Genomic DNA, 55,579 nt, shown 5'->3' with positions numbered 1-55,579 from the left:
ACCATCGTCCGACGCCGTTGACTGGCCGTAAGCCTAGCCCATGGGAGGCGGGACTAAGGACCCGGTTCGACGTACGGAATGCGCGATTTGCGCAGGAGGCTCACGTCGACCACGAGGCCGGCGAGCAGCCCCACCACCGCGGTGGCCGCGAACGAGGGACGATGGAACGAATCGACGCCCTGGAGCACCAGCAGCGCGACGATGATGACGAGCATCTTCCCGAGCCACGAGAAGGCCACGATCCCTGCCATGACGTGCGGCGGCCGGGTGTGGCCCTTGAGCATCGCGTACTGGGTCGGGAGCGCGCCGAGCGCGGCGACGGCCGCGCCGACGACGGCCGCGAGCGCGCCGTCCGGTCCGACCACGATCCACGCGACGGCGCCGCCGACGACGGCGAGCGCGCCGAGCACGATCGCGGTGAGCCGCAGCGCGCGGCGGTACAGGGCCTCCTCGGCGGTCACTTCTTCTCCTCCTGGATGACGGTGGACGATGCGGCGGCGGCCCCGGGGACGACGGTGACGGCGGGTGCGGTCCCGGCCACCGCATCGTCCCCCTCGCGGCCCTCGGGCGTGAGGCGCTGCAGCGAGAACATCGCGTGCCCGGCGCGGCGCCACTGGCGCGAGAAGAACCGCGCGAGGCGCGGCGAGAACGTGATCGCGGCGGCGCACACGATGCCCGCGGCGGTGACCGCGACCGCGCCCCACAGGGGCAGGAACACGACGGACACGGTGCCGAACGACAGCACCGCCGTCCAGATGTACAGCACGGTCACGGCCCAGCGGTGCGAGTGGCCGCGGCGCAGCAGCAGGTGGTGCAGGTGGTGCTTGTCCGGCGAGAACGGCGACTCTCCCCTGGCGGCGCGCCGGATGACCGCGGCGGTCATGTCGACGAGCGGCACGGCGAGTACCATGATCGGCAGCAGGATCGGGATGAACGCGGGGATGCGCTCGCGCTCGGAGATCACGGCGGGGTCGATCTGCCCGGTCACGATGATCGCGGCGGCCGCGAGCATGAGGCCCAGCACCATCGAGCCGGAGTCGCCCATGAAGATGCGCGCGGGATGCACGTTGTGCGGCAGGAAGCCCAGGCATGCGCCCACGAGCAGCGCGACCACGATCGTCGCGAGCGACGAGTAGTCGCCCGGGGAGGCGGAGCGCGCGAGCAGGTACGTGTACGTGAAGAACGCGAGGCCGCCGATGGCGATCATGCCCGCGGCGAGGCCGTCGAGGCCGTCGACGAAGTTGACGGCGTTCATCGCGATCACGACGACGAGCACGGTGGCGACGAGCGAGACGTACGAGGAGCCGATGGTGACGCCCGCGATCGGTACGGTGACGAGCTGCACGCCGCCCGAGGCGAGCACGAGGCCCGCGAGGAACTGGCCGGCGAGCTTCGCCATCCAGTCGAGGTCCCAGATGTCGTCGATCATGCCCAGCGCGCACACGATCGCGGCCGCGCCGAGCACGGCCCACGGCTGGCGTCCTGCCTCGTAGACGGGGTCGAGGAAGGGGATCGCGGAGGCCACGGTGCCCGCGACGGCGAGCCCGAGGAAGATCGCGACGCCGCCCAGGCGCGGGATCGGGGTGGTGTGGACGTCGCGCGCGCGGACCGCGGTGATGGCCCCCACCCGGAACGCGAGGTGGCGCATCGCCGGGGTGGCGACGTACGCGACGAGCGCCGCGATCGCCATGAGGGTCAGGTAGACCTTCACCCGTCGTCACCCGCGAGGGCGTCTCCCACCAGCTCGACGATGCGCTCGCGCGACACGCCGCCCTGGCGGACGATGCGCAGCGACGGTCCCGTGGCGTCGACGATGGTCGAGGCGACCCCCAGCGGGCTGTCGCCCGCGTCGAGGTAGGCCGCGACGGCGTCGCCCAGCTGCTCCTCGGCGCCGGCCGCGGTGGTGGCCGCCGGCTCGCCGGTGCGGTTGGCGCTCGTCACGGCCAGCGGGCCGGTGCGCGCGAGCAGCGCGAGGGCCGCGGGGTGGTCGGGCACGCGCAGCGCGACGGTGCCGTGGGTCTCGCCCAGGTCCCACGCGAGCGACGGCTGCGCCTTGACGATGACGGTGAGCGCGCCCGGCCAGCAGGCGTCCATGAGGACGCGGGCGGCGTCGGGCACCTCGCGCGCGAGGCCGTCGACGGTCCGCACGTCGGGGATGAGCACGGGCGGCGGCATCTGGCGGTCGCGGCCCTTCGCGGCCAGCACCGCGGCGACCGCCTCGGGGCTGAACGCGTCCGCGCCGACGCCGTACACGGTGTCGGTGGGCAGGACGATGACGGCGCCACGCGAGACCGCGTCGACGGCGGCGTCGAGCGACGGCCCCCAGCTGGCGGGGTCGTGGCAGTCGAGGATCACGGGCACCAGTGTCTCAGACGCCCACGCGGGTCGCGACGAGCATGCGGTCGCGTCCCGTGAGGTCGGTGAGCGTGCGCACGTCGCCCCACCACTCGGAGGACTCGGCGTACGCGCGCATGGCGGCGCCCTGCTCGTCGCCGTGCTCCATGATGAGCACCCCGCCGACGCGCAGCAGGCGCTGCGCCTCGTCGAGGATCGCGCGCGGCAGCGTGAGGCCGTCGTCGCCGAGGCCGTAGAGCGCCTGGGGCGGGTCGTGCAGCGCGACCTCGGGGTCGCGCGGGATCGCCGCGGTGGGCACGTACGGCGGGTTGGTCACCACGACGTCGGCGCACTCGTCGAACTGGCGCAGGCAGTTGCGCGCGTCGGCGTAGACCGAGCGCAGGCGGGTGCGCACGTCGGACGGCTGGGCGCGCGCGTTGAGGCGCAGGTAGACCAGCGCCTCCTCGCTCGCCTCGACCATCGCGACCTGGGCCTCCGGGACCTCGGTCGCGACGGAGATGCCGATCGCGCCGGAGCCGGCGCACAGGTCCGTGACGCGCACCTTGCCGCGCATCTCGAGGGCCTCCCGCGCGGCGGCGATGGCGACGCCCGCCACCACCTCCGTCTCGGGACGCGGCACGAAGACGCCGGGACCCACCTGCAGCTCGAGCGAGCGGAAGTACGCCTTGCCGGTGATGTGCTGCAGCGGCTCGCGGTCGATGCGGCGCGTCACGCGCGCCTCGAGCAGGTCGAGGTCGGCGCCCTCGGGCCAGTCGTCGTCGCGCGCCGCGGCGGTGCGGACGTAGCTGGGCTCGAGGCCCAACGTGTGCGCGATCAGCACGATCGCGTCGTGGTGCGGTGACGGGACGCCGGCCTCGGCGAGGCGGCGCGTGGTGGCGCGCAGGCGCTGACCGACGGTAGGCACGGTCGGAGCCTATCCCCTACTCGGAGGCGGACAGGCGCGCCGCCTCGTCCGCGTCGATCGCGGACTGGATGACCGGCTGGAGCTCGCCGCCGAGCACGGTGTCGAGGTTGTAGGCCTTGTACCCCGTGCGGTGGTCGGCGATGCGGTTCTCGGGGAAGTTGTAGGTGCGGATGCGCTCCGAGCGGTCGACCGTGCGGATCTGCGACTTGCGCATGTCCTGGGCCTCGGCCTCGGCGGCCTCCTTCTGCGCCGCGAGGAGGCGCGCGCGCAGGATGCGCAGCGCGGACTCCTTGTTCTGGAGCTGGCTCTTCTCGTTCTGGCAGCTCACCACGATGCCCGTCGGGATGTGGGTGAGGCGCACCGCGGAGTCGGTGGTGTTGACCGACTGGCCGCCGGGGCCGGACGAGCGGTACACGTCGACGCGCACCTCGTTCATGTCGATCTCGACCTCGGAGACCTCCTCGACCTCCGGGTAGACCAGCACGCCCGCGGCGGAGGTGTGGATGCGGCCCTGCGACTCGGTGGCCGGCACGCGCTGCACGCGGTGCACGCCGCCCTCGTACTTGAGCTGGGCCCACACGCCGTTCTCGGGGTCCACGGCGCCGCGCGCCTTGATGGCCACGGACACGTCCTTGTACCCGCCCATGTCGGTGTGGACCGCCTCGAGGACCTCGGCCTTCCAGCCCTTGGTCTCGGCGTACTTGAGGTACATCTTCAGCAGGTCGCCCGCGAACAGCGCGGACTCCTCGCCGCCCTCGCCGGACTTGATCTCGAGGATCACGTCGCGCGCGTCGTCGGGGTCGCGCGGGATGAGGATGCGGCGCAGCTGCTCCGTCGACTGCTCGACGGCCTCCTCCAGGGCCGGGATCTCCTCGGCCATGTCGGGGTCGAGGTCCGCGAGCTCGCGCGCGGCCTCGAGATCGTCCTGGGCCGCGACCCAGGAACGATGCGCGGCGACGACGCGGCCGAGCTCCGCGAAGCGACGCCCGAGCGTGCGCGCCCGTCCCCCGTCCGCATGGACGGCAGGGTCGGCGAGCTGACGCTCGATGTCGGCGTACTCGTCCAGCATGGGCTGGACGGCTGCGAAGGCCTCGGCCACGTCGTCGGACGCGTTACTTCTTGTTGCCGTAGCGGCGCTCGAAGCGCGCCACGCGACCACCGGTGTCCATGATCTTCTGCTTGCCCGTGTAGAACGGGTGGCAGGCCGAGCAGACCTCGACGCTGATCGCGCCGGACGTCACGGTGGACTTGGTCTCGAACGTGTTGCCGCAGGTGCACGTGACAGTGGTGGCCACGTACTCGGGGTGGATGTCCTTCTGCATGATCTCCCTTAGTTCGTCACCGGGTCCGACGCGTACCTCGCGACGGTGAACCGGCAACCTCGGACCCCGTCCGCAGGCGGGGCCAACGGACTATTCTGCCATGCCTGTCAAGGGGGCGCCTGCGGCGCACGTCCCGGCCGCCGCATCGTCCATCTGCGGATAGACGAGCGCCCCGTGAGGTGCTCGGTGCCCGATCTGATCAGATTCGAGCACTGAGCACCTCACAGGGCGCATGGGGCGGCGGCAGACGCCGAGCCCTACTTCTCCTCGTCGGCTCCCGGCGTGGTCTTGGCGACCTGCATGAGGAACTCGGCGTTGGTCTTGTTCTCCTTGAGCTTGCCCAGGAGCAGCTCGATGGCCTGCTGCTGCTCGAGCGCGGTGAGCACGCGACGCAGCTTCCACATGACCTTGAGCTCCTCGGGGCTCATGAGGATCTCCTCGCGGCGCGTGCCGGACGCGTTGACGTCCACGGCCGGGAAGATGCGGCGGTCCGCGAGCGTGCGCGAGAGCTTGAGCTCCATGTTGCCGGTGCCCTTGAACTCCTCGAAGATGACCTCGTCGGCCTTCGAGCCGGTCTCCACCAGCGCGGTCGCGAGGATCGTGAGGGAGCCGCCGTTCTCGATGTTGCGCGCGGCGCCGAAGAAGCGCTTCGGCGGGTAGAGCGCGGACGAGTCGACGCCTCCCGACAGGATGCGGCCCGACGCGGGCGCCGAGATGTTGTAGGCGCGGCCCAGGCGCGTGATCGAGTCGAGGAGCACGACCACGTCGTGGCCCATCTCGACGAGGCGCTTGGCGCGCTCGATCGCGAGCTCGGCGACCGTGGTGTGGTCGTCGGCCGGGCGGTCGAAGGTCGAGGCGATGACCTCGCCCTTGACCGTGCGCTGCATGTCCGTGACCTCCTCGGGGCGCTCGTCGACGAGCACGACCATGAGGTGGACCTCGGGGTTGTTGGTGACGATCGCGTTGGCGATCGACTGCAGCACGAGAGTCTTGCCGGCCTTCGGCGGGGAGACGATGAGGCCGCGCTGGCCCTTGCCGATCGGCGCCACGAGGTCGATCACGCGGTTGGTCATGTTGCGCGAGTCGGTCTCGAGGTGGAGGCGCTGCTGCGGGTACAGCGGCGTGAGGTCGCCGAACGCGGGGCGGTGACGCGCCTCGTCGGCGTTGAGGCCGTTGACCTTGTCGACGCCGGCGAGGGCGTTGAACTTCTGGCGCTGGCCGCGCTCGCCCGGGCGGGGCGGGCGGACGGTGCCCGTGATGGCGTCGCCCTTGCGCAGGCCGTACTTCTTGATCTGGTTCATCGACACGTACACGTCCGACTTGCCGGGGAGGTACCCGGTGGTGCGGATGAACGCGTAGTTGTCGAGGATGTCGACGATGCCGCCGACCGGGGTCAGCTCCTCGTCCTCGCGGACGTCGTCCTCGTCGAACAGCTGCGCCGGCTGGACGGCGCCGTCGAGCACGTCGCGCTCGCGACCCCGGCCACGGCCGCGACCGCGGCCACGGCGGCGGCGGCCGCCGCGCTCGTCGTCCTCGTCCTGGTCGTCGTGCTGGCGCGGCTGAGCCGTCTGCTGACGCGCCTGGCCGGACTGCTGGCCCTGCTGACGCGGCTGGCGCTGGCGGCCCTGCTGGTCGCCGTCCTCGCCCTCGGCGGAGGTCTGCGCGCGGTCGCCGCGCGGCAGGTCGAGGCTCACGGCCTCCTTGGCGCGACGCGCGCGGGACTCGGAGTCCTCGCCCTCGGCGGAGCCCTGCGCACGGTCGCCGCGCGGCAGGTCGAGGCTCACGGCCTCCTTGGCGCGACGCGCGCGGGCCTCGGAGCCCTCGCCCTCGGGCGTGGTCTGAGGCGCCTCGGCGCGACGTCGCTGCTGGCGCGCGGGGCGCTCGGCGCGCGGGGCGTCGGCGGTGGCGGTGGCGGAGGGGGTCTCGGCCGCCGGCGCCTTGTCGGCGGCGGGGGCCTTCTTCTCAGCGGCGGGGGCCTTCGGGGGCACCACGCCACCGTTCTTGATGGCCTCGACCAGGTCCATCTTGCGCATGCGCGCGGTACCGGAGACCCCGAGCTCGGCGGCGAGCGCCTGGAGCTGGGGGAGCTTCATCGCGGTCAGAGTGGCGGTCTGGTCGGGCGCGACGGTCGTGTCGGTCACGTAACGTTCCTTTCCTCGCACGAGCCCCTGTGGCTCCAGAAGTGCGAGATTCGTCCCACGCGGGTACGGCTGACGGAGACATCATCGGCAGACGCCTGCAACGTGGATTGCGTTCGTCCGGGGCGACTCGCGCCAACCGGGGGAAGCGGATCCAGGGTATCACCGCGGCCCTTGCGGCACAATCATCCCCCCTCGTGCCAGGCATGTGCGGCGACTCGCCGCGCATCCACGACACGCGCCGTCTTTCGTATTGCCGCGCGAAGCGGCCGGGCCTAGCCTGCGGAAAGGGCGCGGACGCGCACCGCAGTCGAATCGAGGAGCAACGCCATGATCGGGCCTGTCGAGATCGTCACCATCGGATTCGCGGAGGGCCGCTTCGACGGCTCGATCCTCCCGGAGATCCAGAAGCTCGTCGATGCGGGCACCATCGTCATCGTCGACGCGGTCATCGTGCGCAAGGACGCGGACGGCGCGATCGAGATCCTCGAGGTCGAGCAGCTGAGCGACGACCCGGACGTCGCGGCGCTCGGCGCGATCATCGACCACTACGACGGCCTGCTCAACGACGAGGACGCCGACGTCCTCGCCGCCTCGCTGCCGCCGGGCGGCGCCGCCGCGATCCTGTGCTTCGAGCACGCGTGGATCGTCCCCGTGCGCGACGCCATCGCCGCGGCCGGCGGCGAGCTGCTCGACACCGTCCGGGTCCCCGGTCCGGTGGTCCAGGAGGTCCTCGACGCGATCAGCGCCGAGGCGTAGGCCGCGAGAGAACACCAGAGAAGAAGAGGAGCGGAACGATGCGCAGGATGGGACGACCGGGTCTGATCGGGACGATGGCACGGACGGCGGTCATCGCCGGGACCGCGCAGGCGGTGGGCGGCAACGTGTCGCGCCGCCAGCAGCAGCGCTGGCAGGGTCAGGAGCAGCAGGCGCAGCAGGAGCAGTACGCGGCCGAGCAGGCCGCCTACCAGCAGCAGCAGTCGCAGGCGCAGATGGCCGCGATGCAGGCCCAGCTCGCGCAGCTCGAGCAGCAGAACGCGGCCCCGCAGGTCGCGGCCGCGCCGGCCGGGGGCGACGACCTCATGGCGAAGCTCGCGCAGCTGGCGCAGATGAAGGAGGCGGGCGTCCTGTCGGACGCCGAGTTCGCGGCCGCCAAGGCCAAGCTCCTCGGTTGAGCACAGCCGCGTCGACGCCCCGCCGGACGCGCTGGGGCGCCAAGCTCAACAGCGTCGACTACATGCGGGAGGCGGTCCTCTTCGAGGGCCGCCATTCCCGCGCCCAGTTCACGCGGTTCTGGCTGCTGCTCGTGCTCGCCTCGGTCATCGCGACCGCGGGCGTGGTCGCGGACTCCACCGCGACCGTCATCGGCGCGATGATCGTCGCGCCGCTCATGCGGCCCATCCAGGGCACGATGCTGTCGACGGTCCTCGGCGACCACCGCAACCTCGTGCGCTCGGTCACCACCATGGTGGCCGGCGCCGCGGCCGCGGTCGCGGTGGGCTTCATCATCGGCCTCGCCGTCATCCAGCCGGTCACCGCCGCGACCAACTCGCAGGTCGCGGGTCGCGTCTCCCCCGGCGTCATCGACCTGCTCGCGGCGCTCGCCACCGGAGTGGTCGGGTCGATCGCCCTGCTGCGGTCGGACATCTCCGACACGCTGCCGGGCGTCGCGATCGCGATCTCCCTCGTGCCGCCGCTGACGGTCGTGGGCCTCACGCTCGAGTCGGGCGCCTACGCCCAGGCGCTCGGCGCGCTGCTGCTCTTCGTCACCAACGTCGCGGCGATCCTCGCCACCGGCTCCGTGGTGATGGCGATCTACGGCTTCGCCAACGTGCGCATCGAGATGGCAGAGGACAAGGAGGCCGAGCGGCGACGCCGCGCCCGCGCCTACCTCACCATGGTCGTGCTGCTGCTGGTCGTGGCGGTGCCGCTGTCGTACTCGACGGTCAACTCGATCGAGACGAGCTCCCGGATGGGCCGCATCACCACGTTCGTGAACGATGCGACCGCGGGCACCCGCTGGGACCTCGTGTCGATCACCCAGCGCGAGGGCGGCAGGATCCACGTCATCGTCAAGGGCGAGCCGCCGCTGCCCGACATGGGCCGGGTCTACGCGCGCATGAAGGACGCCGGCCTCGACACCTCGCTCATCGACATCGAGCTGGTGCCCACGTACACGTTCGACGCGACACACACGGCGGCGCCGGTCGGCTGACGCCTCCCACGGGAAAGGGGACGATGCGCGGGTACGCGACCCGTGCATCGTCCCCTTCTCGCGTGGTGGGTCAGACGGGCTCGCCCGCGTGCGCCGGCCCCTCGGGGTGCGGCACCGAGGGGTCGTCGAACGTCTCGGCGAGGCGTTCGGGGACGACCTCCTCGATCGGCGCATCCACCTCGTCGATCGGGGCGGCGAACTGCGCCTCGTAGAGGCGCGAGTAGGCGCCCTTCGCGGCGAGCAGCTCGTGGTGGTTGCCCTGCTCCACGATCGACCCGTTCTCCATCACGAGGATGAGGTCGGCGTCGCGGATGGTCGAGAGGCGGTGCGCGATGACGAAGGCCGTGCGGTCCTGGCGGAGCTTCGCCATGGCCCGCTGGACCAGCAGCTCGGTGCGGGTGTCGACGGACGAGGTGGCCTCGTCGAGGATGAGCACCTGCGGCTGCGACACGAACGCGCGGGCGATCGTGACGAGCTGGCGCTCGCCGGCCGACAGGTTGGTCGCGTCGTCGTCCAGCACCGTGTCGTAGCCGTCGGGCAGCGAGTGCACGAAGCGGTCGACGTACGCGGCCTTGGCGGCGTCGAGGATCTCCTCCTCCGTCGCGTCGGAGCGGCCGTACGCGATGTTCTCGCGGATGGTGCCGCCGAACAGCCACGTGTCCTGGAGGACCATGCCCGTGCGCGAGCGCAGGTCCTCGCGCGTCATCTGCGCGATGTCCGTGCCGTCGAGGGTGATGCGGCCGGACGTGAGCTCGTAGAACCGCATGATGAGGTTGACGAGCGTGGTCTTGCCGGCGCCGGTCGGGCCGACGATCGCGACCGTGCGGCCCGGCTCGACCACCAGGTCGAGGTTGTCGATGAGCGGCTTGGACTCGACGTAGCGGAACGAGACGTCGTCGAACACCAGGCGGCCGTGGTCGTCGCTGGGCGTCTGGGCGGGATCCGCGTCGGCGTCCTGCTCGTCGGAGTCGAGGAGCTCGAACACGCGCTCCGCGCTCGCCACGCCGGACTGCAGCAGGTTGGCCATCGAGCCCAGCTGGCTGATGGGCTGCTGGAACTGGCGCGAGTACTGGATGAACGCCTGGATGTCGCCGAACGGCAGGCGGCCGTTGGTGACCATGATGCCGCCGACCACCGCGATCGCGACGTAGACCAGGTTCCCGACGAACATCGCGCTCGGCATGATGATGCCGGAGATGAACTGGGCGCCGAAGCTGGCCTCGTAGAGCTCCTCGTTCTTGCGGCGGAACTCCTCCTGCGTCTCCTTGTTGCGCCCGAACACCTTGACCAGCGCGTGGCCGGTGTAGCCCTCCTCGATCTGCGCGTTGAGGTCGCCGGTGTGCTTCCACTGCGCCACGAACTTGGGCTGCGAGCGCTTCGCGACCATCGCGACGATGACCGTGGTGAGCGGGATCGAGACGATCGCGATGAGCGCGAGCTCCCACGAGATGGTGAGCATCATGATGAGGATGCCGATGACCGTGAGCACCGACGTGAACAGCTGGCTGAGCGTCTGCTGGAGCGTCTGCGAGATGTTGTCGATGTCGTTGGTGACGCGGCTGAGCAGGTCGCCGCGCTGGTGGCGGTCGAAGTAGCTCAGCGGCAGGTCGTGGATCTTGTCCTCGACCTTCTGGCGCAGGCGGTACACCGTGCGCTGGGTCACGCCATTGAGGATGAAGCCCTGGATGAGGGCGAGGATCGCGGACACGACGTAGATCGCGACGACGCCCCACAGGATGCCGTGGAGCTTCTCGAAGTCGATCCCGGTCCCCCCCATGAAGCCCTCGAAGATGACCGTGGTCGCGTTGCCGAGGATCTTGGGGCCGAGCACGCTGAGCGTGACGGATCCGGCGCCGAGCAGGATGACCAGGTAGACGAGCAGCTTCTCGGGGCCGAGCAGGCGCACGAGGCGCATGCCGGAGCCCTTGAAGTCCTGCGCCTTCTCGCCGGGGGCGCCCATGCCGGGGCCACCGGGGCCGTGCTGGCGCGGCGGGGGCTTCGGAGCGGACTGGCGCTCCTCGGTGGTCTCGCTCATGCCGCCTCCTCCGCGCGCAGCTGGGTGCTGACGATCTCCTGGTAGGTCGCGGAGCTCTCGAGGAGCTCCGCGTGGGTGCCGCGGTCGACGATGCGCCCGTCCTCCATCACGAGGATCTGGTCGGCGTCGACGATGCTCGAGACACGCTGGGCGACCACGATGACCGTCGCGTCCGTCACCTCCTTGGACAGGGCCGCGCGCAGGCGCGCGTCGGTCGCGGTGTCGAGGGCGCTGAACGAGTCGTCGAAGATCAGCACCTCGGGGCGACGCACGAGCGCGCGGGCGATCGACAGGCGCTGGCGCTGACCGCCCGAGACCGTCGTGCCGCCCTGGGCGATCGTCGAGTCGAGCACCTCGGGCATGGACCGCACGAAGTCCTCGCCCTGCGCGATCGCGAGCGCGTCCCACAGGTCCTCGTCGGTCGCGTCGGGCTTGCCGAAGCGCAGGTTCGAGGCGACGGAGCCGGCGAAGAGGTACGGGCGCTGCGGCACCACGCCGACGCGGGACCACAGCGACTCGAGCTCGGCGTCGCGCACGTCGACGCCGCCGACGCTGACCGTGCCGCCCGACGCGTCGTACAGGCGCGGGATGAGGTTGATGAGCGTGGACTTGCCGGCGCCCGTCGAGCCGATGATGGCGGTGGTGGTGCCGGGGCGCGCGGTGAAGCTGATGTCCGCGAGGACAGGCTGCTCGGCACCCGGGTAGGTGAAGGTGACGTTGTCGAACACGACCTCGCCGGCGGCGGGGACGGTCGCGCCGCCCCCGCGCGGCGGCGTGACGGACGTCTCGGTCTCGAGCACCTCGCCGATGCGGTCCGCGGCCACCGAGGCGCGCGGCACGAGCACGAACAGGAACGTCGCCATGAGCACCGAGAAGAGGATCTGGATGAGGTAGCTGAGGAACGCGGTGAGCGCGCCCACCTGCATCTCGCCGTTGTTGATCCGGTCGGCGCCGAACCACATGACGGCCACCGAGCCCATGTTCACCACGAGCATCACGAGAGGGAACATCGAGGCCATGAGCCGGCCCGCCTTGACCGCGGACTCCGTGACGAGCGCGTTCGCGTCCGCGAAGCGGTCCTCCTCCTGGCCCTCGCGCACGAAGGCGCGGATGACGCGGATGCCGGTGAGCTGCTCGCGCAGGACGCGGTTGATGCCGTCGATGCGGACCTGCATGCGGCGGAAGTGCGGCACCATGCGCGACACGATCGTCACCACGATGACGAGCAGGATCGGGATCGCGATGGCCATGATCCACGACAGCTTCGCGTCCTGCTGGATCGCGAAGATCACGCCGCCGATGGCGGTGAACGGCGTCGAGATGAGCAGCGTGCACGTCATCAGGACGAGCATCTGGACCTGCTGCACGTCGTTCGTGGTGCGCGTGATGAGCGAGGGCGCCCCGAAGCGCTGGACCTCGGCCTCGGAGAACGAGGCGACGCGGCCGAAGATCTGTCCGCGCAGGTCGCGACCGACCCGCATCGCGATCTTGGCGCCGAAGTAGACGGCCGTGATGGTGCAGGCGACCTGGAAGAACGACAGCAGCAGCATCCAGCCGCCGAGGCGCCAGATGTAGCCGATGTCACCGGCGGCCACGCCGTTGTCGATGATGTCGGCGTTCAGGGTGGGCAGGTAGAGGTTCGCGATCGATTGGCCGAGCTGGAAGACCACCACTCCGAGGAGCAGCGACCAGTACGGCCTGACCGAGGAGACGAGCAGCCTCCAGAGCATGTTCAGGTCCCTTCCTTGGCGATACCGCGCAGGATGAAGTCGGCGAGCTCGGCGGGATCCGAGCTGGTGCCGTTGGTGAGGAAAGGCATCGTGGTCCCGAAGACCAGGATGCGCAGATAATCGACCGCTGTCGCGATGGGCACACGCAGGCGGTCGCTGTCGGACTCGAGCAGGCGCGCCGCGACGGTCGCCTCCGCGAGCGGGGGGCTCCGGTGCGGCGGCCCGTCCTCGCCCTCCCCGCGGGCGTGGCGCGCGTGCTCGCGCGGGCCGAGGGCGGTCATGAAGCGCACCACGCTCACGGCGCGTCCGTGCAGCAGGCTCACGATCAGCTCGATCTTGGTCTCGAGCGAGAGGCTCGGGTCGATGCTCTCGAGCGCCGCGGTGATCTCGGCGGGGTCCATCACCCGCGCGACGGCCGCGTCGATGACCGAGTCCTTGTCGGGGAACACGCGGAACACCGTGCCCTCGGCGATGCCGGCGGCCTCGGCGATCTCGCGCGTGGTGACCTCGGCTCCGCGCTCGAGGATGAGCGGGACCGTCACGTCGACGATCGCGGCGCGTCGCTCGTCCGGCGCCATGGGCGCGGCGCGGCGGGTCTTGGTGGTCACCCGCCCACCATAAGTGAGTGAGCACTCACTCCGCAACCGGGAGCGGGAGGGATCAGCCCAGGGCGTAGGCGACGAGCGCGTGGTCCTGCACCACCACGCCCACGCGCAGCCCTCCCGACTCCCCCACCGTCGCGGCGCCCTCCACCGCGGCCCGCGACCACGCCTCCCCGGGCTCGCCGTCGGCCCCGCACGGATGGAAGACCGCGCCCACGAGGACCTGGTCCGCGGGCGCGCCGATGACGCGACCGTGCTCGGGGTCCGGCGCGCGCAGCGGCTCGCGACACGCGACGGTGCCCGCGCCGAGCGGCGAGAAGGCCCCCGAGCCCAGGTCGACGAAGCCCACCCGGCCGCGCTCGGACACGATCCACACGCCATCCATCGACGCGAACGCCGCGCCCGCGGCAGACGCCGTGGCGATCGCGAGCCCGTGCGCCGTGCGCGACCAGAGGCTCTCGCCCGAGCGGACATCGACTCCCTCCAGCGCGACATCCGCCGTGTCGGCCACCCACTCGTCGGCGCCCGCATCGCGCAGGACGTAGCCGTCGCCGCACCTCACGCCGGAACGGCACCACACCGCTCCCTGCCGGCGCGTCAGCAGCTCGCCGGTCTCCAGGTCGACCGTCGCGGCCGTGAAGTCGCGCGCCGCCACCGCGGTGGCCCCGTCCTCGTCGCGACCCGGCAGCACGCTGAGCACCAGCACGTCGCCATCCGCGTCCTCCGTCCACGCCGCCAGCAGCGAGCGCACCATCGAGCCGCTCACGATCTCGGAGGCGGGAAGGCTCCACATCACCGCGCCGCGGTCGTCCCGCCGCACGATCGCCTCCGAGCCGTCCGCGGCGACCTCGACCGCGGCGCCCCCCGCGAGCTCGCGCAGCGCGTCGACGCCGTCGCGCACCTCCGACTCCTCGAAGCGCGCCAGCGTGAGCGTGGCGGGGTCGATGCGGACGTCGTGCCAGGTCCCGTCCTCGGGGTCCTCCACGTCCAGGCACAGCCCGTCCGAGCCGGGGCACGCGCGCGAGCGGCCCACCCACGCGCGCACCGGATCCTTGAGGAGCTCGCCGGTCGCGGGATCGACGAGCTCGATGCCGAACGTCCGGCGCCCCGTCGCGGGGTCCGACTCCATCGGCGCGAGGTTGAGGATCACGCGCGAGCCGTCGGCGGCGTCGAAGGAGCGCTCGTCCGGGAGCGCGTCCGCGACGAGCGCGCCCCTGCTCGACGCCCGCCGCCACACCACCTCGCCCGTCGCGAGGTCGATGCCCTTGAGGATGTCCGGGTCGCCCTCGACGTCTCGCGCGACCACGATCCCGTCGACGATCTCGATGGGCCCCGCGAAGACCCCGTACGCCGACCACAGCGCGGTCGCGGGGGTCGCGGAGGCGGCGGCCGGGTCGGCGCCGTCGTCGTCCGGGGCGACCGTGGCGGCGGCCGCCGGCGGAGCGTCGTGCCCCGGCGAGGGATCCTCGACGGGCGACGGCACCCGCGTGCAGCCGCCCGCCATCACCGCCACCACCAGGACCATCGCCGCCATCCGTCGCATGAGCGCCCCCTCTCGATGCCTCGGACGCTAGGCGTCCGGCGAGGCGCGGGACAGGGGCGAGTCGCGATCTGTGGAGAACTCAGGCGAGCGCGCGGGCGAAGGTCACCACCGCATCGTCCGCCACCACCGCCGCGAAGCCCACGCGAGGGTAGAAGGCCTGCGCGCCGACGTTGGCGCGCTCGGCCACCAGGTGCACGCCGGGGGCGCCCCGCGCGGCCAGCAGCGCGCACGCCGCGGCGATGAGAGCGCGACCCGCGCCGCGACCCTGCTGGTCGGGAAGGAGGTCGATATGCAGGTGCGCCGGATACGCCGCGAGCACGGGCACGAGCATCCGCGCCGGGTCGGCGGCCGACGGCAGCAGCCACGCGTCGCCCGCGGTGAGGGCGCGGTGCGTGGGGCCCACGCGGGGCCACCACTCGTCCACGAACCACCGCTGGAACGCGGCCGTGTCCGACGTGCCGAGGACGTATCCCCGCGCCTCCCCGTCGACGTCCCACACGAGGCAGAAGCCGCCCGGGCCACGGAGGTACGGGGTCGCGTAGACGTCGGCGAGCGCGGTGTCGTCGCCGAAGAGGCCGGTCGCGTCCCCGCCCTGCGCGCCGGTCAGGAGGCAGATCCGGGCGACCGCGGCATCGTCCGCCGGGGTGGCGGGCCGGACGCTCACGGCTGGGCCTCGGCGCGCCGCGCGGCCGCGCCGACCGCGAGCGCAAGCACCAGCGCGAGCGCGCCTCCGACGAGGGTGAGGCCGGCGCGGTCGACGGCGGTGCCCCACGCGGCGTCCGGCTCGGCCGCCGCCGCGAGCAGCACGACCGACACCGCGTACCACGCGGCGGCCGCGCGGCGGGCGCGGGTGAGCGACCAGCCGAGCCCGATCATCGTCGCGACGGCCGCGACCGCGACCGCGGCCCACGGCGGCAGCAGCGCGGCGAGCCCGGTGCCCGCGACGACGCCGACGATCGTGCCGACCACGCGACCCGCCGCCTTCGCCCGGGTCTCCGCCGCTCCCGGCACGAGCACCGCCGACAGCGCCACCACGAGCCACAGCGCGTGCGGGACGTCGAGCGCGGTCGCGACCGCGATGGACAGGCCGGCGCCGCACGCGAGCCCCAGGAGATACGTCCACGTGAGCCGCCGCGGCACGGGCGCCGGGGGCAGGCGAGTAGGCAGCGCGACCCCGACGATGAGCGTGACGGCAGCCGCGCCCAGCATCACCCCGACCGCGGCCGCGCCCGGGCCGATGCTCGCGGCGTCGGTGCCCGCGGCCGCGACCACGACGGGCGCCGGGCCGAGCACCGGGCCCAGCCGCCGCACGAGGGGCTGGCCCGCGATCGCCGAGGCGGCCACGATGAGGCCGAGCAGGATCGGGTCGTCGGCGGCGGTGGTGGCGACGGCGGCGAGGACCGCGACGACGGCGCCGAAGCCGAACGGCAGGCGCCAGTCGTCGGTGCGGATCGCGACCACCAGCACCGACAGCGCGCCGAGCGCCGACGCGACGCCGACGGTCACGCCGCCGACCGCGCCGGTGGCGACCGCGACGGCAAGGATGACCGCCACCACGACGACCGCCCGCCGCAGCGCGGTGCCCGGGGGGAGCAGACGTGGGACCGAGACCATGGGACGAGGGTAGAACGCTCCCCTACGCTTGTGCCGTGAGACCCGACGTCCTCGAGATCCCCCTGGCAGTGAACCTGCTCGCGGTGTTCGTCGGCGCGCTCGGCGGCACCATCCGCGCGGGCGAGGACGACCGCACCGACCTCATCGGGGTGCTCACCCTGGCGGCGGCGATGGGCTTCGGCGGAGGAGTGATCCGCGACATCCTGCTGGGCAACCTGCCGCCCGCCGCGTTCCGCGAGCCGCTGTACCTCGTGACCGCCGCCGTCGCCGCGGGGGTCGGCATGCTGTTCCTCTACTACCTCAAGAAGCTCGGGCCGATCCTGTGGTGGCTGGACACGCTGATCGTCGGGCTGTTCGCGTGCGTGGGCGCCAACGCGGCGCTCATCGCGGGGCTCGGGCGGCTGCCCACCGTCGTGATCGGCACCATCGGAGCCGTCGGCGGGCTCATCCTCACGGACGTGCTGCAGGCGCGGCCGTCGTCGATCATGTACGCGGGCCCGCCCAACGCGGTGGCCGGCATGGCGGGCGCGATCGTGTACGCGCTGGTCTACACGGGCACCCAACCGCTGGTGACCACGTCGCTCGCGGTCGCCGCGACCCTGCTCGTGCGGCTCACGGGCCCGCTGTTCCATCTCGAGGTGCCGCAGCCGCGCAAGCACGCCTACGACATCAGGCGCGCCCGCATGGAGGCCGAGGCACGGCTGCGGGAGCGCGCGGAGTCGAAGGCGATGCGGCGCGCCGAGAAGACCGACCGCCTGCGCGCCAAGCGCGAGCGCGCGCGGGCCGCGGATCTCGACGAGCCGCTGGACCCCACCGGGCACGCCTGACGGTCCCGGTGGGCCGGGGATCCCGTGCGTCCTCTCTCGCGCGGCCCGTCCAGCGGCAGCGGATCGTGCGGACCTGTCGCGGATCCTCTCACCACGGCATCGGATCGAGAGCCGTCGGCCAGCGGCGAGCACCGGCGCCTCGCGCAGGCACCTGGCGCGGGTGCGCACCGCGACCGCGATGGCACCGGGGCGACCGCGATCGCACCATCCGATGCCGCTGTCCACGCGGCGGCCCGAGGACCTCTCGATCCGACGCCGATGAACGGGCCGGCGGGGAGCTACAGCCGCACGCTCGTGGCGCCCGGCACCCGCTGAACCGTATGCACGCACCGCCACGAGTCGCCGCCGACGCCGGCGGCCCACTCCAGCGGCCCCGTGACGAGCCCGGCCTCGGCCAGCCCGGTCCCCATCACCAGCACCGACGGTCCGGCACCCGAGACGACCGCCGCGAGGCCCCGCTCACGCAGCGCCCTCACCATGAACGTGGCCGGGCCGAGCACGTCGGCCCGGTAGGTCTGGTGGAGCTTGTCCTCGGTGGCCGCGAAGAGGTCCTCGGGGCGCCCGGCCAGCGCGTTGACCAGCAGCGCGGCGCGTCCCACGTTGAACGCCGCGTCCACGTGGGGCACCTTCTGCGGCAGGACCGCGCGCGCCTCCTTGGTCGGCAGCGTCGAGCCCGGGATGAGGACGGCGGTCTCGATCTCGTCGGCCACCACGAGGGGCCGCGCGTGGACGCCCGAGGCGTCCTTCCATGCGACGGTCGCGCCGCCGTAGATCGCGGGGGCCGCGTTGTCGGGGTGTCCCTCGAACGCGTTCGCGAGGGTGAGCACCTCGGACGCCGGCAGCGCCTCGGGCTCCGCGATCAGCGCACGCGCCGCGGCGATGCCGGCCACCACCGCGGCGGCCGACGAGCCCAGCCCGCGGCCATGCGGGATGCGGTTGGTCGCCCGGATCTCGAGCCCGGTCTGGGACGCGCCGACGTGGTCGAGCGCGGCGCGCAGCGCCTGCACCACGAGATGGCTCTCGTCCCGGGGCAGGGACGATGCGCCCTCGCCCTCGATCTCGACGGTCACCGAGGAGGACGCGACGGCCCGCACCTCGAGGTCGTCGACCACGCCGAGCGCCATGCCGAGCGCGTCGAAGCCGGGACCGAGGTTGCCCGCCGTCGCGGGCACGGTGACCCGGACATGGTCGGAGGCCAGGCGCATCGCCATCGGCCGCGTCCTAGAGGCCGAGCGCCGCGGCGGCGGCCTCGACGTCGACGGGGATGACGGTCGGCTCCACCGTGCGGTCGCCCAGCGCGGTGGCGGTGTCCTTGAGGCCGTTGCCGGTCACGGTGCACGTGATGGTGGCGCCCTTCGGCACCTCGCCGAGCGCGGCCGCCGCGAGCAGGCCCGCGATGGGTGCCGCGGAGGCGGGCTCGACGAACACGCCGACGTCCGCGGCCAGGCGCGCCTGGGCGTTGAGGATCTGGGCATCGGAGACGGCACGGATCCAGCCGCCGGACTCGTCGCGCGCGGCGACGGCGAGGTCCCACGACGCGGGCTTGCCGATGCGGATCGCGGTCGCGATGGTCTCGGGGTCCTTGATGGGGTGGCCGGCCACGAACGGCGCGGCGCCGGCGGCCTGGACGCCCCAGATGCGCGGCGTCCGGGTGGCGCCGAGATCGAGCGCCTCGCGGAAGCCCATCCAGTACGCGGAGATGTTGCCCGCGTTGCCGACGGGAAGCATGTGGATGTCGGGGGCGTCGCCCAGCTGATCGACGATCTCGAAGGCCGCGGTCTTCTGCCCCTGCAGCCGGTACGGGTTGACCGAGTTCACCAGCGCGATCGGGTAGTCCTCCGACAGCGCGCGCACGATGTCGAGGCACTCGTCGAAGTTGCCGTCGACCTGCACCAGGTCGGCGCCGTGCACGATCGCCTGCGCCATCTTGCCCGCCGCGATCTTGCCCTGCGGGATCATGACGACGCACCGTAGCCCCGCGTGCGCCGCGTAGGCGGCCGCGGACGCGGAGGTGTTGCCGGTCGAGGCGCACACGATCGTGTGGGCGCCCTCCTTGACCACCTGGGTGACGGCCGCGGTCATGCCGCGGTCCTTGAAGGACCCGGTCGGGTTCATGCCCTCGACCTTGACGAACACCTCGGCGCCCACCTCGGCGGAGATGGACGGCGCGTGGACGAGCGGCGTGCCGCCCTCGCCCAGGGTGACCACGCGGTCGCCCTCCTCGAACGGCAGACGGTCCAGGTACTCGTGGACGATCCCTCGCCAGACGTGCGCCACTACTCCCCCTCGATCCTCAGGACGGACTTCACCTCGGCCACGGCGGACGATGCGCGCAGCCCCTCCACGGTCGCGCGCAGGTCGCGCTCGGGCGCCGCATACGTGGACAGGATGAGCCCCGCATGCGTCTGGCCGGGCACCTGCCGGACGATCTCGATGCCGACGCCGTGGCTCGCGAACACCTCCGCGACGGCGGCCAGCACGCCCGGGCGGTCCTCGACAGCCATGCGCACGCAGTAGCGCGTGAGGGCGTTGTCGATGGGCAGCACCGGGCGGGAGGCGTAGTTCGACTCGCGCGGCCCCTTGCCGCCGATGGCACGATGGCGCGCCACTGACACGAGGTCGCCCAGCACCGCGGACGCGGTCGGCGTGCCGCCCGCGCCCTGGCCGTAGAACATGAGGCCGCCGGCGGACTCCGCCTCGACGAACACCGCGTTGAACGCGCCGTGCACGCCCGCGAGCGGGTGGTCCTCGGCGACGAGCGCCGGGTGCACGCGGACGGTCACGCCGCCGTCGGTGCGCTCCGCGATCGCGAGCAGCTTGATGACCTGGCGCGTCTCGCGCGCCGCGATCACGTCCTCCGACGTGATCGCGGAGATACCCTCGCAGTAGACGTCGGACAGCGCGACCCGCTGGTGGAACGCGAGAGACGCGAGGATCGCGGCCTTGGCCGCCGCATCGTGCCCCTCGACGTCGGCGGTCGGGTCGGCCTCGGCGTAGCCGAGCTCCTGGGCCTGCTTGAGGGCGACGTCGTAGTCGAGGCCGCGACGCGTCATCTCGTCGAGGATGTAGTTGGTGGTGCCGTTGACGATCCCGAGGATGCGAGTGATGTGGTCGCCCGCGAGCGACTCGCGCACGGGCCGGACCAGTGGGATCGCGCCGGCCACGGCCGCCTCGAAGTAGAGGTCGACGTTCGCGGCGTCGGCGGCCTCGTACAGCTCGGGGCCGTGGGCCGCGAGCAGCGCCTTGTTGGCGGTCACGACGGACGCGCCGCCGGCGATCGCCTCGAGGATGAGCGTGCGCGCGGGCTCGATGCCGCCCATGAGCTCGACCACGACGTCGGCCCGCGCGACGAGCGCGGAGGCGTCGTCGGTGAGCAGCGCGCGCGGGATGTGGGGGCCGCGGTCCTTCGTCGTGTCGCGCACGTAGACGCCGACGATCTCGAGCGGCGCGCCGACGCGCGCGGCGAGGTCGTCCGCCTGCTGCGTGAGGAGGCGCACGGCCTCCGAGCCGACGGTTCCGGGGCCAAGGATGGCGACCTTCACGGACGCGAGGGGGGTGGGCACGGGTCCCACTGTAGCCGAGCGCCCGCGCGCGGCGTCCCGCATGTCGGTCACACGCGTCCAAGTGTTGGGACGGCCCCCGCGGGAGGACGATGCGCGGGCCGGGTTCGCGCGGCGACGCCGGCCGAGGCGTCAGCGGGGGCGGGAGTCGAAGTCGAGGCGCGAGCCGTCGATGCTGGGGACGGCGGCCTCGAGCGTGTCGGCGAGCACGCGGAGGCTGGTCGCGACGCGGTCGCCGAGCGGGGTGAGCGAGTAGTCGACGCGGGGCGGGATGGTGCCGGCGTCCGCGCGCAGCAGCAGCCCGTCGCGCTCGAGCCCGCGCAGCGACTGCGCGAGCATGCGCTCGCTCACGCCCTCGACGCGTCGACGCAGCTCCCCGAAGCGGTGCGGCCCCTCCGCGAGCGCGAGGAGAACGAGCGACGACCAGCGCGACGTGACGCCCTCGAACGCCTCGCGCGAGGTGCAGGCGCGGGCGAACACGTCGCTCACGAGCTGCTGCGGGGGGCCGTCGGCCGCCGGGGTATCCATAGGACAACAGTACGCCCGACACGATTCGTACATGCGGAATAGGAAGCGCTAACTAATAGTTAGTACCCTCCGAGCGGCACGGCATCCCGCCCGCCGACCACCGAGAGGACACCCCCATGACCACCTTCGCCGTCACCGGAGCCAGCGGCCAGCTCGGCCGCCTGGTCGTCGAGAGCCTGATCGCCCGCGGGGTCGCCGCGAGCGACGTCGTCGCGATCGCCCGCACCACCGCCAAGGCGGCCGACCTCGCCGACCGCGGCGTGGATGTCCGCTTCGGCGACTACGACGACGCGGCCTCCCTCGACGCCGCGCTCGCGGGCGTCGACCGCCTCGTGCTCGTCTCGGCCTCCGAGGTCGGCAAGCGCGTCGCTCAGCACGAGGCCGTCATCGCCGCCGCGGAGCGCGCGGGCGTGTCCCGCATCGTCTACACGTCGCTGCTGGGCGCGACCACGACGTCGAACCCGCTCGCCCCCGAGCACGTCGCGACCGAGGAGGCGCTCGCCGCCTCGTCCATCCCCGCGACCATCCTGCGCAACTCCTGGTACCTCGAGAACTACACGGGCCAGATCGGCACCTACACGGCGACCGGCACGGTGCTGGGCGCGACCGGCGGCGCGACCATCGCTGCCGCGAGCCGCGCCGACTACGCCGAGGCCGCCGCGGTGGCGGCCCTGCAGGACCAGGCGGGCGGCGTCTACGAGCTCGCGGGCACGCGCTTCACGTTCGACGAGCTCGCCGCGACCGTCGCGACCGTGACCGGCGCCCCGGTCGCGCACTCCGACGTCAGCGTCGAGCAGCTCGTGTCGACGTTCCAGGAGGTCGGCATGGACGCGGGCACGGCCGGCTTCTGGGCCGCGGTCGACGCGTCGATCGCCAAGGGCGAGCTCGACACCGACAGCACCGCGCTCGCGGACCTCATCGGCCGCCCGGCCACGCCCCTCGCGGACGCGGTCGCGGCCGCGGTCTGACCTCGGCTCGGGCCTACTGGTAGGCCTCGTCGCCGTCCTGGTCGGGCTCCTCGTCGAGGGGCTCGACCGGGCCGTCGGCGGGCGCCTCCTCGTCGATCTCGGCCTCGGGGTCGACGGACGGGTCGTAGCCCTCGGCGGCGACCTCGCGCTCGTGCTCGACCTCGGCGGCGAGCGCCACCAGCGCCTCGGTGTCTTCGTCGAACTGCTCGCTCATCACGCATCTCCTCGGGTCTTCGGCGGCCTCGTCGCCGCCCTGGGCGGAACGCTCAGCCCTCGTCGCGGTGGATCGGGCTGAGGATCTCGAGGTCGACCGCCTGGAGCGGCATCACGTCGCCCGGATCATCGTCGGGCTCCTCCCAGGGCTCCTCCGGGACGGCGTCGAAGATGCTCGGACGCGTGGGCTCCGGTGCGGATGACATGGCTGCTCCCATCGCTCGGCGGGGACTCCCCACCAGTCAACCGCGCCCGGCCCGGGCGCGCGAGGCGAGCGACGATGCGCGCGTCAGTCCGGCGCGACGTCCCAGCCGAAGAGGTCCTCGAGGGTGTCGCGACGGATGAGCACCTCGGACTCGCCGTCGCGCACCGCGACGACGGCCGGACGCAGCACGGCGTTGTAGTTGGACGCCATCACGCGGCCGTAGGCGCCCGTCGCGGGCACGGCGAGCAGGTCGCCGCGCGCGGTGTCCGCCGGGAGGTCGACGTCGCGCACGACGATGTCGCCGCTCTCGCAGTGCTTGCCCACGACGCGGCTGAGCACCGGCTCGGCCTCGGACAGGCGCGATGCGATGGTCGCGGTGTACTCGGCGCCGTAGGTGATGGTGCGCATGTTGTCGCTCATGCCGCCATCGACCGCGACGTAGCGGCGCTCGCCGCCGTCCTCGATGCGCACGGCCTTGATCACGCCCACGCGGTAGAGCGTCATGCCCGCGGGACCCGCGATCGCGCGACCCGGCTCGATCGAGAGGTGCGGCCACGTGCCGCCCACCTTCGCCACCGCGGCGGCGACGGCCTCCGCCATGCCGTGCGCCGCATCGTGCGGCGTCAGCTCCTCGCCGTGCGGGGTGTAGCGGATCGCGTAGCCGCCCCCGAGGTCCACCTCGGGCAGGTCGTAGCCGACCTCGACGCGGAACGCCGCGCGCAGGCCGAGCATGCGCTCCGCGCTCTCCTGGAACGCGTCGAGCGACAGGATCTGCGAGCCGATGTGCGTGTGGATGCCGCGCAGGTCGAGCCCGGTCGCGTCGTGGCACGCGACGAGCGCCTCGAACGCGGCGCCGGAGGCGAGCGACAGCCCGAACTTCTGGTCCTCGTGCGACGTGGCGATGTACTCGTGGCCGCCGGCGTGGACGCCCGTGGTGACGCGCACGAGCACGGGCGCCGTGGTGCCCAGCTCGCGCGCGATGGCGTCGAGCGTCTCGATCTCGGTGAACGAGTCGACGATGATGCGCCCCACGCCTACCTCGAGCGCGCGGCGCAGCTCGGCGTCGGACTTGTTGTTGCCGTGCAGGCCGATGCGCGCCGCGGGCATGCCGCCGCGCAGCGCGATCTCGAGCTCGCCGCCGGACGCCACGTCCATGCACAGGTCGTCGGCGCGCATCCACCGCGCGACCTTGGACGACAGGAACGCCTTGGACGCGTAGTAGACGTCGACCTTCGCGCCGTGGCGGCCGAAGGCGGCGGCGAACTCGTCGCGGAACGCGCACGCGCGCGCCCGCATGTCCGCCTCGTCGACGATGTACAGCGGCGTGCCGTGCTCGCCGGCGAGGTCGCGGACGTCGCAGCCGCCGACGCTGAGCGCGCCATCCTCACCGCGCACGACGGTCTGGGAGAACACCGCGGCGGTCACGGTCACATCCTCTCGGGGGCGGAGACGCCGAGGAGCGTGAGGCCGTTGCGCAGCACCTGGCCGGTCGCGTCGTTGACCCACAGGCGCGTGCGGTGGAGGTCGGAGACCTCCTCGTCGCCCTGCGGGGTGACGCGCGTGCGGTCGTACCACTGGTTGAACGCCGCGGCGACGTCCTCGAGGTAGCGGGCGATGCGGTGCTGCTCGCGGAACTCGACGGCCTGGGTGACGATGCGCGGGAACTCGCCGAGGATGCCCAGCAGCGCGGACTCCGTCTCGTGCGTGAGCAGCGAGGGGTCGAAGGCGTCCTCGCGGCGGATGCCGTACTCGGCGGCGTTGCGGGCCACGCCCGCGGTGCGGGCGTGGGCGTACTGGACGTAGAAGACCGGGTTGGCGTTGGACTGCGACGCGAGCAGGTCGAGGTCGATGTCGATGGTCGAGTCCGCGCTCGAGCGGGCCAGCGCGTAGCGGGCCGCGTCGACGCCGACGACCTCGACGAGGTCCTCCATCGTCACGACCGTGCCGGCGCGCTTGGACATGCGCACGGGCTGGCCGTCCTTCACGAGGTTGACCAGCTGGCCGATGATGACCTCGACCGAGTCCGCGTCGTAGCCCAGCGCCGCGGCCGCGGCCTTGAGGCGCGCGATGTAGCCGTGGTGGTCGGCGCCGAGCAGGTAGATGAAGCGGTCCGCGCCGCGCTCGTGCTTGTCGCGGATGTACGCGATGTCGCCGGCGATGTAGGCGGGGTTGCCGTCGGACTTGATGACCACGCGGTCCTTGTCGTCGCCGTAGTCGGTCGAGCGGAGCCACCAGGCGCCGTCGGCCTCGTACAGCGCGCCCGACTCCTTGAGCTCCTTGACGGCCTTGTCGACCTTGCCCGACTCGTGCAGCGAGTCCTCGTGGAAGAACACGTCGAAGTCGACGCCGAAGTCGTGCAGCGACTGCTTGACCAGGTTGAACATGAGCGCGACGCCGTGCTCGCGGAAGAACTCCAGCTGCTCCTCGCGGGGCAGCTCGAGCGGGTCGCGGTAGCCGCCGGCCGCGGCCTCCATCATGACCTCGTTGGCGGTGTCCTGGATGTAGTCGCCGCCGTAGCCGTCCTCCGGGGCCTCCTCGCCCGTGACCACCGCGAGCAGCGACGCCGCGAAGCGGTCGATCTGCACACCGTGGTCGTTGAAGTAGTACTCGCGGATGACGCTCGCGCCGTGGAACTCGAGCAGGCGCGCGAGCGAGTCGCCGACGGCCGCCCAGCGGGCGCCGCCGAGGTGGACGGGGCCGGTCGGGTTCGCGGAGACGAACTCGAGGTTCACGGTGGTGCCCGTGAGGGACTCGCCGCGGCCGTAGTCGTCGCCGTAGTCGACGATCCCCTTGGCGAGCAGGCCCGCCGCGTCGGCGTCGAGGAAGATGTTGATGAACCCCGGGCCGGCGACGTCGGCCGTCGCGATGCCGTCGATCTCGCGCAGGCGCTCGACGAGCGTCTCGGCGAAGTCGCGCGGGCTGGTGCCCGCCTTCTTCGCGAGCTGCATCGCGACGTTGGTCGCCCAGTCGCCGTGCTCGCGCTGGCGCGGTCGCTCGACGCGCGCCTCCGGGACGTCGAACGGCGACAGCTGGAAGTCGGAGTCGTCGATGCCTGCGAGGATGGCGGCGCGGATGGTCGCGGAGAGCTCTTCGGGGGTCACCCGGCCATTCTAGGCAGGGGCGGACACGCCGGATGCGCGCGGCAGCCGCACCGCCGCGCCCCGCTCGATCAGGACGATGCGCTCGCGCACCGGGTCGTCCGCGAGCGCGCGACGGAAGGCGGCGCGCGGCTCGGAGAAGTGGGCCCAGTCGTCGACGTGGATCGGCACGACCGTCGCGCCGGGCCACAGGTCCGCGATCGCGGCCGTGCGCGCGGCGTCCGCGGTCAGCAGCGCGTTGTCCAGACGGGGCACGCGCGCCGCGCCGGCGCACACCAGCGCGATCTCGACGTCCGGGAAGCGGTGGGCGACGCGCGCCGCCACCTCGACCTCCGAGTTGTCGCCCGAGAGGTACAGCGTGGGCCAGCCCGCGGCGCGCACCACGAAGCCCGTGACCTCCGCGAGGCGCTCCCTGATCGCGTCGGGGCCGTGCTGCGCGGGCACCGCCGTGACGGCCACGGGGGCGTGATCGCCGTAGATGGTGACGGAATGCCACGGCTTGAGGCCCACGACACCCGGGATCCGCGACGATGCACCGGGCGTCGACAGCACGTGGCCGGCGGCTCCCAGCAGGGCGCGGCCCGCGTCGTCGAGGTTGTCCGGGTGCTCGTCGTGGGACAGCAGCACCAGATGGACGTGGCCGATGTGCTCGGGCCCGAACGCGGGTCCCTCGAGCTTGGTGAGGTTGCCATGGACCCCTGGAGGATCGAAGGTCGGATCGGTGAGGATCGTGAGCCCCGCATACCCGAGCACCGCGGTGGGGCCTCCTACCAGGGAGATCTCGACGGCCGACATGGGTCCAGCATGGACCTCATGGCGCCGCGGCGCGAGGGCTCAGCCCGCCGAGGGCGTCCGATCGCCCAGCAGCCGCCCGAGTGGACCCGGGCATTGCACGGGGAAGGACTCGGCACACGTCTCGACCCACACCGCGAGCCTGTCCCCCACGGCGACATCCGACGCGGCGGCCGTCCCTCTCTGGGCGTCCTCGAGGCCGCCGTCCCGCGCGAACTCGAACGTCGTGCCGTCGAAGTACTCGCCCCCCGGGTCGGGCGCGAAGCCCACGGCGATCGCGCCGCCGGAGTCGTCGACGCTCGTCACCGTGCCGATGACGTCGGGTTCTCGCTGATCCCGCGCATCGTCCCCGTGCGGCGCGCACGCCGCGGCGGCCGCGACCACGGCTACGGCGAGGACGGGCACGATGCGCATGGCTCGGGATCGCACGGCGGCGCGGCGGGGTCCCGGCGCCGGGCGGGCTGCTGATATCCTCGTTCGGCCCGGCCAGTCCGGGCGGGCCCCCGTAGCTCAGCGGATAGAGCGCCGGTTTCCGGTACCGTAGGTCGCAGGTTCGATTCCTGTCGGGGGCACCCACGGAAGACGACGAAGGCCCCTCCCCGGAGGGGCCTTTCTCATGCCCCGCGCCGCGTGCCGACGTGAGCCCCGGGGTTCGCCAGGTCCCGAGGTCCCGGTCGCCCGGCGGCGGCGGCCCGTAGCGTGGCGCCCACCTCACCGACGAGGGGCGCCACGGCACCCGCGAGCCCGTCCCCGTCGCGCCCGCCGTGACGCGACGATGCGACAAGGACGGGGCGGCATGGGAACAATGGCGCGCAGCGCGCTGACCACGGTGTACACGAGGGGCGTCAAGCCGGTGATCTTCCGGATGCACCCCGACCGGGTGCACGACGACATGATCACGTACGGCTCGTGGGCGCAGCGCGTGACACCCGTCGTGGCCGCCGCGGAGGCGCTCCTCGCGTACGAGCACCCGGCCCTCGTCACCGAGGCGTACGGCCTCGCGCTGCGCAACCCGCTCGGCCTCGGCGCGGGCCTGGACAAGAACGTCGCCATCCCCGGCATCCTCCAGGCGACGGGCTTCGGCTTCCTCACGTTCGGCTCGGTGACGTCGCGCGTGTGCGACGGCAACCCGCGCCCGTGGTTCCACCGCCTGCCCGCCGAGGAGTCGCTCGTGGTGCACGTGGGCCTCGCGAACGGCGGCGTCGAGCGCGTCGCGGCGCGGCTGCGCGACCTCGCCGCCCACGGCAGCCCCCGGTACACGGCGCTGCCGTTCACGATCTCGATCGCGCGCACCAACGACGGCCTCACGGGCGACGTGGCCGAGGGCGTCGAGGACTACGTGACGTCGGTACGGGCGCTCGACGGCCTCAGCCCGCTGATCGAGCTCAACATCTCGTGCCCCAACACCATGGTCGGCGAGGCCTTCACGAGCCCCGAGGCGCTCGACCGGCTGCTCACGGCCGTGGACGCGGCGGCGCCGTCGCAGCGCATCGTCCTCAAGATGCCGTCCGACAAGCCCTGGGAGGCGTTCCGCGACCTCGTCGACGTCGCGCTCGACCACCGCGTCGACGGCCTCACCCTGGCCAACCTCCGCAAGGATCGCGACACGGTCACGATGGACCCGGCCGTCAAGGGCAACCTGTCGGGCCGACCCGTGCGCGACCTCAGCACCGAGCTCGTGCGTCGCACCTACCTGCACGCGGGCGACCGGCTCACGCTGGCCGGGCTCGGCGGCGTGTTCGACGGCCGCCACGCGTACGACAAGATCACGGCCGGCGCGACGCTCGTCGAGCTGGTGTCCGGACTGATCTTCCGCGGCCCCGCGGTGGTCGGCACGATCGCGCGCGAGCTCGTCGCGCTCGCCCAGGCGGACGGGTTCGACCGCGTCCAGGACGCGGTCGGGTCGCGCGCGGACGTGCCGGCAGCCCTGCCCTCCTGACGGGGCGGCGCGGGGCTCAGCCCTGGTCCGCGCCCTTCCACGTGTCCGCCGTGAGCGGCCCGAGTCGGACCGTCGAGGCGTCGGCGACGTCGCCGTTCACGTCCACGGTGCACACCAGGTGCTTCTCGGACTCGAGCCACCACACGACGGTGACGTGGTCCGTGCCGCCCTTGGTCAGGGAGGCGGCCGCCGCGTCGAGCGCGTCCGCCGTGTCGGCGGGCACCTTCGAGGTCGCGCCGTCGATGAGGCCCTGCTGCTCCACCAGGTCCCGCAGGTCGCGCCAGTCGGACGCCGAGTACACGTCGCCGGCCTCGATCCGCGGCTGCTGGCCGGTGTCCGCGCCGGTCGCCGCGTAGGCGTCCTCGCACACCGTGATGGCCGACTGGTGCGCGGCGCTCATGCCCGAGCGCGACGCCGCCGAGACGAACGCGATGACGATCACCAGCAGCGCGATGCCGCCGGCGATCGCGATCGGGAGCCAGCTGCGCGGCGGCTCGGACGGCTCGGGTTGCTGCGGGCTCTGCGGGGACTGCGACATGGCGCCCAGCCTAGGCGGGCGCCGACGCCGTCCCGAACGCCTCCGCGACGGCGGGATGGACGATGCGCCCGCCCCGCACGTTGACCCCCGCCGCGAGCGCGGGGTCGCCCGCCACCGCATCGTCCACCCCGTCGGCGAGGCGGAGGAGGTACGGCAGCGTCGCGTTGGTGAGCGCGCGCGTGGCGGTGGCGCCGACCGCCGCGGGCATGTTCGCGACCGCGTAGATGAGCGCGCCCTCGACGCGGCGCACGGGGTCGGCGTGCGTGGTCGGCACCGAGTCGGCGAGGCAGCCGCCCTGGTCGATCGCGATGTCGACGAGCACGCTGCCCGGCCGCATCGCGGCGACCATCGCGTGGGAGACCACCGTGGGCGCAGGCCGGCCGGGCACCAGGACGGCGCCGATGACGAGGTCCGACGCGCGCACCTCGTCCGCGATCGCCCCCTCCGTCGAGGCGAGCGTGCGCACGGCGCCGCCGTGCCGCGCGTCGATCCGCCGCAGCGCCTCGAGCGAGAGGTCGATCGCGGTGACCTCGGCGCCCATCGCGACGGCCTGGGCGATCGCGTGCGAGCCGGCCACCCCGGCACCGAGCACGGTGACGCGCGCGCCCGGTACCCCGGGCACGCCGGACAGCAGCACGCCGCGCCCGCCGTGCGGGGTGAGCAGGTGGTGGGCGCCCGCGAGGACCGCGAGCCTGCCGGCGACCTCGCTCATGGGGGTCAGCAGCGGCAGCGTCCCGTCCGGGAGCCGGACCGTGTCGTACGACAGCGCCGTGGTGCCCGCGGCGACGAGCGCGTCGGCGAGCACACGGTTCGCCGCGAGGTGGAGGAACGTGACCAGGACGTTGCCGCGCAGGAGGGCGAGCTCGTTGGGCTGCGGCTCCTTGACCTTGACGACGAGGTCCGCCTCCCACGCCTCGGCCGCGGTCCCGACGACGGCGCCGACGGCGAGGTACGCATCGTCCGGGAGGCCCGCCGACGCCCCGGCGCCGGACTCGACCGTCACCCGGTGGCCGCGCGCGGCCAGCGCGTGCGCGCCGTCGGGCGTGAGCGCGACCCGCGTCTCCCCGCTCTTGGTCTCTCGCGGCACTCCGACCCGCACACCCGCCTCCTCGCGTCTCCTCCCAGTCCTACACCCCGCTCACCGGGGACGATGCGGCGGCCGGGGACGACGAAGGCCCGCCTCCCCGAGGGGCGCGGGCCTGGCGGTGCGGTCGACGCTCAGTAGGCGTCGTAGGTCATGTACTCCCAGTGCCACGGCTCGTACTTGGTGGTCTTGGCCCAGTCCGGGTTCCAGAAGCCGTACGTGCCGGCGTTGCGCGACAGCCACGCGTAGTACACGCCCGAGGCGTGCGTGCGGCAGAAGTCGACCGCGAGGCCCAGGCCGTGCATCGACGTGCCGGGCGTCGCCGCGAGGTAACCGCGCGTCGCCTTGGTGGAGTACTGCTGCGACAGCGAGCGGTAGCTCGAGGCGATGCAGATGTCCGTGCCGAACTCGGTCTTGAACTGCTCGTTGAGCGCGGCGAGCGCCATCGCGGCGTCGGGCCGCATGTACTCGCCGGAGACCCACAGCTGGCACAGCTGGTCGCTGCGGAGCTGGCCGTTGACCATGTTCGGGTCGAAGTCGGGGTCGCAGTCGGGCAGGAGGTTCGACACGACGGGCACGTCGTTGGCGGTGAGGATCGCCGCGGACGAGTCGTCGACTGTCGGCAGGGGAAGGTCGGAGGACGCGAACTGAGGGCCGGCGCCAAGGATCGCGGTGGCGGTGGTGGGGGCCTCGCCCTTGACCACGCCGGGGATGGCCTCCGCGGCGTTGGCGTAGGGGGCGATGGTGCCCATCACGGGGTACACGACCATCGCCGCGAGGAAGCCGAGGATCACGCCGCCACGGGTCGCGACCTGGCGGCGACGACGCGTGGTCCGGACCTGGAGCTGCTGCGTGTGCTCGATCCGACGCTCACGACGGGACCGGCGGGGAGGGTGAGGCTGGCGCTGTGCATGAAGCGCGCCGCGCATGCTCACCATGAACTCCCTCAGACTGCCGATGCATGACGGCCCCCGGACACGAGGATCCCTGGAGGCCAGGACAATTATTACCAAACGGTAACGGTGGGGCCAACCCCCTGGGGATGTCGGGTCGATCACACACCCCCAGGGGCACCCCGGACGCGCGGGTCGAGCCGCCCTGTCAGGCGTCGGCGTCGCGGCGGGCGAGCGAGTCGCGCACCTCGCCGACGAGCTCCTCGAGGATGTCCTCGAGGAACACCATGCCGAGCGTCTCGCCGTCGCGCACCACGCTCGCGACGTGCGCGCCGGAGCGGCGCATGAGCGCGAGCCCGAGCTCGACCTCGGCGCCGTGGGCGATCGACGGGAGGTCCCGCACGCGCCAGGCCTGGATGGGCTCCTCCCGCTCCCCCGGCCGCGCATAGAGCGCGTCCTTGATGTGGAGGTAGCCCACGAAGGCGCCGTCCTCGCGCACCGGGAAGCGCGAGTAGCCGGTCGCGGTGGCGACCCGCTCGAGGTCGTCGACCGTCACGCCGAGCTCGACCGCGCGCAGCTGCGCGACCGGCACCATCACCTCGTCGACCGACCGCTCCGAGAACTCGATGGCGGTGGTGAGCAGGCCGCTGGGGTCGGAGATGGTGCCCTCGGCGGAGGAGCGCTCGACGATGCTCTGCACCTCGTCGGCCGTGAACGTGCTGGCGACCTCGTCCTTGGGCTCGAAGCCGAGCAGCCGGACCACGCCGTTCGCGATCCAGTTGAGCGCGACGATGATCGGCTTGACCACGCGCGCGATCGCGACGAGCGGCGGGCCGAAGATGAGCGCGGCGCGGTCGGGGCTCGACACGGCCGAGTTCTTGGGCACCATCTCGCCGACCACCACGTGGAGGCCGACGATGACGAGCAGGGCGATCACGACGGCGACGCCGTGAGCGGCCGACTCCGACACGCCGACCGCGTGGAGGACCGGCTCGAGGGCGTGCGCGAGCGCGGGCTCCGCCACCACACCGAGCGCGACCGAGCACACGGTGATGCCCAGCTGCGACGTCGCGAGCATGAGGGAGACGTTCTCCATCGCCCACAGGACCGTCCGGGCGGCGCGCGAGCCCTCCTCGGCGCGCGGCTCGATCGAGCTGCGGCGCGCCGAGATGATCGCGAACTCGGCGCCCACGAAGAACGCGTTGGCGAGCAGCAGGCCGACGATCGCGAGGATCATGCCGGGGCTCATGCCTGGGCCTCCGCGTCCTCGACGGGTGTGAGGCGCACGCGGTCGATGCGGCGGCCGTCCATGCGCTCGACGCGCGCGGTCACGCCGGGCGCCTCGACCGTGTCGCCGGGCTGGCCGACGCGGCCCAGGCGGGCCATCACGAAGCCGCCGAGCGTCTCGTACGCGGGCGACTCCGGAACGGTGAGCCCGGTGCGCTCGCGCACCTCGTCGGGGCGCAGCTCGCCGGGGACGATCCACGCGCCGCCGGGCGCGCGGTGGACCGCGGCGCGGCGGCGGTCGTGCTCGTCGGCGACCTCTCCCACGAGCTCCTCCACCACGTCCTCGAGCGTGACGAGGCCGGCGGTGCCGCCGTACTCGTCGACGACGATCGCGCACTGGGGCCCGACGTCGCGCAGCTCGACCAGCAGGGGTCCCATCTGCATCGTCTCCGGCACGCGCGGCGCGTCGACCATGAGGGCGCCCACGGGCACCTCGGGGCGACGATGCGCGGGCACGGCGATCGCGGCGCGCAGGTGGACGATGCCGAGGACGTCGTCGGGGCCGTCCCCGACGACGGGGAAGCGCGAGTGCCCGGTCGCGCGCGACGCGCCGATGACGTCGGCGGCCGAGGCGTCGCGGCCCAGCGTGTGGAGGCGCGTGCGGTCGGTCATGACGTCGATCGCGGCGAGGTCGTCGAGCTCGATCGAGTTCTTCAGCAGCAGCGCGGTCGAGGGGGCGAGCGTGCCCGCCTCGGCGCTGCGGCTCACGAGCGCCGCGAGCTCCTGGCGCGAGCGGCCGCCCGCGAGCTCCTCCTTGGGCTCGATGCCCATCAGCCGGAGGATCCCGTTGGCCGCGGCGTTGAGCGACGCGATCACCGGGCGCAGGGCCGTGGTGAAGCCCATGTTGAGCGGGGCCGCGACGCGCGCGGTGCGCACCGGCTCCGCGAGCGCGAGGTTCTTGGGCACGAGCTCGCCGACGATCATCGAGAATGCGTTGACGATCACGAGCGAGGCCGTTCCCGCGATGCCCGCGACGGCGGCGCGGGACAGGGCGCTGTCGGACAGCGGGATCGACAGCAGCTCGACGAGCGCCGGCTGGGCCGTGTAGCCGAGCAGGATGGTCGTGAGCGTGATGCCGACCTGCGCGCCCGAGAGCTGGGTCGAGAGGTGGCGGAGCGCGTGGCGGACGCGGCGGCCCTTGGGGCCGTCCTCGACGTGCGAGGGGTCGAGCGCCACCAGGGAGAACTCCGCGGCGACGAAGATCGCGGTGCCGAGCGTCAGCAGGACGCCGACTCCGACGAGGATCCAGGCGGTCATGAGGGGCTGCAACTGTCAGGGTCCATGGTCCCGACAGGATACAGGGCGGCGCCCGCGACGGACAGGGCGTCGCGTTATAGTTCATCTATAACAACTACCGGAGGTGTCGCCCATGGACGGGCCGCGGATCGCTGTCGAGTCCCTCACCAAGCGCTACGGCGCCGTGACCGCCGTCGAGGACGCGTCGTTCGTCGCGGAGCCGGGCCGCGTCACCGGGTTCCTGGGCCCCAACGGCGCCGGCAAGACGACCACCCTTCGCGCGCTGCTCGGCCTGGTCACGCCCACCGCGGGCGCGGCGACCATCGGCGGGGCGGCGTACGCCGCGCTCGAGCACCCCGGCACGGTCGTGGGCGCCCACCTCGAGGCGGGCTTCCACCCCGGACGCACGGCGCGCGAGCACCTGCGCACGGTCGCGCCGCTCGTCGGCGCCGACGACGCGCGCTGCGACGAGGCGCTCGCGATGGTCGGCATGGACGGCGCGGCCGGGCGCCGCGTGGGCGGGTTCTCGATGGGCATGCGCCAGCGGCTCGGGCTCGCGACGGCGCTGCTGGGCGAGCCCGCCGCGCTCGTGCTCGACGAGCCCGCGAACGGCCTCGACCCCGCGGGCATCACGTGGATGCGCGCGTTCCTGCGCGCCTTCGCCGCGCGCGGCGGCACCGTGCTGCTGTCCTCCCACCTCCTGGGCGAGGTCGAGCAGACGGTCGACGACGTCGTCATCATCGCGGGCGGACGCGTGCGGCACACGTCTTCTCTCGCGGACCTGCACCGCCTCGCGCGGCCGTCCGCGACGCTGCGCTCCCCCGACGCCGCGCGCCTCGCGCTCCTCGCGGCGGACCTCCCCGGGGCGACGCTCGCGGATCCGGCGACGCTCGTGGTGCCGGACCTCGACGCCGCGGCGCTGGGCGCCCGCGCGTTCGCCGCGGGCGTCGAGGTGCACGGCCTCGCCGGGTCCGGCGAGACGCTCGAGCAGGTCTTCCTGCGGATGACGGAGGCGGCGGCATGAGCGCCGCGATCAGCGCCGAGTGGCGCAAGATCCTGTCGACCCGCCTGTGGTGGGCGCTGCTCGCGATGATGGCCGCCGCGGTCGCGTTCTTCGCCGCGGTCTTCGCGTTCGCCATGACCCAGGGCGACGCGGGCACCGGCCTTGACGGCCAGCCGCTCGCGATCGAGGGCACGCAGCTCGCGCTCACGGTCTACACGGCGGGTGTGTCGCTCGCCTACGTGTTCCCCCTCGCGTTCGGCGCGATCATCGTCACCTCCGAGTTCCGCCACCGCACCATCGCGACGACGCTCCTCGCGGAGCCGCGCCGCTCTCGCGTGATCGCGGCGAAGCTCGTCGCCGCCGTGCCGTTCGCCCTCCTCTACGGGCTGGTCGCCGCCGCGGTGGCCGTCGGCGTGGGCGCACCCGCGCTCGCGATCGCCGGCGGGGAGACGATGCTCGGCGACCCGGAGGTGTGGCGCACCCTGGGCCTCACCGTCGCCGCGATGGCCGCGTGGATGCTCGTCGGCGTCGGCTTCGGCACGGCCGTCACCAACCAGGTGGCCGTGGTGGTCGGGCTGCTCGTGTGGACGCAGCTGGTCGAGCCGCTCCTGCGCGTCGCCGCGGGATTCTGGAGCGCCGCGGAGCCCGTCGCCCGGTTCCTCCCGGGGGCCGCGGGCGAGGCCGTCGTGGGCACCAGCTTCTACTCCGCGTCGGGGCTGGCCACGCTGCTGCCCGAGTGGGCGGGACTCGCGGTGCTGCTCGGATACGGCCTGGTCGCCGCGCTCATCGGCTGGCGCACGACCTTCTCTCACGACATCTCGTAAAGGTTCGCAAAAACTTTCGGAAGGTGGTTCCGAGCGCCGCGCGTTTGCATGGAAGATAGGGAGAACTGATCACCATCGACGCTGATGCGCCAAGAAAGCGAGCGGCCTCCACCGTGTCCCCCGACACCTCTGCGCCCGATACCGACCGCGTCTCCGTCGCCCGTGCTGCAGGTGCCCCGTCAGTGGCGTCGCTCATCCTGGGCGGCGCGCACGGAGCCGATGCAGCCCGCGGCGACGCCGGCACGCCCCAGGCGACCCCTGGAACCGGGCAGTCCCCGACCCCCCAGCCCCCGACCCAGGCGCTGCCGACCGTGACCCCGACCGGGTCCGCCGCCGGCGCCGTCCCGCCGCCGCCCCCGCCGCCGCCGTCGCACCGCGCCGACGTGCCCGCGGCACCCGCGACGCCGCCGCCCGCACCCGTCGCTCCCGCGCCGCCCGCGACCGCCGCATCGTCCCGCGACGATGACGCGGCCACCGCGACCCAGCCGATCGCGACCGCTCAGGCGCCCACCGCCGCCTACCTCCAGCGCCCCGACTTCACGCCGCTCGAGACCAAGGACGTCCAGCAGGGCGTATCGCGCCTGCGCGGCCCCGCCGCGCGCGTCGTCGAGAACATGGAGGCGAGCCTCGCGGTCCCGACCGCGACGTCGGTGCGCACCGTGCCGGCGAAGCTCCTCATGGACAACCGCCTGGTGATCAACAACCACCTCGCCCGCACCCGCGGCGGCAAGGTGAGCTTCACCCACCTCATCGGCTTCGCGATCGTCGAGGCGCTCGCGGAGTTCCCGTCGATGAACGCCGCCTACACGGAGGAGGACGGCAAGCCCGCGCTGCAGACGCCCGCGGCCGTCAACCTCGGCCTCGCGATCGACCTCGCCCGCCCGGACGGCACCCGCCAGCTGCTCGTGCCCGCCATCAAGGGCGCGGACAGCATGGACTTCGCCGACTTCTGGGCGGCCTACGAGGACATGGTCCGCCGCGCCCGCAACGGCGCGCTCCAGGCCGGCGACTTCCAGGGCACCACCATCACGCTGACCAACCCGGGCACGCTCGGCACGGTCCACTCGGTGCCGCGCCTCATGGCGGGCCAGGGCGCGATCATCGGCGTGGGCTCGATGGACTACCCCGCCGAGTTCCAGGGTGCCTCCGAGGAGACGGTCGCCCGCCTGGGCGTGTCGAAGGTCATGACGCTGACGTCGACCTACGACCACCGCGTGATCCAGGGCGCGCAGTCCGGCGAGTTCCTCGGGATCGTGCACCGCAAGCTGCTCGGCCTCGACGGCTTCTACGACCGCGTGTTCGCGTCGATCCGCGTGCCCTACGAGCCGGTGCGCTGGCTCCAGGACACCACGACCAACCCCGCGACCGAGGCCGGCAAGCCCGCCCGCATCGCGGAGCTCATCCACGCGTACCGCTCGCGCGGTCACCTCATGGCCGACGTGGACCCCCTGTCGAGCCGCCCGCGCAAGCACCCGGACCTCGACATCCAGACGCACGGGCTCACGCTGTGGGACCTCGACCGCTCGTACCAGACGGCCGGCTTCGCGGGCCAGGACACGTGGACCGTCCGCACGGTGCTCGGCCGCCTGCGCGACGCGTACTGCCGCACCATCGGCCTCGAGTACATGCACATCGCGGACCGCGAGCAGCGCTCGTTCTTCCAGGAGCGGCTCGAGCACGGCTACACCAAGCCCACCCGGGAGGAGCACCTGCGCATCCTCCACCGCCTCAACGCGGCGGAGGCCTTCGAGGCGTTCCTGCAGACCAAGTACGTGGGCCAGAAGCGGTTCTCGCTCGAGGGCGGCGAGTCGCTGATCCCGCTGCTCGACTCCGTCATGAGCGCCGCCGCCGAGGCGGGCGTGCACGAGGTCTGCATCGGCATGGCGCACCGCGGACGCCTCAACGTGCTCGCGAACCTCGCGGGCAAGAGCTACGGCCAGATCTTCTCCGAGTTCGAGGGCACCGCCGTCCCCGGGTCCGTCCAGGGCTCCGGCGACGTCAAGTACCACCTCGGCACGGAGGGCACGTTCACCGCCGAGTCGGGCGCCGCCACGCGCGTCTACCTCGCCGGAAACCCGTCGCACCTCGAGGCGGTCGACCCGGTCCTCGAGGGCATCGTCCGCGCCAAGCTCGACGCGCTCGGCGCGGACCCGGCCACGGACGGCTACCCGGTCCTGCCGGTCCTCATCCACGGCGACGCGGCCTTCGCGGGCCAGGGCGTGGTGCTCGAGACGCTCAACATGGCGCTGCTCAAGGGCTACCGCGTGGGCGGCACCGTGCACGTCATCATCAACAACCAGGTCGGCTTCACCACCGGCCCGGAGAGCTCGCGCTCCACCCGGTACGCCACGGACGTCGCCAAGGGCTTCCAGGTCCCGATCTTCCACGTCAACGGCGACGACCCGGAGGCGTGCGTGCGCGCCGCCCGGCTCGCGTTCGAGTACCGCGAGCGGTTCGGCCGCGACGTCATCATCGACATGGTCTGCTACCGCCGCCGCGGCCACAACGAGGGCGACGACCCGTCGATGACGCAGCCGCGCATGTACGACCTCATCGAGGCGAAGCGCTCGGTGCGTCACCTGTACACCGAGTCGCTCATCCGCCGCGGGGACATCACCACCGACGAGGCGGAGACGGTCTCCAAGGACTACCTCGCCCAGCTCGAGCGCGTCTTCATCGAGACGCGCGAGGGCTACCGCCCGTCGCCCGACTCCGAGTCCGTCGCGGGCCTCGAGCTGCCGTCCTCGCAGTCCTCCGACGCCGGCGTCATGGTCGGCTGGAAGACGTCCGTGTCGCCCACCCAGATCGAGCGCATCGGCCGCGCCCACGTGCGCCCGCCGGAGAACTTCTCCGTGCACCCCAAGCTCGAGAAGCTGCTTGAGCGCCGCGAGGCGATGAGCCGCGAGGGCGGCATCGACTGGGGCTACGGCGAGATCCTCGCGTTCGGCACGCTGCTCCAGGAGGGCGTCCCGGTCCGCGTCTCGGGCCAGGACTCGCGCCGCGGCACGTTCGTCCAGCGCCACGCGGTCTACCACGACCGCAACACCGGCGCCGAGTGGACGCCGCTGCTGTACCTGTCCTCGGACCAGGCGCGCCTGCACATCTACGACTCCCCGCTGTCGGAGTACGGCGTGCTCGGCTTCGAGTACGGCTACTCGGTCGAGCGCCCCGACGCGCTCGTGGTGTGGGAGGCGCAGTTCGGCGACTTCGTCAACGGCGCGCAGACCATCATCGACGAGTTCATCTCGTCGGCCGAGCAGAAGTGGGGCCAGTCCTCCTCGGTGGTGCTGCTGCTGCCGCACGGCTTCGAGGGCCAGGGACCGGACCACTCGTCGGCCCGCGTCGAGCGCTTCCTCCAGCTGTGCGCGGAGGACAACATGATCGCCGCGATGCCGTCCACGCCGGCCAGCTACTTCCACCTGCTGCGCCGCCAGGCATACGACCGGCCCCGCAAGCCGCTCGTGGTGTTCACCCCGAAGTCGATGCTCCGCCTCCGCGCGGCGCAGTCGGCGGTCGAGGACTTCACCACCGGCACGTTCCGCGAGGTCATCGGGGACGATGCGGTGGATCCGGCCGCGGTCGACCGGGTGCTCATGTGCGCGGGCAAGGTCTACTACGACCTGCTCGCGGAGCGGGAGCGCCAGGGCGACACGTCCACGGCGATCATCCGCTTCGAGCAGCTCTACCCGCTCGCGACGGACGCGATCCGCGAGGCGCTCGCCCCGTTCGACGGCGCCGAGCTCGTCTGGGTCCAGGAGGAGCCGCAGAACCAGGGAGCCTGGTCGCGCATGTCGCTCAGCCTGCCCCAGATCGTGGGGACTACTGTCGGAGTCGTGTCCCGACCCGCCTCCGCATCGCCCGCATCCGGCCTGGCATCGCGCCATGCCGCCGAGCAGCAGGACCTGACCGCGCGAGCCTTCGCGCGATGAGGAACGTCTTCCTCGTCGGCGACGAGCTCGTCGCCGGGCACGGGGATCCGAAGGCGTTGGGGTGGGCGGGGCGCGTCGCGGCGCGCACGCTCCCCCTCGCCCCGGACCTCGCGTTCCACACGCTCGCGGTGCCCGGGGAGACCACCGGGGAGCTGACGAGCCGCTGGGACGAGGAGGCGCTGCGCCGCACCCGCAGCACCGAGCCCGAGGCCAACCACGTGCTGTTCGCGATCGGCCGCCACGACGTCCGGCGCGGGGTCTCCCCCACGATGACGCGGCTCAACATCGCGAACTTCCTCGACCGCGCGCACGCGCTCGGCTTCCAGACGCTCATCGCGGGTCCCCCGCCGGGCGCCGAGGCCGACAACCCGCGCATCGCGGAGCTCGCCGCCGTGTGCGAGGACGCGGCCTCGCGCCGCGGCGTCGCGTACATCGACATGTACGGGCCGCTCGCGCGCCACGAGCAGTGGGGAGCGGACATGGCCACGGGCCACGACGCGCTGCCGCTGCAGGCCGGCTACGGCCTCATGGCGTGGCTGGTGCTGCACTCGCGGTGGCACTCGTGGCTAGGCATCGAGCCGCCGGCCGCCTGATTCCCAATGACAGATGGGGCGCATGTGACGTGAGCGTCGAAGCGCCCGTCCCCTGATCCCACGCGCCACATCAGGCGCACGTGTACCACCGTGCACAAGTGTCATTGGGAACCGGAAGGTCAGGCGATGACTCCTGCTCCTCGCAGCTCGACCAGCAGGTCGTGCGGGCGGGACGCGATCGCGACCGCGTCGTCGAGCGCGACGACGTTGTCCCGCACCAGCTGGAACAGGTGCTGGTCGAACGTCTGCATCTTGTAGTACTCGCCCTCGGCGATGAGGTCGAGGATGGGCGGCTGGCTCGACGGGTCGATGATCGCCTCGGCGGTGCGGCCCGTGTTGACCATGACCTCCGCGACGAGCGTGCGCCCGCCGCCGTCGCCCTTGCGCACGAGCCGCTGCGAGACGATGCCGCGCAGCGTCTGCGCGAGCGTCGCGCGGACCTGGTTCTGCTCGTGCGGCGTGAAGAAGTCGACGATGCGGTTGATGGTGTCCTGCGCGTCGACCGTGTGCAGCGTCGCGAGGACCAGGTGGCCGGTCTCCGCGGCGGACAGCGCGGCGCGCACCGTCTCGATGTCGCGCATCTCGCCGACCATGATGACGTCGGGGTCCTGGCGCATCGCGGCGCGCAGCGCGGACGTGAAGTCGAGCGTGTCGGAGCGCACCTCGCGCTGCGAGATGATCGCCTTCTTGTCCTGGTGCAGCACCTCGATCGGGTCCTCGATCGTGACGATGTTGACCTCGCGGTACGAGTTGACCAGGTCGATCATCGACGCGAGCGTCGTGGTCTTGCCCGAGCCCGTCGGGCCCGTGACGAGCACGAGCCCGCGCGGCTCGAGCGCGAGGTCCGCGATGACGCCGGGTAGGCCCAGCTCCTCGAAGCTCTGCGCGCCCACCGCGACGCGGCGGAACACGAGGCCCTCGGTGCCGCGCGCGACGTACGCGTTGACGCGGAAGCGGCCCACGCCCGACAGCGAGAACGCGAAGTCGGCCTCGTGGGTGTCGCGGAACGTCGCGACGAGGTCCTCCGGCAGCACCTGCGCCACCATATGGCGCGTGTCCTCGGGGGTCAGCGGCGGAACCTGCAGCTTGCGCAGGCGGCCGTCGACGCGCACCCGGGGCGCCGATCCCACCTTGCAGTGGAGGTCGGACCCGCCCGTCGAGGCGAGCGCGTGCAGGAACGGGATGACTGACTGGGGCTGATCGCTCACGGTTCCTCCATCGGCATCCGGCAGGGACGGCTTGAGCCCGAGAGTAGCGGCACCGGGGCCCCGCGAGGAGGGCGGTGTGACGAGTCCGTCAGGTATGGGAGGATAGAGGGTCTTTGAACTGCGTCCAGAAAGGGGAACGTTGTGAGCAAGCGAGGCCGCAAGCGCAAGTCGCGCGCGAAGGGTGGCGCCAACCACGGCAAGCGGCCCAACGCCTGAGCCGCGTCCGCCCGGATGAGAAGAAGCCGCATCGGTCCTGACCGATGCGGCTTCTGTCGTCTCGGGGCCCGCGGACGATGCGCGGGCCGGCTCCCCTAGGACGTCTCGGGGCGCGTGGCCCGGATGGTCGCGAGGATGCGTGAGCGCAGCTCCTCGGGCGCGACGTCGTGGCCGGTGCGGTTCACCAGGCGCTTGATCTTCTCGTTGATCTTGTGCTCCGCCTCGCACGGCGGGCACGTCTTCAGGTGCTCGCCGATGAGGTGGATCTCATCCTCGGGGAGCTCATGATCGATGTACTCGAAGAGGCGGTCGAGCGCCTCCTCGCATTCAGGCTTGGGCACGGCATGCACCCCCGTCCTTGTCCTTCTTCACCGGGGTCCTCTCGTAGAGACCGCGCTCCGCGGCGTAGTCCCTGAGCTTCTCTCGCAGGAGCTTGCGCCCGCGATGCAGGCGCGACATCACGGTGCCCACGGGGGTGTCCATGATCTCCGCGATCTCCTTGTAGGCGAACCCCTCGACGTCCGAGAGGTAGACCGCCATGCGGAAGTCGTCCGACAGCTCGGACATGGCCTGACGGATCACGTCGTCGCCGAGCGAGTCCAGGGCGCGGTCCTCCGCCGACGCGAGCCCGGAGGACGTGTGCTCGGCGGCCGCGGCCAGCTGCCAGTCCTCGACGGTCTCCGCGTCCGAGCGCTTGGGCTCGCGCTGCTTCTTGCGGTAGCTGTTGATGAACGCGTTCGTCTGGATCCGGTACAGCCACGCCTTGAGGTTGGTGCCCGGCGTGAACTTGTCCTGCGCGGCGAAGGCCTTCGCGAACGTCTCCTGCACCAGGTCCTCCGCGTCGGCTCCGTTGCGCGTCATGCGCAGGGCGGCGGCGTAGAGCTGGTCCATGTAGGACAGCGCCTCGGACTCGAAGTCGTACTCGGTTGTGTCGGTCATCGGTTGCGAGCGTACAGCGGAGCGTCTGCGAGCGGGAGCACGCGACGCCCTGGTCTTCTCCACGGTGGTCGTCACGAAGTTGCGTAACGGCGGAACGTGGCCCAGAATTCCCGCCCCTGACGCGATGCCTGGCGCTTGGTAGCGTAGGAGGCATGTTGCGTGCACTTGCCAGGCCGCTGCTCGCCTCGTGGTTCGTCTACGGGGGCGTGCAGAGCTACCTCGAGCCCGAGGCGCGCGCCGCGCGCGTCGCCCCCACAGTCGAGCCCGCGCTCAGGGAGCTCGGCCTGGAGGAGGTCAAGACGGTCGACCTCGTCAAGATCCACGGCGCCGCGTCCGTCGCGCTGGCCTCCGCGCTCGCGCTGTCGCGCACGCCGCGCAGCGCCGCGCTGGGCCTCGCGGGCCTCGCGGCCGCCACCGCGGCCCTCGCCCACCCCTTCTGGAAGGAGGAGGACGAGACGCGCCGCCAGGAGGAGCTCGACCAGTTCCTCAAGAATGTCTCGCTCGTCGGCGGCGTCCTCGTCGCGGCGACCGCCGGCCACAGCCAGCGCCACATCGACCGCAAGAAGGCGCGCAAGGCGAAGGCCAAGGAGAAGGCCGCCGAGGCCAAGGAGAAGGAGAAGGCGGCGAAGGCGGCCGCCAAGGACGCCGAGAAGCAGGCCCGCTCCAAGAAGCGCGCCGCGTGAGCGAAGCCCCCGTCCTCCGCCCCGGCCACGGCCCCGGCGAGGTGTGGGACGCGCCGCGCGCGCATCGTCCCCTGGACGCGACGGTGTCCGTGCCCGGATCCAAGTCGCTCACCAACCGCTACCTGGTGCTCGCGGCGCTCGCCGCGGAGCCCGTGACGGTCCGCGGCGGCCTGCGCTCGCGCGACTCCGACCTCATGATCGCGGCCCTGCGCGGGCTCGGCGTCGCGGTGGACGATGCGGGCGACGAGTGGCGCGTCACGCCCGGCCCGATCCGCGGCGGCGCCCACGTCGACTGCGGCCTCGCCGGCACCGTCATGCGCTTCGTGCCGCCGATGGTGCTGCTCGCCGACGGGCCCGTGAGCTTCGACGGCGACGAGGGCGCCCGCGTGCGCCCCATGGGCCCGCTGCTCGACGCGCTGCGCCTGCTCGGTGCCACGGTCGACGACGACGGCCGCGGCACCCTGCCCTTCACCGTCACCCCTCCGGCCGAGGTGCCCGACGTGGTCGAGGTCGACTCGTCCTCGTCGTCGCAGTTCGTCACCGGGCTGCTGCTCACCGCGCCGCGCCTGCCCGAGGGCCTCACCATCCGTCACACCGGGCAGACCCTCCCGAGCCTGCCGCACATCGACATGACGTGCGAGGCGCTGCGCGAGGCGGGCATCCGGGTGGACCAGCCCGACGAGCGCACGTGGATCGTGCACCCCGGCGAGATCCGGCCCGGCGACGTGCGCGTCGAGCCCGACCTCAGCAACGCCGGCCCGTTCATGGCCGCCGCGCTGGTCGCGGGCGGCACGGTCCGCATCCCCGGCTGGCCCGAGGTCACCACCCAGCCTGGCGCGCTGTTCCCCGAGCTCCTGACCCGCATGGGCGCGACGTGCACGCTCGAGGGCGACGTCCTGACCGTGACCGGCACGGGCGAGATCCGCGGCATCGACGCCGACCTCTCGCCCGCGGGCGAGATCACGCCGACCATCGCGGCCCTGTGCGCGCTGGCCACCTCGCCGTCGCGGCTGACCGGCATCGGCCACCTGCGCGGCCACGAGACCGACCGCCTCGCCGCCATCGCGGCCGAGGTCGAGCGCGTCGGCGGGAACTGCACCGCCGACGACGGCTCCCTGGAGTTCTCCGGCATGCCGCCGGCGGGCCTCTCGGGTGCCGCGATGGAGACCTACCACGACCACCGCATGGCCACCTTCGCCGCGATCCTCGGGCTCGCCGTGCCCGGCACCCGGGTGATCAACGTGGGCACCACCTCCAAGACGATGCCCGACTTCCCCGCCCTGTGGCGCGGCATGCTCGGGCCGGACGCCTGAATGGCGCGACGCGAGTACGACGAGTCCGACGCCCGGGTCCGCCCCAACCGCCGCGGCTCCCGCCCGCGCACCAAGATCCGCCCCGCGCACGAGGACGCGGTCGCGGGCACGGTGATCGGCGTCGACCGCGGCCGGTACACGGTCACGGTGGACGATGCGACGGTCACCGCGGTCAAGGCCCGCGAGCTGGGCCGGCGCGGCCTGGTGATCGGCGATCGCGTCGGCGTGGTGGGCGACGTGTCGGGACGGCCGGACACCCTCGCGCGCATCGTGCGGCGCGAGGAGCGCGCCACCGCGCTGCGCCGCACGGCCGACGACACCGACGCGACCGAACGGGTGCTGGTCGCGAACGCCGAGCGGCTCGCGATCGTCACGGCGCTCGCGGACCCCGAGCCCAACCCGCGCATGATCGACCGCTGCCTGGTGGCGGCCTTCGACGCCGGCATGGAGTCGGTGCTCGTGCTCACCAAGGCCGACCTCGCCGACGCGACCGACCTCAAGGCGGCCTACGAGCCGCTCGGGGTGCGGGTGCTCGAGACGTCGGTGCGCCGCGACGGCGGCCCCGAGGCCGACCCCGGCTTCGTCGAGCTGCGCGAGTCGCTCGCCGGCGCGACGACGGTGCTCGTGGGCTACTCGGGCGTGGGCAAGTCCACGCTCGTCAACGCGCTCGTGCCCGACGCGGGGCGTGCCGTGGGGGTCGTCAACGACGTCACGGGCCGCGGACGCCACACCTCGACGTCGGCGGTGCTGTACGAGGTGCCCACCGGCGGCCGGATCGTCGACACCCCCGGCGTGCGCTCGTTCGGGCTCGCGCATGTGGACCCCGCGCGGTTCATCCTGGCGTTCCCCGACATCGCCGACGCGGCCGACGAGTTGTGCCCCCGGGGCTGCACGCATGAGTCGGCCGAGGCGGGCTGCGAGCTCGACGCGTGGGCCGGCGACGTGCCCGAGCGCCACGCGCGCGTCGACTCGATCCGCCGGCTGCTGGCCTCGCGCGCGGCCGGCGACCAGTACTGAGCACACACACACACTTCGCTCCGCACGGATCCACGCCCGACACGCCGGCCTCGCGCCGCCATTCCCGCGCGCCCGGCGGCGTGTCGTCAGCGAATCCGTGCGCAGCAACCGGCCGGGAGGCCGAGCGACGGCCGGCCCGCGCATCGTCCCCGGTAGGTTGAAGCCATGACCGACGCGCCCTACGCCGACGACCTGCTGCTCGCCCTCGCGATCGCCGACGAGGTGGACCGCGTCACCCTCGCGAACTTCGCGACCGGCGAGCTGACGGTCGAGACCAAGCCCGACGACACGCCCGTCACGGCGGTCGACCGCGCGGCCGAGCAGGTCGCGCGGCGCCTCATCGCGCAGCACCGGCCCGACGACGCGTTCGTGGGTGAGGAGTACGGCACCACGGGTGCGGGCGCGCGGCGCTGGGTGGTCGACCCGATCGACGGCACCAAGAACTTCATCCGCGACGTGCCCGTGTGGGCGACGCTGATCGCGCTGCTCGACGGCGACGATGCGGCGGTGGGCGTGGTGAGCGCGCCGGCGCTCCACCGGCGCTGGTTCGCGGCGCGCGGCCAGGGCGCATGGCTGGGAGCCTCGGAGGCGACCGCGCGGCCGATCCACGTCTCCGGCGTCGGGTCGCTGGGCGAGGCGTCGCTGTCGTACTCGGACCTCGCGGAGTGGCGCGAGTTCGGGCGCCTGCCGCAGTTCCTGTCGCTCATGGACGACGTGTGGCGCACGCGCGCCTACGGCGACTTCTGGAGCTACATGATGGTGGCCGAGGGCGCGGTCGACATCGCCGCGGAGCCCGAGCTCGCGCTGTACGACATGGCGGCGCTGGTCGCGATCGTGGAGGAGGCTGGCGGCCGCTTCACCGGCGTGGACGGCACGCCTGGGCCGCACGGCGGCAACGCGCTCGTCACCAACGGCCTGCTCCACGACCAGGTGCTGGCCCGCCTCGCGGAGTGATTCCCAATGACAGATGTGACGGGTGGGACGGCCGTCCCACCCGTCACATCTGTCATTGGAAGTCGCCTACCCGAGCGGGAGGTGGGACAGCTCCGATGCGTCGAACCAGAGCAGGTCACGCTCCTCGAGGCGCTCGAGCGCGCCCTCGTCCCCCGCGACGGCGGCCTTGACGTCCTCGGCAGCGGCGCGCTCGTCGACGAACGCGCACGCGATCGCGGCGGCCGGGATCCGGCCCGACACCCGCACGGCGGCGGGGTGGAGGTCCGGAGCGGCGTCGCACTCGGCGCGCGTGAGCTCGGCGACCACGACGACGCGCAGCGGGGAGCCGGACTCCACCACGGACGCGAGGGCTGCCACGTCGCGCGCGACCTCGGCCACCTCGTCGAGGTCGTCGGAGTCCACGATCTCGAGCAGCAGGTCGGTCGCGGCGTACGCGAGCGGCGGCTCCCACAGGCCGTCGGCGCAGCGGGGCAGGTCGTCGACGGTGGCGGGGATGTAGACGCGCATGCGCTCAGTCTGTCACCGCGACGGGCGCGTCCCGCGACGCACGCGCGGCCTCCACGACGACCGTCGCCATCGAGGCGATCGCCCGCCGCAGCGGGGAGCGCGGCGCCACCTCCGCGAGGATCCGGCCGTCGCGCGCGGCGGCGTCCGCGGCGCGCGGGTCGTAGGGCAGGGGCCACACCTCGCTCACGCCGGCGTGGCGGCCCAGCGCCGCCGCGATCGCGTCCTCGGGGCGGGCACCCGCGACCGAGGCGCGGATGCGGTTGACCGCGACGATGGGGGTGGGGCCCTCGTGATCGAGGAGCGCCTGGACCAGGCGGATGAGCTGATGGGGCTCGGCCGAGCCGACCGCGACGACCGCGTCGGCCTCCGCGAGGGCGGCGAGCGTGGCGGCATCGCGGCGCGGGCCCAGGGCCCCGGGGCCGCCCGCTCCGGCATCGGCGGGCGCGGCGAGGTCGAGCACGATCACGTCGGCGGCAGCGCGCAGCGCGGGCCACGTGCGCTCGAGCCCCGGACCCGTCACCTCCGGCCAGCGCGCCGCCCGCGCGAGGCCCGTGAGGACCCCCAGGCGCGGCGCGACCTCGAGCGTGTGGCGCGCGACGAGCGATCCCGCATCGTCCCCCCGCGCCGCGGCGCGCACGACGGCCGCGATGCCCGCGGTCTCGTCCGCGAGCCCGAGCGCCGTCGCGACCGAGGCGCCGTACGTGTCGAGGTCGACCAGCAGCGAGCGGTGGCCCGCGTGGGCGGCCTCCGCGGCGAGGTTGACGGCGACCGTCGTGCGCCCGGGCGCGCCGCCCGAGCCCCACACCGCGACGATGGCGCCGCCGCCGCGCTCGGGCGGCGGCACGAAGACGGGCGCGGGCCTCTCGACCGCGCCGAGCACCACGGCGGCGAGGTCCTCCCCCGCGGTCCTCACGCCGAGCGCCTCGAGCCGCCCCGCCTCCCCCACGCCGACGATGCCGGCCCCGGCGGCGCGGATGGCCGCGACGGCGTCCGCGTCGAGGTGGGGCTGGTCGGACAGCACCACGACGCGGCCCAGCCCCGCGCGCGCGACCGCGACCGCCTCCACCAGGTCGGCGCATCGGCGCACCACCACGAGCCCCGGGTGGCCGTCGATCCGTGCGACCGCCCGCGCCTCCTCGTCGCCGCGCACCGCGACGATCACCCCGAGGCGGCCGCTCACCCGATCCCCACGACCGCGACGTCGGCCGCGCCGGCGAGGGCGTCGAGCAGGTCGCCCACCGCGTCGGCCGGCACCACCACGTAGACCGTCTGGCCGCCCGCGCCGAACGCGCCGTCGTCCCGCTCGACCGCGGCCACGGGCAGCGCCTCGCCGACCCGCGTCGATCCGCCGGCCCCGGCCTCGGGCGTCACCCACACGTCGACCGTCGCGCCGGCCTCGACGCCCGCGGCGATCAGGGCGGTCGCGACCACCGCCACGGGGCGGCCGTCGTAGTCCTCACGCGCGGCGACGGCCGTCGCGGGGATGAGCTCGCCCGCCCCCACGGCGCGGGTCACGACCCTGCCGAACGGCGCCGCGTCGGGCGCCTCGAGGTAGCCCTCGCCCACGCGCACGTGCGCCACCACCACGTTGGACTCGTCGAGCACCGCTCCGGGCGCGAGCGTGGTCGCGGCCGCGTAGACCGGTGCGGTGCGGTCCGCGGAGCGCAGGGTCAGCGCGACGCCGGCGACGGCGACCGCGATGAGCAGGAGGCCCACGACGAGTCGCGGGTCGCGCCACGACGGCGGCCGCAGCCGCGCCGCCACCGCATGAACGTCGTCGCCCATCGGCACCCCCATTGCCGTCGGATGGGACCATCATGCCTGGTGGATGGCGCGGCGTGAAGACCTGTGGAGAACAGGGCGGGCCGCACCGACGCGTGTCACAATGGCGAGGTGCCGCCCCGCTTCCTCAAGCTCAGCGACGTTCAGGAGATCCTGAACATCTCCTCGCAGCAGGCCTATGCCCTCGTGCACTCCGGCGACCTGCGCGCGATCCAGGTGGGCGGCCGGGGTCAGTGGCGCGTGGACGAGGCTGAGCTCGAGAACTACATCGCCCGCCAGTACGCGCTCGCCGAAGAGCAGCTGAGGGAGCGCGAGGGCCACTAGGCGGCGCGCACCACCCGCAGCGCCGCGATCGGCACCGCGACGGTCGTGCCGTCGGCGGCGAGGTCGACATGGTCCGCGCCGACCGCGACGATCAGCCCGGCCCACCGGCCGCCATCGGTCTCCGCGGTCACCGGCGCACCGGCCTCCGCGAGCTCGCGCAGCGCCGATGCGACGGTGAGCCGCCGCCGCACCTCGCTCAATGGAGCGGCCGCATGCGCGAGCCCCTCCGCGGCCGCCACGGCCGCGAGCGGCACCACCGCCTGACCCTCGGCCGTGTCGAGCAGCACCCACGCGCCCGCGACGTCCGCGACCGCGCCGGCGACGACGCCTCCCCCGCGCAGCACGAGCCGCACCAGCACGGGGCCCTGCGCCGCGAGGCGCGACGCGAGGGTGACAGCGGCACGCTCGTCGCGCGTGCGGTCGAGGATCTGGGCATCGACCTCGGCGCGCTCGGACGCGTCGATGCGGGCCTCGAGGTCCTCGAACAGCAGCTCCCAGCGCATGCCGCCACGCTAGCCGCGCCGTCCCCAGGCCGCAGCCCCCCGGTGGACAAAACGGACGCGCGGGACTACACCAGGAGATGTCAAACAGCATCAAACGGCATCTAATGGGGGCAAATATGGTCCAGACGGGTATCGGCGCGGGGACGTCGGGACGCGGCGCCGGGACGATGCGCGGGGCGGGCCTGGTGGCCGCGCTCGCCGCCGGCCCGCTCGGCACGGCCGCGGGGCTCATGGCCTGGCGCGCCGCTGCCCAGGTCGACTGGCGACTGTGGACCGCCGCCGACGCCGTGGTGGTCGCGGCCGGGATCGTCGGCGCCGCGGTGGCGGCCCGCTTCCTGGCCGAGGTGGTCGCGGCGCTCGTCGCCCGGGCCCGCGGGGTCGCGGCGCCCGCGTGGACCGGGCGCCTCGCCCGGTCGGCGGCGGCCACGCTCGCTGCGGTCGCGCTGAGCGCGGGCGCCGCGCAGGCCGCCGACCCGCCCCCGTCCGCCGGCTGGCTGCCGGACGGCGCGGGTGCGGGCGCGCCGTGGGCACCGGCGACCCAGGCGCCGCTGCCCGCCCGCGTCACGGCGACCGCCACCGCGACCGCGACGGTCGCGACCCCGGCGGCCACGGACGGGGCCGCGGACGCCCCCGCGGCGCGCACACCAGCCGCACCGGCCGCGCCGGCCGCACCGCCGCGCGCCTCGACGGACGCGGCGACGGTCCACGTGGTGGTCGCGGGCGAGTGCCTGTGGACCATCGCGGCGGGCATGCTCGGTCCCGACGCGGGAGACGCCGCGGTCGCCGACGCATGGCCCGCGCTGTACGCGGCGAACCGCGACCGCATCGGCCCCGATCCGGACCTCATCCTGCCCGGCCTCGCGCTCGAGGTCCCCGCCGCGCTGGACGGGGGCGCGCGATGAGCGCCGAGCCGGCGTGGGCGCCGCGGCCACCGCGCCGCGACGTCTACGGGCGGTCGCGCGCCACCCTCGGCGACCCGACGCCGCTGGCCTGCACCGTCGCGCTCACCGCGATCGAGGTGGTGCACGGCGGCGACGGGCTCGACACGCTGCTGCGGTGGATCACCCCCGAGGTGCGCGAGGTGCTCGCCCGCCAGCACTCGCTCGCGCGGCGCGCGGGACGGAACGGCGCCACCGCCGCGCGGATCCTGCGGGCGCGCGCGTGCCGCGTCTCGCGCGGCGCCGCGGAGGTGGGCGCGGTCGCGAGCATCGGCGGGCGGTCCCACGCGGTCGCGATCCGCCTCGAGGACCTGGCCGGGCGGTGGGTCATCACGGTGCTCGACATCGGCTGACGGCCCCGGACGCGCGGGAGGGCGGCACCCGTGCGGGTGCCGCCCTCCGTGGCGTCGGTCGGCGGGGCGTCAGAGCTCCGCGTCCTCCTCGTTCCTGCCGTGGCACATCTTGTACTTGCGGCCCGAGCCGCACGGGCACGGCGAGTTCTTGCCGGTGCCCGCGAACGTGCGGCCGTCGTCCCAGGGCTTGGGGCCCTGCTGGGCCGCCGCCACCTTGGTGTCGCCCGAGCCGTCCTGCGCGGGGCCGGAGAACGTCAACGCGCCCATGCTCGCCTGGACGTAGCCGCCGGAGGAGCCGGACGCCGCCGGGGACGCCGCCATGCGCTGGCCGGACGCGCCCGCCGCCGCGCGCTGCGCGGGGGCGCCCTGCGCGGTCTGCGCGGCCGAGTCCGCGGTGACGGGCGCCTGCGGCGTCTCCTTCTTCTCGACGCGGTACAGGATCGAGACGGCCTGCTCCTTGATGGCGTCGGACATCGCCTCGAACAGCTGGTAGCCCTCGCGCTGGTACTCGATGAGCGGGTCGCGCTGACCCATCGCGCGCAGGCCGATGCCCTCCTTGAGGTAGTCCATCTCGTAGAGGTGCTCGCGCCACTTGAAGTCGAGCACCTGGAGCAGCACCTGACGCTCGACCTGACGCATGATGTCGGCGCCGAGCTTCATCTCGACGTACTGGTACTGAAGCTTGGCGTCGGCCAGCAGCTCGCGCTCGAGGAACGCCGTCGTGAGGCCGGAGATGTCCCCCGCCTCGTCGATGACCTCGTCGATGTCGATCGACACCGGGTAGACGGCCCGCAGGTCCTTCCACAGCGCCTCGAGGTCCCAGTCGTCGGGCGAGCCGACGAGGGTCGCGGAGCGCACGTACGCCTTGACCACGTCCTCGACGAAGGACTGCATCTGCTCGTGCAGGTCCTCGCCGTCGAGCACGCGGCGGCGCTCGGCGAAGATGATCTTGCGCTGCGAGTTGAGGACGTCGTCGTACTTGAGGATGTTCTTGCGGATCTCGTGGTTGCGGCCCTCGATCTGCGCCTGGGCGCTCTGCACGCCGCGCGTGAGGACCTTCGACTCGATCGGCATGTCGTCGGGCAGCGCGGCCGAGTTCATCACGGACGCCGCGAGGCCCGACTGGAACATGCGCATGAGGTCGTCCTCGAGCGAGAGGTAGAACCGGCTCTCGCCCGGGTCGCCCTGACGGCCGGAGCGGCCGCGGAGCTGGTTGTCGATGCGGCGCGACTCGTGACGCTCGGTGCCGAGCACGTACAGGCCGCCGGCCTCGAGCACCTCGAGGCGCTCGGACTCGACGTCCTCCTTCGCCTGGGCGAAGACGTCCTTCCAGACCTGCTCGTACTCGTCGGGCTGCTCGTTGGGGTCGAGCCCGCGCGCCTGCATCTCCGCCACGGCGCGGAACTCGGGGTTGCCGCCGAGCATGATGTCGGTGCCGCGGCCCGCCATGTTGGTGGCGACCGTGACGGCGCCCTTGCGGCCCGCCTCGGCGACGATCGACGCCTCGCGCTCGTGCTGCTTGGCGTTGAGCACGGTGTGGACGATGCCGCGCTTGCGCAGCTCGGCCGACAGCGCCTCGGACTTCTCGACGGACACGGTGCCGACGAGGATGGGCTGGCCCTTCGCGTTGCGCTCGAGGATGTCCTCGATCACCGCGTCGTGCTTCGCCTTCTCAGACTTGTAGAGCAGGTCGGCCTGGTCCTGGCGGACCATCGGGCGGTTGGTCGGGATGGGGATGACGCCCATGCCGTACGTCGAGTGCAGCTCGGCCGCCTCGGTCTGGGCGGTGCCCGTCATGCCGCCGATCTTGTCGTACATGCGGAAGTAGTTCTGGAGCGTGATGGAGGCGTAGGTCTGGTTCTCCGCCTTGATCACCACCTTCTCCTTGGCCTCGATCGCCTGGTGCAGGCCCTCGGAGTAGCGACGCCCCTTGAGCAGGCGGCCGGTGTGCTCGTCGACGATGTCGACCTCGCCGCCCTGGACCACGTAGTCGCGGTCGCGGCGGAACAGCTCCTTGGCCTTGATGGCGTTGTTGAGGAAGCCGATGAGGGGCGTGTTGGCGGGGTCGTAGAGATTCTCGATGCCGAGCGCCTTCTCGACCTTGTCGATGCCGGGCTCGAGGACGCCGACCGCGCGCTTCTTCTCCTCGACCTCGTAGTCGACGTCGACCTCCATCGACTGCACGAGCCGCGCGAACTCGACGTACCAGCGGTTGTTGTCGCCCGAGGCGGGGCCGGAGACGATGAGCGGCGTGCGCGCCTCGTCGATGAGGATCGAGTCGACCTCGTCGATGATCGCGTAGTGGTAGCCGCGCTGCACCAGCTGGGTGGGGTTGAGCGCCATGTTGTCGCGCAGGTGGTCGAAGCCGAACTCGTTGTTCGTGCCGTACGTGATGTCGGCCTCGTACTGACGGCGGCGCACGTCCGGGAGCTGGTTGGCGATGATGCAGCCGGTGGTCATCCCGAGGAAGCGGAACACGCGGCCCATGAGGTCGGACTGGTAGCTCGCGAGGTAGTCGTTGACGGTGACGACGTGGACGCCCTTGCCGTCGAGCGCGTTGAGGTACGCGGGCAGGGTCGCGACGAGGGTCTTGCCCTCACCGGTCTTCATCTCGGCGATGTTGCCGTGGTGGAGCGCGCCGCCGCCCATGAGCTGGACGTCGAAGTGACGCATGCCGAGCGTGCGGCGCGATGCCTCGCGCACGGCCGCGAACGCCTCGGGCATGAGGTCCTCGAGGGTCTCGCCGTTGGCGCGGCGCTCCTTGAACTCGTCGGTGAGGCCGCGGAGCTCGTCGTCCGACATGGCCTCGTACGCCTCTTCGAGGGCGTTGGTGAGCGTCACCACCTTCTCGAGTCGTCGGAGCTCGCGCCCCTCGCCCATCCGGATGATGCGGTCCATCAATGCCACGTCGCACTCCTCGCGAATCCTGGAACAGTCCCCGACCATCGTAGGCGGTCAGTGGATGGTCTCCGGCTCGTCTCGCTGTGGGCGCAACAGGACCACCGCGCAGCCGAGCACCGCGCCGCCGGCGACCCCGACCCAGCCCAGGTCCTCGCCGAACACGAACGCGGCCGTGACGGCCGCCACGAGCGGCTCGAGCAGCGACACGATGGTCGCGACGAACGGCGGCACGGTGCGCAGCCCGCCGAGGTAGAGCACGTACGCGAGCGCGGTGACCACGATGCCCATGCCGAGCGTGATCGCCCACCCGTACAGGTCCGTCGCGGCGCCGATGCCGGCCGCGAGCGCGGCGGGCACGAGCGCGAGGCCGCCGATCGCGAACGCGAACGCCGTGAGCTCGACGGGGCCGAGGCCCGCGACCGGGGCGCGGTTGACCACCGAGATCGCGGCGAACGAGGCGCCCGCGCCGAGCGCGAGCAGCGCGCCCACCAGGCCGTCGGCGCCCGTGTCGGCGGAGCCGCCGAGCAGCAGCGTGAGGCCCGCGAGCGCAAGGACGAGGGCGCCCAGGGTGGCCGCGGGCGGGCGCCTGCGGGTGGTCGCCCAGTCCCACGCGGCGACGCACACGGGTGCGGACCCGATCCCGATGAGCGTCGCGAGGCCCACCGAGGACGCCCCGATCGCGGAGAAGAACAGCGCCTCGAACAGGGCGGTCAGGAGGCCGGTGACCGCGGCGCGCCGCAGCGCGGCGCCCCGCAGCATCCGCAGGCCGCCCCGCGCGGCCAGGTAGGCGAGGAGCGCGCCGCCCGCCACGAGCATGCGCCACATCGCGATGGAGAACGCGTGCAGCCCGGCGTGGTCGCCGAGCAGGGTGCCGAGCACGCCGCCGAAGCCCCACAGGGTCGCCGCGGCCACGACGGACACGAAATGGCGGGGCTGCACCGGGGAAATCTATCCGGTGCGGCCCCGCCGTGACGGGAGAAGCGGCGCGGCCTCGCTGCCGCGCCGCGCCTGCTCAGGCGGTCTCGCGCGCCTGCGCGTCCTCGTCCTGCTCGAGGTGGATCACGCCGTACGTCCAGCCGCGGCGGCGGTAGACCGCCGATGCGAGGCCGGTCTCGAGGTCGTGGAAGAGGAAGAAGTCGTGGCCCACGAGCTCCATCTGGTCGACCGCATCGGCGATGCTCATGGGAGCAGCCGCGTGGACCTTGGAACGGATGACGATGGGGGTGCCGTCGATGGGGATCTCGCGGTGCGAGCCCTCGGGAGCACCCTCCCACGCCTCCGCGCTGGTGGCGCGCTCCTCGTCGGCCGCCGCCTCGTCGGGCTCGACCGGCACCGTGTGGAGGCCGGGCTTGCCCTGGTGGCGGTGCGCCTTGCGCTCGTGGAGCTTGCGCAGCTGCTCGAGGAGCTTCTGCATCGCGCCGTCGAGGGCGACGTAGCGGTCCTCGGCCGCGCACTCCGCGCGGACCAGGCCGCGCCCGCGCACCGTGATCTCGACACGCTCGCGATCGTTGGCGTGCCTCGGGTTCCTCTCATGGACCACATGGATGTCCGCGCGGGTCGCGCGAGGGGCGAGGGCCTCGACCTTCTCCATCTTCTCGAAGATCTTCTGCCGCATGTCCTCGGAGACCTTGGTGTGACGTCCCACGATTGCGATGTCCATGACGAAAACTCCTTCAACTGTCGCTGGGGCCCCGCAGGGGCCAGGGGCAAGGTGGCGGCGCTTGTCACGCCTGCTGCATCACCTCCTTGCCGGGAAGGTGTCCGACTGTCGTCGTCCTGGAACTCCCACCATAACGCCTGCCGCGGTCATGCGGGACGGACCGACGTCGGTGGCGTCGGGGACGGCGCGGATGCCAGCGTCAGCGCCGCGACGGGCACCCAGCGCGTGCCCTCGAGGGCGCCCGCGGCGCGGACGAGCGTGGCCCCTGTCGTGACGACGTCGTCGACCAGGAGGGCGGGCCGGGCG

At 73.1% G+C, this 55,579-nt stretch carries 56 protein-coding genes and 1 tRNA gene; 19 read left to right on the top strand and 38 right to left on the bottom strand.

Going from position 1 to position 55,579, the window contains the following annotated elements:
• Nucleotides 1–53: 53 nt before the first annotated feature.
• From AOM04_RS05775 to rho, 7 genes are all read right to left on the bottom strand, one after another.
• Nucleotides 54–461, bottom strand: coding sequence for a Cg1360 family ATP-synthase-associated protein (locus AOM04_RS05775; protein WP_062463659.1), 408 nt, complete (start codon nt 459–461; stop codon nt 54–56).
• Nucleotides 458–1,711 carry an MraY family glycosyltransferase gene (locus AOM04_RS05770; RefSeq protein ID WP_082104418.1) on the bottom strand — a complete coding sequence of 418 codons (1,254 nt, stop codon included), beginning with the start codon at nt 1,709–1,711 and terminating at the stop codon, nt 458–460. The genes AOM04_RS05775 and AOM04_RS05770 overlap by 4 nt, the downstream gene beginning before the upstream one ends.
• Nucleotides 1,708–2,361 (bottom strand): L-threonylcarbamoyladenylate synthase, encoded by a 654-nt coding sequence (locus AOM04_RS05765; RefSeq protein WP_156160629.1) that lies wholly within the window; start codon nt 2,359–2,361, stop codon nt 1,708–1,710. The genes AOM04_RS05770 and AOM04_RS05765 overlap by 4 nt, the downstream gene beginning before the upstream one ends.
• 7 nt (nt 2,362–2,368) lie before the next feature.
• Nucleotides 2,369–3,259, bottom strand: coding sequence for a peptide chain release factor N(5)-glutamine methyltransferase (gene prmC, locus AOM04_RS05760; protein WP_062463653.1), 891 nt, complete (start codon nt 3,257–3,259; stop codon nt 2,369–2,371).
• A gap of 16 nt (nt 3,260–3,275) precedes the next feature.
• Nucleotides 3,276–4,358, bottom strand: a complete 1,083-nt coding sequence (gene prfA, locus AOM04_RS05755; RefSeq protein ID WP_062463650.1) for a peptide chain release factor 1 — start codon at nt 4,356–4,358, stop codon at nt 3,276–3,278.
• 13 nt (nt 4,359–4,371) lie between these two features.
• Nucleotides 4,372–4,581, bottom strand: a complete 210-nt coding sequence (rpmE, locus tag AOM04_RS05750; RefSeq protein ID WP_062463648.1) for a 50S ribosomal protein L31 — start codon at nt 4,579–4,581, stop codon at nt 4,372–4,374.
• A gap of 257 nt (nt 4,582–4,838) precedes the next feature.
• Nucleotides 4,839–6,722: a transcription termination factor Rho gene (gene rho, locus AOM04_RS05745; RefSeq protein ID WP_062463644.1), complete on the bottom strand. Its 1,884-nt coding sequence runs from the start codon at nt 6,720–6,722 to the stop codon at nt 4,839–4,841.
• A gap of 327 nt (nt 6,723–7,049) precedes the next feature.
• Here rho and AOM04_RS05740 point away from each other — a divergent pair, with 327 nt between their 5' ends.
• The 3 genes from AOM04_RS05740 to AOM04_RS05730 all read left to right on the top strand — a co-directional run bounded on the left by AOM04_RS05740 (nt 7,050) and on the right by AOM04_RS05730 (nt 8,934).
• The gene (locus AOM04_RS05740; RefSeq protein WP_062463642.1) at nt 7,050–7,478 is read left to right on the top strand and encodes a DUF6325 family protein; all 429 of its coding nucleotides are present in this window, start codon (nt 7,050–7,052) and stop codon (nt 7,476–7,478) included.
• Nucleotides 7,479–7,552: 74 nt separating this feature from the next.
• A complete protein-coding gene (locus AOM04_RS05735) occupies nt 7,553–7,894 on the top strand; it encodes an SHOCT domain-containing protein (RefSeq protein WP_228373624.1) in 342 nt (113 codons plus the stop codon).
• On the top strand, nt 7,891–8,934 hold the full coding sequence (locus tag AOM04_RS05730; protein ID WP_062463636.1) for a TIGR00341 family protein: 1,044 nt from the start codon (nt 7,891–7,893) through the stop codon (nt 8,932–8,934). The genes AOM04_RS05735 and AOM04_RS05730 overlap by 4 nt, the downstream gene beginning before the upstream one ends.
• Before the next feature lie 70 nt (nt 8,935–9,004).
• Here AOM04_RS05730 and AOM04_RS05725 read toward each other — a convergent pair whose 3' ends face one another.
• The 6 genes from AOM04_RS05725 to AOM04_RS05700 form a co-directional block, all read right to left on the bottom strand.
• On the bottom strand, nt 9,005–10,969 hold the full coding sequence (locus AOM04_RS05725; RefSeq protein ID WP_082104417.1) for an ABC transporter ATP-binding protein: 1,965 nt from the start codon (nt 10,967–10,969) through the stop codon (nt 9,005–9,007).
• A complete protein-coding gene (locus tag AOM04_RS05720) occupies nt 10,966–12,699 on the bottom strand; it encodes an ABC transporter ATP-binding protein (protein WP_062463633.1) in 1,734 nt (577 codons plus the stop codon). The genes AOM04_RS05725 and AOM04_RS05720 overlap by 4 nt, the downstream gene beginning before the upstream one ends.
• Before the next feature lie 2 nt (nt 12,700–12,701).
• Nucleotides 12,702–13,307: a TetR/AcrR family transcriptional regulator gene (locus AOM04_RS05715; protein WP_062463631.1), complete on the bottom strand. Its 606-nt coding sequence runs from the start codon at nt 13,305–13,307 to the stop codon at nt 12,702–12,704.
• 52 nt (nt 13,308–13,359) lie between these two features.
• On the bottom strand, nt 13,360–14,844 hold the full coding sequence (locus AOM04_RS05710; protein ID WP_156160628.1) for a hypothetical protein: 1,485 nt from the start codon (nt 14,842–14,844) through the stop codon (nt 13,360–13,362).
• Nucleotides 14,845–14,923: 79 nt separating this feature from the next.
• Nucleotides 14,924–15,508: a GNAT family N-acetyltransferase gene (locus AOM04_RS05705; RefSeq protein ID WP_062463625.1), complete on the bottom strand. Its 585-nt coding sequence runs from the start codon at nt 15,506–15,508 to the stop codon at nt 14,924–14,926.
• Nucleotides 15,505–16,458 carry an FUSC family protein gene (locus tag AOM04_RS05700; protein ID WP_062463622.1) on the bottom strand — a complete coding sequence of 318 codons (954 nt, stop codon included), beginning with the start codon at nt 16,456–16,458 and terminating at the stop codon, nt 15,505–15,507. The genes AOM04_RS05705 and AOM04_RS05700 overlap by 4 nt, the downstream gene beginning before the upstream one ends.
• 35 nt (nt 16,459–16,493) lie before the next feature.
• Between AOM04_RS05700 and AOM04_RS14490 the strand changes: the two genes are divergently transcribed.
• Nucleotides 16,494–17,285, top strand: a complete 792-nt coding sequence (locus AOM04_RS14490) for a trimeric intracellular cation channel family protein (RefSeq protein ID WP_062463619.1) — start codon at nt 16,494–16,496, stop codon at nt 17,283–17,285.
• A gap of 278 nt (nt 17,286–17,563) precedes the next feature.
• Here AOM04_RS14490 and thrB read toward each other — a convergent pair whose 3' ends face one another.
• The 4 genes from thrB to AOM04_RS05675 all read right to left on the bottom strand — a co-directional run bounded on the left by thrB (nt 17,564) and on the right by AOM04_RS05675 (nt 21,373).
• Nucleotides 17,564–18,496: a homoserine kinase gene (gene thrB, locus AOM04_RS05690; protein WP_062463616.1), complete on the bottom strand. Its 933-nt coding sequence runs from the start codon at nt 18,494–18,496 to the stop codon at nt 17,564–17,566.
• A gap of 10 nt (nt 18,497–18,506) precedes the next feature.
• Nucleotides 18,507–19,562, bottom strand: a complete 1,056-nt coding sequence (gene thrC, locus AOM04_RS05685) for a threonine synthase (RefSeq protein WP_062463613.1) — start codon at nt 19,560–19,562, stop codon at nt 18,507–18,509.
• Nucleotides 19,562–20,890, bottom strand: a complete 1,329-nt coding sequence (locus AOM04_RS05680) for a homoserine dehydrogenase (protein WP_062463982.1) — start codon at nt 20,888–20,890, stop codon at nt 19,562–19,564. The genes thrC and AOM04_RS05680 overlap by 1 nt, the downstream gene beginning before the upstream one ends.
• An 87-nt stretch (nt 20,891–20,977) precedes the next feature.
• Complete coding sequence (locus tag AOM04_RS05675; protein ID WP_062463610.1) at nt 20,978–21,373, bottom strand: winged helix-turn-helix transcriptional regulator; 396 nt, start codon at nt 21,371–21,373, stop codon at nt 20,978–20,980.
• 116 nt (nt 21,374–21,489) lie between these two features.
• Here AOM04_RS05675 and AOM04_RS05670 point away from each other — a divergent pair, with 116 nt between their 5' ends.
• A complete protein-coding gene (locus AOM04_RS05670; protein ID WP_062463607.1) occupies nt 21,490–22,341 on the top strand; it encodes an NmrA family NAD(P)-binding protein in 852 nt (283 codons plus the stop codon).
• Between the two features lie 13 nt (nt 22,342–22,354).
• Here AOM04_RS05670 and AOM04_RS05665 read toward each other — a convergent pair whose 3' ends face one another.
• The 6 genes from AOM04_RS05665 to AOM04_RS05645 all read right to left on the bottom strand — a co-directional run bounded on the left by AOM04_RS05665 (nt 22,355) and on the right by AOM04_RS05645 (nt 27,063).
• Complete coding sequence (locus AOM04_RS05665) at nt 22,355–22,555, bottom strand: hypothetical protein (RefSeq protein ID WP_062463604.1); 201 nt, start codon at nt 22,553–22,555, stop codon at nt 22,355–22,357.
• Nucleotides 22,556–22,607: 52 nt separating this feature from the next.
• Complete coding sequence (locus tag AOM04_RS14485; protein WP_156160626.1) at nt 22,608–22,760, bottom strand: hypothetical protein; 153 nt, start codon at nt 22,758–22,760, stop codon at nt 22,608–22,610.
• 83 nt (nt 22,761–22,843) lie between these two features.
• Complete coding sequence (gene lysA / locus AOM04_RS05660; RefSeq protein ID WP_062463601.1) at nt 22,844–24,184, bottom strand: diaminopimelate decarboxylase; 1,341 nt, start codon at nt 24,182–24,184, stop codon at nt 22,844–22,846.
• Between the two features lie 2 nt (nt 24,185–24,186).
• Nucleotides 24,187–25,860: an arginine--tRNA ligase gene (gene argS, locus AOM04_RS05655; protein ID WP_062463598.1), complete on the bottom strand. Its 1,674-nt coding sequence runs from the start codon at nt 25,858–25,860 to the stop codon at nt 24,187–24,189.
• Nucleotides 25,861–25,869: 9 nt separating this feature from the next.
• Nucleotides 25,870–26,652, bottom strand: a complete 783-nt coding sequence (locus AOM04_RS05650; RefSeq protein WP_062463595.1) for an MBL fold metallo-hydrolase — start codon at nt 26,650–26,652, stop codon at nt 25,870–25,872.
• A 39-nt stretch (nt 26,653–26,691) separates the two neighbouring features.
• The gene (locus AOM04_RS05645; protein ID WP_062463592.1) at nt 26,692–27,063 is read right to left on the bottom strand and encodes a hypothetical protein; all 372 of its coding nucleotides are present in this window, start codon (nt 27,061–27,063) and stop codon (nt 26,692–26,694) included.
• 85 nt (nt 27,064–27,148) lie between these two features.
• Here AOM04_RS05645 and AOM04_RS05640 point away from each other — a divergent pair.
• Both AOM04_RS05640 and pyrD read left to right on the top strand, forming a co-directional pair.
• Nucleotides 27,149–27,221: transfer RNA gene (locus tag AOM04_RS05640), tRNA-Arg, on the top strand.
• Nucleotides 27,222–27,445: 224 nt separating this feature from the next.
• Nucleotides 27,446–28,588, top strand: a complete 1,143-nt coding sequence (pyrD, locus tag AOM04_RS05635) for a dihydroorotate dehydrogenase (quinone) (protein ID WP_169816415.1) — start codon at nt 27,446–27,448, stop codon at nt 28,586–28,588.
• Between the two features lie 16 nt (nt 28,589–28,604).
• Here pyrD and AOM04_RS05630 read toward each other — a convergent pair whose 3' ends face one another.
• The 5 genes from AOM04_RS05630 to AOM04_RS05610 all read right to left on the bottom strand — a co-directional run bounded on the left by AOM04_RS05630 (nt 28,605) and on the right by AOM04_RS05610 (nt 33,647).
• Nucleotides 28,605–29,126: a hypothetical protein gene (locus AOM04_RS05630; protein ID WP_062463587.1), complete on the bottom strand. Its 522-nt coding sequence runs from the start codon at nt 29,124–29,126 to the stop codon at nt 28,605–28,607.
• Nucleotides 29,127–29,136: 10 nt separating this feature from the next.
• On the bottom strand, nt 29,137–30,225 hold the full coding sequence (gene ald, locus AOM04_RS05625; RefSeq protein WP_062463584.1) for an alanine dehydrogenase: 1,089 nt from the start codon (nt 30,223–30,225) through the stop codon (nt 29,137–29,139).
• 119 nt (nt 30,226–30,344) lie between these two features.
• Entirely contained in the window at nt 30,345–31,139 is a 795-nt protein-coding gene (locus AOM04_RS05620; RefSeq protein ID WP_228373651.1) for a M15 family metallopeptidase, read from the bottom strand.
• 172 nt (nt 31,140–31,311) lie between these two features.
• A complete protein-coding gene (locus AOM04_RS05615; protein WP_062463577.1) occupies nt 31,312–32,352 on the bottom strand; it encodes a hemolysin family protein in 1,041 nt (346 codons plus the stop codon).
• Entirely contained in the window at nt 32,349–33,647 is a 1,299-nt protein-coding gene (locus AOM04_RS05610; RefSeq protein ID WP_062463574.1) for a hemolysin family protein, read from the bottom strand. Before AOM04_RS05610 ends, AOM04_RS05615 begins: the two co-directional genes overlap by 4 nt.
• A 112-nt stretch (nt 33,648–33,759) precedes the next feature.
• Between AOM04_RS05610 and AOM04_RS05605 the strand changes: the two genes are divergently transcribed.
• The 4 genes from AOM04_RS05605 (at nt 33,760) to AOM04_RS05590 (ending at nt 39,975) form a co-directional block, all read left to right on the top strand.
• Nucleotides 33,760–34,650, top strand: a complete 891-nt coding sequence (locus tag AOM04_RS05605; RefSeq protein WP_062463572.1) for an ATP-binding cassette domain-containing protein — start codon at nt 33,760–33,762, stop codon at nt 34,648–34,650.
• Nucleotides 34,647–35,453: an ABC transporter permease gene (locus tag AOM04_RS05600; protein WP_062463569.1), complete on the top strand. Its 807-nt coding sequence runs from the start codon at nt 34,647–34,649 to the stop codon at nt 35,451–35,453. The genes AOM04_RS05605 and AOM04_RS05600 overlap by 4 nt, the downstream gene beginning before the upstream one ends.
• Nucleotides 35,454–35,635: 182 nt before the next feature.
• Nucleotides 35,636–39,382 (top strand): multifunctional oxoglutarate decarboxylase/oxoglutarate dehydrogenase thiamine pyrophosphate-binding subunit/dihydrolipoyllysine-residue succinyltransferase subunit, encoded by a 3,747-nt coding sequence (locus tag AOM04_RS05595; protein ID WP_174447660.1) that lies wholly within the window; start codon nt 35,636–35,638, stop codon nt 39,380–39,382.
• Nucleotides 39,379–39,975, top strand: coding sequence for a GDSL-type esterase/lipase family protein (locus tag AOM04_RS05590; protein WP_062463565.1), 597 nt, complete (start codon nt 39,379–39,381; stop codon nt 39,973–39,975). Before AOM04_RS05595 ends, AOM04_RS05590 begins: the two co-directional genes overlap by 4 nt.
• A gap of 119 nt (nt 39,976–40,094) precedes the next feature.
• Here AOM04_RS05590 and AOM04_RS05585 read toward each other — a convergent pair whose 3' ends face one another.
• Nucleotides 40,095–41,183: a type IV pilus twitching motility protein PilT gene (locus AOM04_RS05585; RefSeq protein ID WP_062463561.1), complete on the bottom strand. Its 1,089-nt coding sequence runs from the start codon at nt 41,181–41,183 to the stop codon at nt 40,095–40,097.
• Between the two features lie 141 nt (nt 41,184–41,324).
• On the opposite strand from AOM04_RS05585, the gene AOM04_RS15110 reads away from it, so the two are divergent.
• Nucleotides 41,325–41,399, top strand: a complete 75-nt coding sequence (locus AOM04_RS15110; protein ID WP_416812274.1) for a 50S ribosomal protein bL37 — start codon at nt 41,325–41,327, stop codon at nt 41,397–41,399.
• Nucleotides 41,400–41,494: 95 nt separating this feature from the next.
• Here AOM04_RS15110 and rsrA read toward each other — a convergent pair whose 3' ends face one another.
• On the bottom strand, nt 41,495–41,740 hold the full coding sequence (gene rsrA, locus AOM04_RS05580; RefSeq protein WP_169816414.1) for a mycothiol system anti-sigma-R factor: 246 nt from the start codon (nt 41,738–41,740) through the stop codon (nt 41,495–41,497).
• A complete protein-coding gene (locus AOM04_RS05575) occupies nt 41,727–42,413 on the bottom strand; it encodes a sigma-70 family RNA polymerase sigma factor (protein ID WP_439645055.1) in 687 nt (228 codons plus the stop codon). The genes rsrA and AOM04_RS05575 overlap by 14 nt, the downstream gene beginning before the upstream one ends.
• A gap of 77 nt (nt 42,414–42,490) precedes the next feature.
• On the opposite strand from AOM04_RS05575, the gene AOM04_RS05570 reads away from it, so the two are divergent.
• The 4 genes from AOM04_RS05570 (at nt 42,491) to AOM04_RS05555 (ending at nt 46,305) form a co-directional block, all read left to right on the top strand.
• Nucleotides 42,491–43,021: a hypothetical protein gene (locus tag AOM04_RS05570; protein WP_062463551.1), complete on the top strand. Its 531-nt coding sequence runs from the start codon at nt 42,491–42,493 to the stop codon at nt 43,019–43,021.
• The gene (gene aroA / locus AOM04_RS05565) at nt 43,018–44,334 is read left to right on the top strand and encodes a 3-phosphoshikimate 1-carboxyvinyltransferase (protein WP_062463548.1); all 1,317 of its coding nucleotides are present in this window, start codon (nt 43,018–43,020) and stop codon (nt 44,332–44,334) included. The genes AOM04_RS05570 and aroA overlap by 4 nt, the downstream gene beginning before the upstream one ends.
• Nucleotides 44,335–45,351, top strand: a complete 1,017-nt coding sequence (gene rsgA, locus AOM04_RS05560) for a ribosome small subunit-dependent GTPase A (protein ID WP_062463546.1) — start codon at nt 44,335–44,337, stop codon at nt 45,349–45,351.
• A gap of 165 nt (nt 45,352–45,516) precedes the next feature.
• Nucleotides 45,517–46,305 (top strand): inositol monophosphatase family protein, encoded by a 789-nt coding sequence (locus tag AOM04_RS05555; RefSeq protein WP_062463543.1) that lies wholly within the window; start codon nt 45,517–45,519, stop codon nt 46,303–46,305.
• Nucleotides 46,306–46,371: 66 nt separating this feature from the next.
• On the opposite strand, the gene AOM04_RS05550 is transcribed toward AOM04_RS05555, so the two are convergent.
• The 3 genes from AOM04_RS05550 to AOM04_RS05540 are packed head-to-tail and all read right to left on the bottom strand — an operon-like array spanning nt 46,372 to nt 48,597.
• A complete protein-coding gene (locus AOM04_RS05550) occupies nt 46,372–46,812 on the bottom strand; it encodes a DUF6912 family protein (protein ID WP_062463540.1) in 441 nt (146 codons plus the stop codon).
• A 4-nt stretch (nt 46,813–46,816) separates the two neighbouring features.
• Nucleotides 46,817–47,992 carry a nucleotide-binding protein gene (locus AOM04_RS05545; protein WP_156160624.1) on the bottom strand — a complete coding sequence of 392 codons (1,176 nt, stop codon included), beginning with the start codon at nt 47,990–47,992 and terminating at the stop codon, nt 46,817–46,819.
• Complete coding sequence (locus tag AOM04_RS05540; protein ID WP_062463534.1) at nt 47,989–48,597, bottom strand: CpaB family protein; 609 nt, start codon at nt 48,595–48,597, stop codon at nt 47,989–47,991. Before AOM04_RS05540 ends, AOM04_RS05545 begins: the two co-directional genes overlap by 4 nt.
• Before the next feature lie 108 nt (nt 48,598–48,705).
• Between AOM04_RS05540 and AOM04_RS05535 the strand changes: the two genes are divergently transcribed.
• Entirely contained in the window at nt 48,706–48,918 is a 213-nt protein-coding gene (locus AOM04_RS05535; RefSeq protein ID WP_062463531.1) for a helix-turn-helix transcriptional regulator, read from the top strand.
• Here AOM04_RS05535 and AOM04_RS05530 read toward each other — a convergent pair.
• The gene (locus tag AOM04_RS05530; RefSeq protein ID WP_062463528.1) at nt 48,915–49,421 is read right to left on the bottom strand and encodes a hypothetical protein; all 507 of its coding nucleotides are present in this window, start codon (nt 49,419–49,421) and stop codon (nt 48,915–48,917) included. The two genes, AOM04_RS05535 and AOM04_RS05530, sit on opposite strands and share 4 nt — an antisense overlap.
• Before the next feature lie 116 nt (nt 49,422–49,537).
• Between AOM04_RS05530 and AOM04_RS05525 the strand changes: the two genes are divergently transcribed.
• Together AOM04_RS05525 and AOM04_RS05520 are read left to right on the top strand one after the other, a co-directional pair.
• Complete coding sequence (locus AOM04_RS05525; RefSeq protein ID WP_062463526.1) at nt 49,538–50,323, top strand: LysM peptidoglycan-binding domain-containing protein; 786 nt, start codon at nt 49,538–49,540, stop codon at nt 50,321–50,323.
• Nucleotides 50,320–50,712, top strand: a complete 393-nt coding sequence (locus AOM04_RS05520) for an Rv3235 family protein (protein WP_062463523.1) — start codon at nt 50,320–50,322, stop codon at nt 50,710–50,712. The genes AOM04_RS05525 and AOM04_RS05520 overlap by 4 nt, the downstream gene beginning before the upstream one ends.
• Before the next feature lie 69 nt (nt 50,713–50,781).
• On the opposite strand, the gene secA is transcribed toward AOM04_RS05520, so the two are convergent.
• From secA to hpf, 3 genes are all read right to left on the bottom strand, one after another.
• Nucleotides 50,782–53,610 carry a preprotein translocase subunit SecA gene (gene secA, locus AOM04_RS05515; protein ID WP_228373650.1) on the bottom strand — a complete coding sequence of 943 codons (2,829 nt, stop codon included), beginning with the start codon at nt 53,608–53,610 and terminating at the stop codon, nt 50,782–50,784.
• A 57-nt stretch (nt 53,611–53,667) separates the two neighbouring features.
• Nucleotides 53,668–54,552 (bottom strand): DMT family transporter, encoded by an 885-nt coding sequence (locus AOM04_RS05510; protein ID WP_062463517.1) that lies wholly within the window; start codon nt 54,550–54,552, stop codon nt 53,668–53,670.
• Nucleotides 54,553–54,625: 73 nt separating this feature from the next.
• Nucleotides 54,626–55,273, bottom strand: a complete 648-nt coding sequence (gene hpf / locus AOM04_RS05505; protein WP_062463514.1) for a ribosome hibernation-promoting factor, HPF/YfiA family — start codon at nt 55,271–55,273, stop codon at nt 54,626–54,628.
• Nucleotides 55,274–55,579 lie beyond the last annotated feature (306 nt).

It is taken from the genome of Demequina soli (assembly GCF_000971195.1).
Classification (GTDB): Bacteria; Actinomycetota; Actinomycetes; order Actinomycetales; family Demequinaceae; genus Demequina; species Demequina soli.
This window is presented reverse-complemented; position numbering and strand designations above follow the sequence as displayed.

Coding starts and splice junctions, on each gene's coding strand:
- AOM04_RS05735 (WP_228373624.1), top strand. CDS start 7,553: ATGGCACGGACGGCGGTCATCGCCGGGACCGCGCAGGCGGTGGGCGGC.
- AOM04_RS05710 (WP_156160628.1), bottom strand. CDS start 14,844: ATGCGACGGATGGCGGCGATGGTCCTGGTGGTGGCGGTGATGGCGGGC.
- AOM04_RS05525 (WP_062463526.1), top strand. CDS start 49,538: ATGGTCCAGACGGGTATCGGCGCGGGGACGTCGGGACGCGGCGCCGGG.
- AOM04_RS05550 (WP_062463540.1), bottom strand. CDS start 46,812: ATGCGCGTCTACATCCCCGCCACCGTCGACGACCTGCCCCGCTGCGCC.
- AOM04_RS05665 (WP_062463604.1), bottom strand. CDS start 22,555: ATGAGCGAGCAGTTCGACGAAGACACCGAGGCGCTGGTGGCGCTCGCC.
- AOM04_RS05680 (WP_062463982.1), bottom strand. CDS start 20,890: ATGCGGGACGCCGCGCGCGGGCGCTCGGCTACAGTGGGACCCGTGCCC.
- AOM04_RS05630 (WP_062463587.1), bottom strand. CDS start 29,126: ATGTCGCAGTCCCCGCAGAGCCCGCAGCAACCCGAGCCGTCCGAGCCG.
- thrB (WP_062463616.1), bottom strand. CDS start 18,496: ATGGCGATGCGCCTGGCCTCCGACCATGTCCGGGTCACCGTGCCCGCG.
- AOM04_RS05600 (WP_062463569.1), top strand. CDS start 34,647: ATGAGCGCCGCGATCAGCGCCGAGTGGCGCAAGATCCTGTCGACCCGC.
- AOM04_RS05615 (WP_062463577.1), bottom strand. CDS start 32,352: ATGAGCCCCGGCATGATCCTCGCGATCGTCGGCCTGCTGCTCGCCAAC.
- AOM04_RS05650 (WP_062463595.1), bottom strand. CDS start 26,652: ATGTCGGCCGTCGAGATCTCCCTGGTAGGAGGCCCCACCGCGGTGCTC.
- AOM04_RS05725 (WP_082104417.1), bottom strand. CDS start 10,969: ATGAGCGAGACCACCGAGGAGCGCCAGTCCGCTCCGAAGCCCCCGCCG.
- AOM04_RS05555 (WP_062463543.1), top strand. CDS start 45,517: ATGACCGACGCGCCCTACGCCGACGACCTGCTGCTCGCCCTCGCGATC.
- AOM04_RS05540 (WP_062463534.1), bottom strand. CDS start 48,597: ATGGGCGACGACGTTCATGCGGTGGCGGCGCGGCTGCGGCCGCCGTCG.
- AOM04_RS05675 (WP_062463610.1), bottom strand. CDS start 21,373: ATGGATACCCCGGCGGCCGACGGCCCCCCGCAGCAGCTCGTGAGCGAC.
- rsgA (WP_062463546.1), top strand. CDS start 44,335: ATGGCGCGACGCGAGTACGACGAGTCCGACGCCCGGGTCCGCCCCAAC.
- AOM04_RS05610 (WP_062463574.1), bottom strand. CDS start 33,647: ATGACCGCCTGGATCCTCGTCGGAGTCGGCGTCCTGCTGACGCTCGGC.
- AOM04_RS05700 (WP_062463622.1), bottom strand. CDS start 16,458: ATGGTCTCGGTCCCACGTCTGCTCCCCCCGGGCACCGCGCTGCGGCGG.
- AOM04_RS05520 (WP_062463523.1), top strand. CDS start 50,320: ATGAGCGCCGAGCCGGCGTGGGCGCCGCGGCCACCGCGCCGCGACGTC.
- AOM04_RS05720 (WP_062463633.1), bottom strand. CDS start 12,699: ATGCTCTGGAGGCTGCTCGTCTCCTCGGTCAGGCCGTACTGGTCGCTG.
- AOM04_RS05670 (WP_062463607.1), top strand. CDS start 21,490: ATGACCACCTTCGCCGTCACCGGAGCCAGCGGCCAGCTCGGCCGCCTG.
- pyrD (WP_169816415.1), top strand. CDS start 27,446: ATGGGAACAATGGCGCGCAGCGCGCTGACCACGGTGTACACGAGGGGC.
- rpmE (WP_062463648.1), bottom strand. CDS start 4,581: ATGCAGAAGGACATCCACCCCGAGTACGTGGCCACCACTGTCACGTGC.
- AOM04_RS05620 (WP_228373651.1), bottom strand. CDS start 31,139: ATGCGCGGCGCGCTTCATGCACAGCGCCAGCCTCACCCTCCCCGCCGG.
- AOM04_RS05740 (WP_062463642.1), top strand. CDS start 7,050: ATGATCGGGCCTGTCGAGATCGTCACCATCGGATTCGCGGAGGGCCGC.
- AOM04_RS05590 (WP_062463565.1), top strand. CDS start 39,379: ATGAGGAACGTCTTCCTCGTCGGCGACGAGCTCGTCGCCGGGCACGGG.
- AOM04_RS05570 (WP_062463551.1), top strand. CDS start 42,491: ATGTTGCGTGCACTTGCCAGGCCGCTGCTCGCCTCGTGGTTCGTCTAC.
- AOM04_RS05605 (WP_062463572.1), top strand. CDS start 33,760: ATGGACGGGCCGCGGATCGCTGTCGAGTCCCTCACCAAGCGCTACGGC.
- AOM04_RS14485 (WP_156160626.1), bottom strand. CDS start 22,760: ATGTCATCCGCACCGGAGCCCACGCGTCCGAGCATCTTCGACGCCGTC.
- hpf (WP_062463514.1), bottom strand. CDS start 55,273: ATGGACATCGCAATCGTGGGACGTCACACCAAGGTCTCCGAGGACATG.
- AOM04_RS05645 (WP_062463592.1), bottom strand. CDS start 27,063: ATGCGCATCGTGCCCGTCCTCGCCGTAGCCGTGGTCGCGGCCGCCGCG.
- secA (WP_228373650.1), bottom strand. CDS start 53,610: ATGGACCGCATCATCCGGATGGGCGAGGGGCGCGAGCTCCGACGACTC.
- AOM04_RS05530 (WP_062463528.1), bottom strand. CDS start 49,421: ATGCGCTGGGAGCTGCTGTTCGAGGACCTCGAGGCCCGCATCGACGCG.